Consider the following 56,645-nt stretch of genomic DNA (forward strand, 5'->3'; position numbering starts at 1 on the left):
ATCAAACAATGCCAAGTAAGCCACTGAACTCAAGCGCGACATACCTCAAACTCTGATACAACAACTCGTTGCCGTATCCGCTGCATGGATTCCCGCTTGCGCTGTAATGACGGGCTGAAAATGTACATTGATAGCACTCCCACAGGGAAAAATTCAGGACGAATTTTTAGGTTGTCGGCGCCGGGAGCGCCTACAACCGCCCCGGACCACACCAAAGAACAAAAAGGGCTTTCTGGGCACTCTTTATCCCTATAAAGAGTGTCTGGCGCGCATCGCACAATGCCAAGAAAGACTCCGGACTCAAGCGCGACATACCTCCGCTTCACCAGAAACTTCAGCCACGACGCAAGGCGGGAAAAGTATTCCCGCCTCGTGATTGCGCGTTTATCACAATGCTATCACGATTAGAAACGGCCAGAACTGACAGTTAAGCACCGAAGTCGAAATCAAAGGTCTGGTAAAAAGCATTGCCGGTATTGACAACCAACCAGAGCAAAACGACGACGTGATGGCCCTTTTTATTTTCAGGCAGTGCCACTTGATGATGCGTTTTAGCCGGGAGTTCATGCTCCCAGTGTGGGGCTTCCGGATAGATATCTTCGTAAAATGGCTTGGCTTCAAGCTGAGAGCGGGAAATCGCCTGGTCCGGATTCCAGCCATCTTTGGTGATGAAAGCCACGTATCCACGGGTTTTATGAGCTTCGGTATACACCCACTCGACGTCGACAATCTTATTCGATGGTACTGGAATCTTAGGCCAGGCTGTTTTCCCCTCTGCAATCAGTTCCTTGTCGGTGAGGTTGAGCTTCTCACGTACATCCAGGTGACCACCGCTGCAAATCAAGCCATCTTCGGGCGGCTGTGCGCTGGGGTCATCGGTAGCTTCATAGAAGGCAGGGCCACCGGTTATATCGGGGAAGTTCTTGCCACCTTCCAGTTCGTTGACATACCACTCTTGCAGGCCCCACCAACTTTGTTCCACCGCAACGACACCGCGTGAGGGTGGGTTGATAGCACGGCCGTGCTTCGGAGAAATGTTACCGACATTGGGAGATTTTTGAATCATGACTGATCTAGCCTCTTGTTGTTTGTAAGGTCACTTTCAGTTATAGATTAAGATTAACAATATGCATCATGTTTCATTTGATTTTGTGAAAATGTTGAAGTCACTCGAAAGTATGGCAGTTGGAGGATCCCGCCAGTGGCGGGTAAACAGGCACTGTGCTGACAGGGAGACACTTCTGTCGGTGCGTCACTTTCTTTCCTTGGCTATTGTTGGCAAATCTATAAAATAGCCCCTTCGTTTGTTGGGCGGAATATCACGTTCTGCCCGGTGTCGCCAAATCCGGCGTACTGACGGCTTTGCCGGTCAGGCCGGGCTGATGAAGGAAGATTGCATGATCCAGAAGCTGACAGGCTGTCGTGACATATGTGGTGCCTGGATGCGCTGGCTCGGTGTCGGACTGTCTTTCTTCTGCACCTTCAGTGTGATGGCTGCACCAGACAGTCAGGTCATTATTATCGGCGCGGATCACAACTACCCGCCTTACGAATTCATTAATGAAGACGGTGAGCCGGATGGCTACAACACCGAGCTGACCCTGGCGATTGCCGAACTGATGGGCATTAATATCGAGATCAAAATGGGGGCATGGAATGATATTCGCCGCCAGTTTGATCAGGGCGAGATTGATATCGTGCAGGGTATGATTCAGTCCAGTGCCCGGCAGGCGAGATACAGTTTTTCGCCGCCCCATGCCATAGTGCATCAGTCGGTGTTTGCCCGAAAGGGCACCCCCTTTGTGGCCAGTCTTGATGACCTGGCGGGCAAATCCGTGATTGTTCAGCGCAGCGGGGCGATGCACGATTACCTGAGCAATCAGCAGCCGGGTGCAAACCTGGTGCTGGTGGACTCTCACGCCGATGGACTGCGTTTGCTGGCCTCCGGTCAGCATGACTACGCGCTGGTGGCGAACCTGCCGGGTCTGTATACCGGCAAGGCGTTGGATCTGTCGAATATCATTCCGGTAGGAAAACCTTTTGGTGCCCAGCATTACGGCTATGCAGTGCGAAAAGGCCATGAAGATTTACTGGCCCAGTTCAGCGAAGGGCTGGCGATTTTGAAAAACACCGGCCGTCAGCAAGCTATTTACGACAAATGGCTGGGCCCGCTGGAAGCGCCGGGGATCAGCTGGAAGAAACTGGGCATGGCTGCCGCCACGATTTCCGCCCTTCTGCTGCTGGTGCTGGGGGGGATCATGATTTGGAACCGGGCGCTGAGCCGGGAAGTGGCCCGGCGGACCAAAGCGCAGCAACTCCAGCAGCAACAGCTGATTCAGGCGGATAAAATGACCTCGCTGGGCATTCTGGTGTCTGGCATGGCCCATGAGATCAACAACCCCAGCAGTTTGCTGCTGCTGAATTTACCCATTCTCAAAGACGCGTATCAGGATGCGGAAGACATTCTGGATGCCCATTATCAGCAGTATGGCGATTTCACCTTAGGCGGGCTGGCCTACAGCCGGATGCGGGAGGAAATTCCCTCCATGCTGGATGATATGCAGGCGGGGACCCAGCGGATCCGCCGGATTGTCGATGACCTGAGGGATTTTGCCCGCCAGGAACCCAGTGCGCTCAATGAAGTGGTGGATCTGAATCAGGTCACGGCGGCGGCGATTCGCTTGGTCGACAGCACCTTATCGACATCGACCCATCACTTTTCTGTCGAATACGGCGATCAGCTGCCGTGTTTTGAAGGCAACGGCCAGCGGATCGAGCAAGTGATCATCAACCTGATCATCAATGCCTGTCAGGCGCTGACGTCACAGCAACAAAGCATCAGGGTGACGACAGGTTTCAATCCGGCAGACAATGTGCTGATCCTGGAAGTCTGCGATCAGGGGCTGGGCATCGACCCTGAGCATCTTCCTCATTTGAGTGATCCTTTCTTTACCACCAAGCGTGAGCAGGGCGGGACGGGCTTGGGGCTGTCTATTTCATTCAGCATAGTGAGTGAACATGGCGGCACGTTGAAATATGACTCTAGACTACAACAAGGCACTTGCGTGACGCTTGCGCTGCCAGCCTTGAAAGGGACAACTGTTTAATGAAGACAAATCGCTATCCTGCATTCGGTGTCTTGCTGGTGGATGATGAACCGGCCTTTCTGCGCAGCCTGAGTATCGTGCTGGAGCGGCGGGGCGGCATCAATCATATCGTCCAGTGTCAGGACAGCCGCGATGCCATGGCCATTATTGAACAGGAAAATATCGGCCTGGTGCTGCTGGATCTGACCATGCCGCACCTGTCCGGCGAAGTCTTGCTGCAGCAGATCAAGGCTGAATTTCCTGAAGTCGGCGTCATTATTATCAGCGGGCTGAATCAGGTCGAAACGGCGGTCAACTGTATCCGGCTCGGTGCTTATGATTACTTCGTGAAAACCACAGAGGAAAACCGGCTGATCGAAGGCGTGAAACGGGCCATTTTGCTGCAGGAAATGCGCGAAGAGCACAACGCGCTGCGGCGCCGGTTTCTGACTGACACCCTGGAGCGGCCGGAGGCTTTTGGCGACATTATTACCCGTGATAAAGGCATGCGCTCAGTGTTCCAATATCTCGAATCGGTAGCGCCAAGCAGCCAGCCTGTGATGGTGTGCGGTGAGAGTGGTGTTGGTAAAGAGCTGATCGCCCGGGCGCTGCATACCCTGAGTGAGCGTGCCGGGCCGCTGATCAGCGTGAATGTCGCCGGACTGGACGACAATGTGTTTGCCGACACCTTGTTTGGTCACCACCGCGGCGCGTTTACCGGTGCCGATAAACCCCGCGCTGGTCTGATCGAACAAGCGGCAGGTGGCACCCTTTTTCTCGATGAAATCGGTGACTTGAGCCAGACATCACAGGTCAAGTTGCTGCGCCTGATTCAGGAAGGGGAATACTATCCCCTCGGCAGTGACAGGCCGAAACGTCTCAACGCACGGATTGTGGTGGCCACGCATCAGAATCTGGTGCAGAAGCAACAAAGCGGCGAGTTCCGCAAAGACCTCTATTACCGTTTGAAAACCCATCAGGTGGATATTCCGCCCTTGCGCCAGCGCCGTCAGGATATTCCTTTGCTGCTGGAACACTTTTTACAGGAAGCGGCCGATGAGCTGGGCAAAACCAAGCCGACCATCCCGAAAGAGCTGCCGGTGCTGCTGGCAAACTATGCCTTTCCCGGCAATATCCGTGAGCTGAGGGCGCTGGCGTATGATGCCATGAGTCAGCACCGCTCGCGCATGTTGTCCATGGAGGTGTTTCGCCGGGTGCTGGATCAGGACAATGACGTCAGTGAGATGGCTGCAGGAAACAGCCTGACTATGTTCGATCCGGAGCAGTCTCTGCCGACCCTGCAGGAAATGGGCGATTTACTGATTCAGGAAGCCATGCGCCGGGCGGAGGGCAATCAGTCTCTGGCGGCGAAGTTTCTGGGGATCTCGCAGCCCGCGCTCAGCAAGCGACTGAAAAAATCTCAGCCGGAATAATCACCGCGCATCAGGCTTCACTGGGTCGGGCTGGCTGAACCCCTATAACCAAAGTAAAGGTTATAACTTTGTAAATAGTCAATAAGACCATGTTTTATAAAGGAAAGGTTCGGGTTTGTCACTCGAGCCTATTCCTTTGGTTATACCCCTTCTTAGGTTGGCCTATTTCTCTTTTGTTATCTTTTCTAAATAAAAAACAATGACTTGTATTTGCTTTGATGTTTGGCATCATGCTTGCATTAATCCTGTTCCTGTATGTATGGGCTCAGCCCATCCTGACGTGTAAACAATGACAGCTAAGCAGAAACGGGGACTCACCCGACTTCTGTCAATTGGATAAGGAAATAACATGGAACAAGCTCACGAGGAGCCAACCCCGAAAGGTATGTGGGGCGGACTCGCCTTATGGAAGAAAATTCTGGTCGGTATGATTCTTGGGGTCATCGCGGGCAGCCTGCTCGGCCCGGATGCAGAAATCCTCAAGCCTATCGGCACTCTGTTTATCAATGCCATTAAAATGCTCATCGTGCCTCTGGTGTTCTGCTCTTTGGTGGTCGGCGTGACCTCCATGCAAGATACCCGCAAGATGGGACGAATTGGCGCCAAAGCCATTGTGATTTACCTCTCGACCACAGCAGTGGCCATCAGTATCGGTCTTGGCCTGTCCAGTATCCTGGCACCGGGTGCCGGCTTGGAGATGACGGCAACAGCGGCGGCGGCAGAAGCGAAAGAAGCGCCGACTCTGGTTCAGACACTGCTCAGTTTAATCCCGAACAACCCTATCAGTGCACTGGCAACAGGGAACATTCTGCAAATCATCGTATTCGCTCTGGGCCTGGGTGTGGCGCTGAACTTGTGTGGTGAGAAAGGAAAACCTGCCGTTCAGGTGTTCGAAAGTCTGGCTGAGGCCATGTACAAGCTGACTGAACTGGTCATGAAGCTGGCGCCTTACGGTATCTTCGGTCTGATGGCCTGGGTGGCCGGTAAATACGGTCTGGAAATCCTGTTGCCACTGTTTAAAGTGATTGCGGTGGCTTACATCGGCAGCCTGCTGCATGTACTGCTGTTCTACCCGGCGGTGATCAAAGTCTTCGGTCGTCTTAACCCTATGCCTTATATCAAAGGGATTGCGACCCCGGCTGCAGTGGCCTTTACCACCACCAGCAGTTCAGGCACCTTGCCTGCCAGCATTAAATGCGCCCGTGAAGAGCTGGGTGTGTCTAAAGGTGTGTCCAGTTTTGTTCTGCCGTTAGGCGCGACCATTAACATGGACGGCACGGCGTTGTATCAGGGTGTGGCGGCGCTGTTTGTCGCACAGGCATTTGGTATTAACCTGGAGTTTGCCGACTATGTTGCCATAGTGATGACAGCAACGCTGGCTTCCATTGGTACCGCCGGTGTACCGGGTGCCGGCCTGATCATGCTGTCGCTGGTACTGACCACAGTTGGCCTGCCAATGGAAGGTCTGGCGATTGTCGCCGGTATTGACCGTATTCTGGATATGGCTCGTACCACTGTGAATGTCTGTGGCGATCTGATGGTTGCTGTCCTGGTTGGTCGCAGCGAAGACGAGCTGGATACTGAAGTCTATAACCGCAGTACAGAGAAAACGACCCTGACGGCGAGCGAAGATATCGCTTAATCCTCGTTGAGCTCTATAGAGAGATAGGCCAGCCGCAAAGGCTGGCCTTTTTTATGCGTGCGACTTTTTACACAGGCGGCTTTTTATACAGGTGACTTTTTATACGGGCGAATAGGTTTTGTGGACAGAAACTGAGGAAAATCGTGCAAGAGTTTGTAAATTACACTGGGTAGGCAATGCATTTTCAGTGTGATGGATAAAAGACAATATTCAGACCAGGATCATATTCCTGCCCATTGAGCGATCTCGCCAGAGTGCAGGCTAACAGGCTGCTTATACAGGTGTTTATTGGTTTCATGCACAAGTGATGCATAAAGTGCCGGTTATTAAGCATTCCGGGCTGATAAGAATAAATAGCCTTTTTTTGCAATCTCTTCAGCTATGCATTAATTGCATTGTTGCTTACTTTTATGCATTTCCCTTTAAGGCTCAAAACGACGATTGTATGAAGCACTTAGCCGCCATAAGAAGCTGAAGATGGCTCGTATAAGCGGCGAAGTGGTATCTCTTTCCTACCCATGAGTTTAAGGTGACCGCTATGCTTGATACTGTCCAGCAAGTACGTATTGAAGAAGATCTGTTAGGCCAGCGTGAAATTCCCGCTTCTGCTTATTACGGCATTCATTCTCTTCGCGCTTACGAGAACTTCAATATTTCTTCAATGCGTATTTCCGACGTGCCAGAGTTTGTTCGCGGCATGGTCTTTACCAAGAAAGCGGCAGCACGTGCCAATATGGAGCTGGGCAGTATTCCGTCGGAAGTGGGCCAGTACATCATTCAAGCCTGCGATCTGATTCTGGAAACAGGTAAATGCATGGATCAGTTCATCTCTGACGTGTATCAGGGCGGCGCAGGTACTTCTGTGAACATGAACACCAATGAAGTGATCGCCAATATTGCGCTGGAGCTGAAAGGCCATGCCAAAGGCGAGTATCACATCATTAACCCGAATGATCATGTTAACAAGAGCCAGTCGACCAACTGTGCTTACCCGACAGGCTTCCGTGTGGCTGTGTATAACAGCATTATCAAGCTGGTGGGTTCTATTGAGCATCTGCAGGCGGCGTTTGATGCCAAAAGCGAAGAGTTCAGTGATGTGCTGAAGATGGGCCGTACTCAGTTGCAGGACGCCGTGCCTATGACGGTCGGACAAGAATTCCACGCTTTCAGTATCTTGCTGAAAGAAGAAATCAAAAACCTGAAATATTCCGCGGCTTTGCTGCTGGAAGTGAACCTGGGTGCCACCGCGATTGGTACCGGCCTTAACGCCCCGGCCGGATATCAGGAACTGGCGGTGAAATATCTGGCAGAAGCCACTGGTCTGGACTGTGTACCGGCAGAAGATCTGATTGAAGCGACGTCTGACTGTGGCGCTTACGTGACAGTGCACGGCGCGCTGAAGCGACTGGCGGTTAAGATGTCGAAAGTCTGTAACGATTTGCGTCTGCTGTCATCGGGTCCGCGTGCCGGTCTGAATGAAATTAACCTGCCGGAAATGCAGGCGGGTTCCTCCATCATGCCAGCTAAAGTAAACCCTGTGATTCCGGAAGTGGTGAATCAGGTGTGCTTTAAAGTGATCGGTAACGACACCACAGTGACCTTTGCGGCAGAAGCCGGACAGTTGCAGCTGAACGTGATGGAGCCGGTGATCGGCCAGGCTATTTTCGAGTCGATTGAACTGCTGAGCAATGCCTGTATCAATCTGGCGGACAAATGCATCTCGGGTATCAAAGTGAACCGCCAGATTTGTGAAGATTATGTCTTCAACTCTATCGGTATCGTAACTTACCTGAACCCGTATATCGGCCACCACGAAGGCGATATCGTCGGTAAGATTTGTGCTGAAACCGGTCGTAGCGTGAAAGAAGTTGCGATGGAGCGTGGCCTGCTGAGTGAAGAGGAGCTGAACGATATTTTCTCTGCTCAGAACCTGATGCGCCCGAGCTACAAAGCCAAGCTGTACAGCTGAAAGAATGTAATAACTGAAAGAATATAAAGAACAATAAATAAAAGGTCTTGAAACCCTACATCCTTTACCTCCCTTGTTTTCAAGGGAGGTTTTTTTATTTCTGGGGGACAGTGATTGTCAGTCCCTGCTCATCAGGCCATCAATCGGGCTGATCTTACTCAGCGCACTCCAGATGGCTTCGCAGGTCGGGTGGAGCCGGGAGTGATAACGGTAAATGTACAAATCCAGCGGCACGGGCTCCCGTGCGGTAAGTATCTGTAGCCGTCCGGCGGCCAGCTCATCTTTGATGGCGTAATCCGGTAACCAGCTGATGCCTTTCCCTTGCATCACCAGGGCTTTGATGAAATCTGTCATTGATGAGGTACAGACAGTATTCGGCGTTAATGTCCGGTTGGCGCGTTGCAGCGCCCGGCCCATGTAACTTTCCGGGGTATAGTCCAGCGACGGCACGGCGTCATTGTCTGCGGGATCAAAGAGTGGTTTACCATGTTCATCGACCGCCGACACGCAGTACAGATAAGAGCGCCCCAGATAAACAGAACGGTAAGGCGCCATTTGCAGGCTGTCCTCATAGAATGAAAACAGAAAATCGCATTTACCGTCGATCAGCTGTTTTACCGCGTCATCCACCTCATTGGCTACCACAGAAAGCTGAGTGTTTAAGGTCGGGTTAAACAAACAGGCATGCAGCTTAGGCAGCACACTGATCGCCATGGAATGCGAAGAGCTGATCCGCACGGTATGACGACCCAGAAATGAGCTGCCAGCCAGACGGCTCACTTCGTCATCCAGTTGCTGAAGAATCGACAGCGCAGTCGTTTTAAACTGCTTGCCTTTCAGTGTCAGCTCGATGGGGGTTTTGCTGCGATCGATTAAATTCAGCCCTAGTTCGGCTTCAAGGGATTTTATCCGGCGACTGAAAGCCGGCTGCGTCACATTACGTACAGCGGCTGCATGGGAAAAGTTACGCAGTTCGGCCAGTGTCAGAAAATCCTGTAACCATTTCGTTTCGATATTTTTCATTATATAAGTGGCTGTTTTATCGAATAATCATTTGTATTTACGGCTCAAAATGAACCGTTGCCGGATAAGATTACCAAAACCATGATAATGCCTGCCATCTTTATCTGAAATCATTTGTGTTGCGGCACGAGCTGACCTGATCGATCAATACAGAATATGTGTGATGTTGCATTTTGTTGGGAACAATCTGCCCAAAGTGCTATCAAAGAACAGGATTGGATCACAGGAGGGAAAGGGATGTTCAAACGCTTAGTGTTTATGGTAGCTGCTGTCTTTTCAGTGGCGTCCTTGCCGGCTTTGTCAATGGTGACGGAAGCGGTTAAACGGAGTGATGGTTCGGAGATTACCTATTATCTGACCGGGCGTGGCAGCGACAGTTTGCTGGTGCTGATTCAGGGTTCAGACTGCAACAGTGTTTTTCATAATAAAAATATCAATGATAATTTTAGCCAGGTGATGGCAGGTGCCGACATTCTGACGGTAGAAAAATACGGGATTGATAACGGGTTGAGCTGGAATAGCGATCCGCAGCGGACGGACTGTCCTGACGCCTATCTGAAACAGGATTCTCCGCTGCAACGGGTGGATGATTACCTGACGGTGCTGGATAAACTGGATCAGGATAATCGTTATGCCCAGATTATCTTGCTGGGGGGCAGTGAAGGGGCGTTGGTGGCGAATCTGCTGGCTGCGAAGAGTGATAAAGTGACCGCTGTGGTGGCGTTAAATGGCGGTGGGCGTTTTTTCATCGATGATGTGCTCTACAACATGCAATCTCAGATGCCACCGCAGGCATTCAGTGAAGCAGAACAAGGGTTCAGGCAGTTTGCTGAAGCCGTGCTGCAAAGTAACGAGATGGACACGGCTGTCAGTGGGCACGGTTTCAAATGGTGGAAAGCGATGCTGACGGCTGATCAGCAGCAGATACTGCAAACGATTGATGTTCCTGTTCTTTTGATTCAGTCGGAAGAGGATACCAATGTGGATCCGCACGCTTTCGAATCTATGGTCAGGGCATTAAAGAAAACCGCCCCCCACATTCAGCCACATACCTATGCTGGCCTTGATCATGCTTTCAATGATGCACAGGGCCAGAGCCAGGTTGAACGCGTGCTGGCAGATATCAAAGCCTGGATTGGTGGCAGGGTGCAATCAGTGAACTAAAGCGCACAGCTTCATGTCTAGCGCTGATAAAGCTGCCAATACGATTAACTGGCTATGGATAAAATCATTGTGCAGGTGTGATTGAAAACGCTATAAACAGCAAACCAGATCAATATCGAAACAGGAAGTTGGGTCCCCGATGAAAGTACATTTTTTAGAAGACAGCTGGTCAGACAGTCACGGTGTGGCAGAGCATCAGGACGTTCCCTCAGTGCTGGATGTGTTGCTCCAGTTGCGCCCGCAGTACGACAGCGCCGCTTTACAGGCGCAGATCACCAAGCAGATGGCGCAGGGCTATCAGGTGGTTTACGTCAAGTCGGGCGATCAGGTGATGGGGGTAGCAGGTTTTGTGGTGTCAGAAAAGCTGGCCTGGGGCAAAGCCATTTATGTGGATGATCTGGTGACGGCTGAGCAACACCGCAGCAAGGGGGTCGGCGAATGTTTGATTGACTGGTTTAAAGTGTACGCAAAAGAGCAGGGGTGCCGGCAACTGCATCTGGATTCAGGCGTGCAGCGCTTTGCGGCGCATAAGTTCTATTTACGGGAAGGGTTTCACATTGCCAGCCACCACTTTTCGATGACAGAGATAAAGTAAATCCGAGAACAACGGAAGCTTTCGCTTCCGTTGTGTTTTTCTGAAATTACAGGCTTGCCAGAATGGTTTCTGCCTTGCTGACTTCAAATTCTTTCGGTGCTTCTACGTTCAGCTGTGTGACAACACCGTTGTCGATGATCATCGCATAGCGTTGTGAACGCAGGCCGCCGAACTTCGCGGTGTCCATCTCCAGACCCAGCGCTTTGGTGAAGCTGCCGTCACCGTCTGCCAGCATCATAATTTCTGAAGCATTTTGTGCTTCGCCCCAGGCTTGCATCACAAAGGCATCGTTGACTGACACGCAGGCAATGATATCCACGCCTTTGGCTTTCAGCTGATCTGTCAGCACGACATAACCTGGCAGGTGAGATTCCGAGCAAGTCGGCGTGAAGGCACCGGGAACCGCAAACAACACCACTTTCTTGCCTGCAAACAGATCTGAAACGTCATGGTTGACCATACCGTCTTTGGTCAGTTCACCCAGTGTAGCGGCTGGCAGAGTCTGGCCTTGTTGAATCATGGTATTTTCCTTTCGTTTTTGGAGTTCAACTCAGTCTAGTCTGATTTGATATGAATAAACACAGATAAATCCTACGGGATTCAGGCTACTATTTTCAGCCTGATCAAAAATATAGGCAAAGATGACAGACCAAAGACGACAGACAGAGAAGGCTTATCGACAGAGCAGTTAAATGGCATTGCTTTGAAGGTTCAAAAATATTTTCTTCGCGGGTGGCTAAGGAGATGAATATCGGTATGCGATGCTTAGTTATGAATTTGATTACAGATAGGCAAAGATGAAACAGCCAGAAAAGGGGCTTCTTTTCTGGCTATCGGATAACTGATTTAGTCAGCTTTTTTCACCCGGATTTTGCTCTTGGCAAGCAGTGTCTGGTTCAGGCTGGTTATTGCTGCTTTGGCTTGATCCTGATCCGGCATTTCGACGAAAGCGAAGCCTTTGGAATGGCCGGTTTCCTGATCTAACACCAAAGTGCACTCTGTGACTTTGCCGTGTTCAGAAAACAATTTACGGATGTCTTGTTCAGTGGTTGAACGAGAAAGGTTACGAACTAAAAGTTTCATGATGGGTCGTTTTATTTGAAATGACCGCGGCATTCTCTCAGCTTACCGACCAGAGTGAAAGTAATACTTTGGGGCGGATGCATTGTCTCCATGCCGGATGGCGAAATATTCTGTATACTCTTCCCCGTTACCAACACTGCCACCGAAGAAAAGCTTATGACCCGCGAACAACCGAATAACCCCCTGCACGGCCTTACTCTGGAAAAAATCTTAACCCAATTGGTTGATCATTATGGGTGGATGATTCTGGCGTGCGAAATCGATATTAACTGTTTTAAAAATGACCCTTCCATTAAATCGTCACTGAAGTTTTTACGCAAAACGGACTGGGCGAGAGCAAAAGTGGAAAAGTTATATATTTCAACGTTCAGCTGATTGCAACATCAGGGAGGCATTATGCCTCCCTGATGGTTTCTGTTACCTGCTCGTCACTGCTGCCAGGATTTCAGCAGTTCAGCGTATTTAATGGTCACGCCTTTGGGCTTCTCGTTAGCCAGCCTGGCTTTCGGTGCACCGGGTTGGGCCAGCCAGTAGGCGGCATCTCTTGGCTTATTGAGTTTTGGGCCACATTCCCCCTGCACATTGGCACGTTCCAGACGTTCCAGCACGCGATCCTGTGCGGTTGCCAGCCCGTCCAGTGCCTGCTGCGGGGTTTTCTCGCCGTTCGCGGCTTCGGCTATGTACTGCCACCAGAGCTGAGCCAGCTTCGGATAGTCAGGCACATTGGTGCCGGTTGGCGTCCACTGAACCCGTGCCGGGCTGCGGTAGAATTCAACCAGGCCACCCAGCTTAGGCGCCGCTTCTGTCATGATGTCAGAATTGATGTCTGACTCACGAATCGGGGTCAGGCCGACCAGGGTTTTCTTCAGCGAGACGGTTTTCGCTACGGTGAACTGCGCATATAACCAGGCGGCTTTGCGGCGCTCGGGATCGGTGGCTTTCATCAGCGTCCATGAGCCGGCATCCTGATAGCCCAGTTTCATTCCTTCTTCCCAGTAGGGGCCTTTGGGCGATGGGGCCATACGCCATTTAGGCGTGCCGTCCGGATTCACCACTTCCAGCCCGGGTTTGGTCATATCGGCCGTGAAAGCGGTGTACCAGAAAATTTGCTGAGCGATATTGCCTTGTGCGGGAACGGGACCGGCTTCAGAGAAGGTCATGCCCTGGGCTTCTGCGGGCGCGTACTTGTTCAGCCATTCGACGTACTTGGTGGTGGCATAGACAGCAGCCGGGCCATTGGTAGCACCGCCCCGCTCGACGCCGGAGCCAACCGGACGACAGCCTTCCACCCGAATGCCCCATTCGTCCACGGGTTTACCGTTCGGCAACCCTTTATCCCCTGCGCCCGCCATGGAGAACCAAGCATCGGTGAAGCGCCAGCCAAGCGACGGATCTTTTTTACCGTAATCCATGTGGCCGTAAACGCGTTTGCCGTCGATTTTTTTCACATGCTCGGTAAAGAATTCAGCAATGTCTTCATAGGCAGACCAGTTAACCGGCACACCTAAGTCGTAATCGTAGATCTCTTTAAACTGTTTTTGCAGATCTTCGCGTTCAAACCAGTCGGCCCGGAACCAGTACAGGTTGGCAAATTGCTGATCGGGAAGCTGATAAACCTTGCCGTCCGGCCCTGTGGTAAAGCTCAGGCCGATAAAATCGTCCAGATCCAGCGTGGGTAGTGTAACGTCTTTCCCTTCCCCTGTGATGTAATCGCTGATCGGAATGACCTTACCGTAGCGAAAGTGGGTACCAATCAGATCGGAATCATTGATATAGGCGTCGTAGATACTGCGGTTAGATTGCATTTCGGTCTGCAGTTTTTCCACCACATCCCCTTCCTGAATTAAATCATGGGTCACCTTGATGCCGGTGATTTCCTCAAAGGCTTTTGCCAGCACTTTTGATTCATACTCGTGGGTGGTGATGGTTTCAGAAACCACTTTGATTTCCATGCCGCGGAAGGGTTTGGCGGCTTCAGTAAACCAGGCCAGCTCTTTCATCTGGTCGTCTTTGCTGAGCGACGACTGCGCAAACTCATCGTCAATCCATTTCTTCGCCGCATCGCTGTATTGATCAGCCAGTGCTGCCGGCGAAAGCAACAAGCTGATGATCAGTCCTAATGTAGTCGGTTTAGGTACAAAGCGTGTCCGGTTCATGCGTGAACTCCTTAGTCTTGTATTATCCCCAACGCAGCAAAATGGCCAGCCATAACACAGATAACGTAAACGGTATCCATATCGACAGGTCAGTGATGCCAAGGAAGAGCAGGTGTATATAGGCACTGCTGAGCAGGCCGATAAACAGTCGATCTCCCCGGGTTGTGCTGATGGGCAAAAAGCCTTTGCGTTCAACACAAGGTTTGAGGATCTCGAAGACGGTCATCGTCAGCAAAATGCCGGCGATAGAAATAAAGAACAGTGCGCTGGGCAGGGTCCAGGCCATCCAATTCATTATGATCTCCTTTCCGGTATCATGCTAAACACGGCCAAGGGCAAAGCCTTTGGCAACATGGTTGCGAACAAACCAAATCACCAGCAATCCGGGAATGATGGTGAGTACACCAGCTGCGGCAAGCACGCCCCAGTCAATGCCGGAGGCGCTGACAGTACGGGTCATGGTGGCGACAATCGGCTTGGCATTAACGGATGTCAGGGTGCGGGCCAGCAGCAGTTCGACCCAGCTGAACATGAAACAGAAGAAGGCGGTGACCCCAATGCCTGAGCGGATCATGGGCAGAAAAATACGGACGAAAAAGCGCGGAAAGCTGTAGCCGTCAATGTAAGCCGTTTCGTCAATCTCTTTCGGTACGCCCGACATAAAGCCTTCCAGAATCCACACCGCCAGCGGCACGTTGAACAGGCAGTGCGCCAGTGCAACGGCAATGTGGGTGTCGAACAGCCCGACAGAGGAATAAAGCTGAAAGAAAGGCAACAGGAACACCGCCGGCGGCGACATACGGTTGGTGAGCAGCCAGAAGAACATGTGCTTGTCGCCAATAAACCGGTAGCGCGAAAAGGCATAGGCGGCAGGCAGGGCGACCAGCAAAGAAATCACGGTATTCATCGAGACATAAGTCAGCGAATTGATATAACCGCTGTACCAGGAGGGATCGGTAAAGATCACTTTATAATTGGCCAGTGTAAATTCAGTCGGCCAGAAGGTCAGTCCGCCGAGAATTTCCTCATTGGTTTTGAATGACATCATCAGCAGCCAGTAAATCGGCAGCAGTAAAAACAGGATGTACAGCAGCAAAATGAGCGTTTTACGCTTGTGCATGATTATTTCTCCTTATCCATGGCTGTCATTGAGGTGTAGAACAGCCAGCACACCAGCAGGATGATCAGGAAATAGATGATGGAGAACGCCGCGGCAGGGCCAATATCAAACTGACCTACCGCCATTTTGGTCAGGGTTTGCGACAGGAAAGTGGTGGCGTTGCCGGGGCCGCCGCCGGTCAGTACAAAAGGCTCGGTGTAAATCATGAAGCTGTCCATAAAGCGCAGCAGTACACCTATCAGCAGCACATTTTTCAGCTTGGGCAATTGTATATAGCGGAAAACCGCCCAGTTGGAGGCCCGGTCAATTTTGGCGGCCTGATAATAGACATCGGGAATGGCGCGTAAACCGGAATAGCACAGCAGCGCGACCAGTGAGGTCCAGTGCCAGACGTCCATCACCAGCACTGTGACCCAGGCATCGACAGGGTTGGATGCATAGTTGTAGTCAACCCCGATATTGCTCAGAAACCAGCCGAGCAGACCGATGTCAGCCCGGCCAAATATTTGCCAGATGGTGCCGACCACGTTCCAGGGGATCAGCAGCGGGATTGCGAGCACTATCAGTACCAGTGACGCTTTGACCCCTTTGCTCGGCATAGTGAGCGCGACGAGAATACCGAGCGGAATTTCGATCAGCAGCACGCAGGCTGAATAGATAAACTGACGCAGCAGCGAATCATGCAGGCGCGAGTCATTGAGAATTTCTTTGTACCATTCGCTGCCAACGAAATAGGCGGTGTTTTGATCGAAAATATCCTGTATCGAGTAATTCACCACTGTCATTAAGGGAATGATGGCGGAAAAGGCCACCAGCAGAAAAACGGGTAATACCAGCCACCATGCTTTGTTATTGTCGGTTTTATGCTGCATTGTCACCGCCTCCCAGCTCGTCTTTACCACCGTTTTCACTGTCTTCGCCGACCAGATACTCATCGATATACAGCTTCAGCCATCGGCTGGGAAAATTGATCCAGCCTTGGTGCGCTGGTACTGGCGAGCCTTCGGCAAGCCGGATTTTGACCGGGGTATCTGCCAGCATGACGGTGACGATTTTGTAGGTGCCAAGATCTTCGGTATGAGTGACAGTAGCGGCGAAACCGGCCTCTTTTTGTGTGTCCCGCAATTGAACAAATTCAGGGCGTATCCCGACTTTGATGTTCTCTGACTGGGTCTGAGCCAGGGCGAGTTGCTGGCTGGCGCTCAGGGCAATCGGTAACCCGTTGAAAGCCACTTCTGTGGACTCTTTGCTTCTTGTTACCGGCAGTAAATTCATGCCAGGACTGCCGATAAAGTAGCCGACAAAGGTATGGTTAGGCTGCTCAAACAGTTCGCGTGGCGTGCCAAACTGGACAATGGCGCCGTCGTACATCACGGCAATTTTGTCGGCAAAAGTGGCCGCTTCCAGCTGATCATGGGTGACATAGACCATAGTGATATTGAACTGCTCATGGATTTGCTTGAGTTTTCGCCTCAGCTTCCATTTCAGGTGCGGGTCTATCACGGTCAGCGGCTCGTCAAACAAAATGGCCGAGACATCATCACGAACCAGGCCTCGTCCCATCGACACTTTCTGCTTTTCATCGGCATTGAGGTTACGGGCTTTTTTGTCTAGCACTGGTGTCAGTTCGAGAATATCGGCAATTTCCTGCACTTTACTGCGGATTTTTGCTGCCGGTGTTTTCATGTTGCGCAGCGGGAAGGCCAGGTTGTCAAACACTGTCATGGTGTCGTATATGACAGGGAACTGGAAAACCTGGGCGATATTACGCTCCTGAGGCGCCAGCCCGTTCACCGTCTGACCGTTAAACTTTACCGCCCCTTCCGAGGGCGTCAGCAGGCCGGAAATAATGTTCAGCATGGTGCTTTTTCCGCAGCCGGACGGGCCAAGCAATGCAAAGGCACCGCCGTCTTCCCAGACATGATTCATACGGCGAATGGCGTAATCCGCATCGCTGGCAGGGTGCGCTGAGTAACTGTGCGCCAATGATTCCAGACGAATTTCTGCCATTATTGTTTCTCCCAGCCTGAACGGGCAGCCTGTATCAGCTGCCGTTCTTTTGAAAACACATAAAGCTTATGGGTGGGCACATAAATATTGATACGGCTGTCGACTGCGTACTCATGCACGCCGGGGAGATGCAGCACCATAGCCAGTTCCCGGTTGGACACATGAAGAAAGGTTTCACTGCCGCTGATTTCGGCCAGTTCGACATCCACCGCCAGCTCAAGATCGTCATCGTTGTTCGGCACTAAGGTCAGGTGATTCGGCCGGATGCCGAAGACATAGTGATCGGGCTGCAGATCGCTTAAATCATCGTTCAGGGCAAAGTGGACGTGTTCGGAAAATGACACATTATCCGCGCTGATTTGCCCTTTGATCAGGTTGATCGGTGGTTCGCCAAACAGCTCGGCGCAGGTCACACAGGCCGGGTTGTGGTAGACCTCAGAGGTCTGCCCCGACTGAATGATCTCTCCCTCATGCATGAGCACCACATTGCCGCCCAGAGCGAGGGCTTCGTTGGGTTCGGTGGTGGCATAAACAGCAATAGTATTTCGGGAGGCAAACAGCTCTCTCATTTCCTGTCTTAACTCTTCGCGCAATTTGTAATCGAGATTGACCAGAGGTTCGTCGAACAAAATGATATCGGCATCTTTGACCAGCGCACGGGCCATGGCGGTACGCTGTTGCTGACCGCCTGATAATTCAAGCGGGTAGCGTTTGAGGAAATCTTCAATGTGCAGCATCTTTGCGGTCTGCATAACACGTTCATCAATCTGTGCTTTTGGCAGTTTTTCCAGTTGCAGCGGAGAGGCGATATTTTCGTAAACCGTGAGATTGGGATAGTTAATGAACTGCTGGTACACCATGGAGATATTGCGTTCACGGACCGGAAGTCCCGTCACATCGCGGCCATTGAAAGAAATGCTCCCCGTCGTGGGTTTATCTAAACCTGCAATTAAGCGCATCAGAGAGGTTTTTCCAGCCAGCGTGCGGCCCAGTAATACATTAAAGGAGCCGGGCTCAAGCATCAGGCTGGCAGTTTTTATCCAATCTAGCCCGTCTACCGTGCGGGTGATTTTGTCCAATATGAGCGACATGTCCGTTCTGGCTCCCTGTGTGTGACTCATCAGCACTACGCTAAAAACATGCCACCTTTATTTAACATCCTTGAGCATTGACTATCTTTATGATTCACAGGGTATTTTGTCTTTACTGCCTTGTTTGTTATTCGTTAACAACATGTTGGATATGTTGATTGTTAACATTGTGTGAACAATAGTTAACGTTCAGGAATGTGTGTTTGGACTGGCTGCGGCCAAATAGCAATGAGAGCGGAAGCAAAGGTCGACATGGATAACAGATTGCAAAGCGATGATCGCCTTGTCTGCGAATCCTGGCAGCGTTGCCGGGATTACGGATTGGACAGTCAACAGACTCCTGAATTAACCCTTGCCAACCCCTTGCACTGGCAGCAGAAACGACAGCTGGCAGAGGTGATGGTATCTGTCACCCGCGAGAAAGTGTTACCCGGTTTTCAGAGCATGCTCGCCAACAGCAGCAGTTTAGTCATCCTCACTGATCATGAGGGGTATTTGCTGGAGCGTTGGGGGAATCCGTCTTTCATGCAGCAAATGGCACCGGCATTATTTGAACCCGGAGCCTGCTGGCAGGAGAAAGTGATAGGCACTAATGCGATTGGCACAGCCTTGCACACGCAGCAGATTACCGACATCCGCCGTGATGAGCATTTCCTGCTGCAAAACCGTTTTATGAACGCTTCGGCATCGCCCATTGTTGATCCGCATCGTCAGATTGTGGGAGTACTTAACGTCTCCAGCGATGCTTACCTGCCAACGACCCAGGTACATGGCATGGTGAAAGTCATGTCCCAGGCGATTGAAAATCAGCTGATTCTTGCCGCTTATGGCCAGCACTTCTGGCAATTTGTCTTCAATACCAGTCCTGATAATCTGGGCAGTCAGTGGGCCGGACTGCTGGTGTTTGATTTTCAGGGGCAAATTGTCTCGGCCAACCGCCGGGCTGATTTGTTGTTAGGTAAGCCATTGGCTGGCATCACCATAGACATGGTGGCCGGTATGTCCCTGCAGGCGCTGATGGCAACACAGCAGGACGCCACACTGACATTCAGCGGGCTGACGTCTTTTCCGCTGTTTGCCCGGATAAACGCCCCGGCTGAACCGTCTGTTACTGCGCCCTCTGGCATTGTCTTTCCCCGCCATGCAGCCCGGGAAACACCACAGTGTGAGCCCTCACTGACGGATCTGGATACGGGCGATAAGCAAATGGCAAAAGCCGTTCATCAGGCGATGAGTGTGCTCAACAGTGATATTCCCTTATTGATACACGGCGAGACCGGCGTGGGAAAAGAGCGTTTTGTGCGCGCTTTTCATGCCTCTTCGCATCGGGCAGCGTTTGATATGGTGGCCGTCAACTGTGCCGCCATTCCTTCTGAGCTGGTGGAATCCGAGTTGTTTGGCTATGTCAAAGGGGCTTTTACCGGAGCCAACCCCAAAGGCAGCATGGGACTGATCCGTGGTGCCGATAAAGGCACGCTGTTTCTGGATGAAATTGGTGATATGCCGCTGCCGACTCAGGCCAGGCTGCTGCGTGTGCTGCAAGAAAAACGGGTAATGCCTTTAGGCAGCAGTGAAAGCTATCCGGTGGATTTTCAGCTGGTCTGCGCCACGCATCAGTCACTGCGTGATGAGATAAAAGCCAGACAGTTCCGGGAAGATTTATATTACCGGATCAACGGCCTGACTGTGGCTCTGCCTGCTCTTCGTGACAGACAGGATATGGCGCAGCTTGTACTGTCTGTGCTTGATGAAGTCTGTGACGGTGATCGCCATGTCACTGTCAGTGACGAGGTCATGCAGCTGTTCGATTCGCACAACTGGCCCGGCAATATCCGCCAGTTACACAATGTGCTGCGGGTCGCTACTGTGCTGGCGGCAGGTAAGGTGATTGAGCCCCAGCATTTGCCGGATGATTTCTTCTGGGATCTCAAAGGGATCGCCCGCATCGCCGACGACATTGATGACGAACTGCTGGAAGAAGACTGGCAGACCGCGTTGCCGAAAGTGTACATGGCGCTGGGCCGCAATGTGAGTAAAACCGCGGAAGCAATGAGCGTGAGCCGAAATACTGTCTATAAACGCTTGAAGCAACTGGGCTTGTGGCATGATGGCTGATCAGCATCAGTCCTGTAATTACAGTATGATTGTGGCTGTCAGTTTTTAAGCAGGGTAAATAACATGTACATCGGCGCGGTATCCAAGCGGACAGGATTGTCAGTCAAGGCCATCAGGTTGTATGAAGACATGGGCCTGATTCGCGTTCCGCTTCGTCAGGGTAATTACAGGGTATATACCGAGACGGACGTCGAGGTGCTCCAGCTTATCAAAGAGGCCAAGCAACTTGGCGTGACCCTGAACCGGCTGAAAGGCGTGATACGCTACCGGGATGGTGACGTGGACTGGGATCGTATTCATTGTTTCTTGCTTGATGTCAGGCAGCAACTGATGGCAGAGCAAGCATTGCTTGAACAGAAAATAAAACGCGTGGAGCTATGTCTCCGATCTATGGATGGTTGCCCGCAGACAGCTTGACTCTGCCCTATAGGGGAGGCTTTACACTCATGATTGATTCTGGACAACAAGGAAACATCATGAGCAAAAACATTCTGTTACTGAATGCCAACCCCAAAGCGGAAAGCTTTGCCAAGTGCCTCGCGGATGCGTATGACATTGAAGCGCGGGAGCACAGTAGCGTGCGTCGTCTGAACCTGTCGGAGATGCACTTCAACCCCAGTCTTGACTCGGGTTACGATGCGGTTCAGCCGCTAGAACCCTGCCTTCAGCATTTCCAGGAATTCCTGCGGTGGGCCGAACATATCGTGATTGTGTCACCTGTGTGGTGGGGCGGGCTACCCGCTAAATTTAAAGGCTTAATTGACCGAACCTTCTTGCCGGGATTTGCTTTTCAATTTGAAGGTGATAACCCGGAGCCGGTGCAGTTGCTGACAGGAAAAACAGCCAGGATCATCCTGACCATGGATGCTCCGCAGGACTTTCTGACGGTACAGGCCGCCCCGGTTCTGGCACAGCTGGATCAGTTTACGCTGCAGTTCAGTGGCGTCAGCGCAGCTGACACCAGCTTGTTCGGCTCGGTGATACTGTCATCAGAATCAGAGCGTGCCGAGTGGATTGCGACAGCGAAACGGTTGGGTTCGCAAGGCGTGTAACCGCGGTGTTGAGGTAAAGTGTGCGGGCATTTTCTGCCCGCTATGTTGATGATGTTGCATCCGCTTTCTAAAAAAGAAAGTTGCTGGTACTCAGGGCGTGATTAAAGCTTCATTAGCGAATGCGTGGTGTAATAAAGCGATAAAATCACTGGTATCAGAGAAATGCGTTGTATTGATCTTGGAAATCGCGATACCCGGTGTCCAGGAGTTCATGACAGCGGCAGCCTGAAAACAGAGTAAGTTGGTTTCAGTGATATTTTGCTCTTGTTGCGGTATCTGCATTGCGTCCAGCTGACGCTGCACTATCTGCATTGTGGTGCCACGCAACTTTGCCCCCTTGGGCCAGATCACTGCTTCACCGTCCCAGAAGGCGAGATTCCAGATACTCGCTTCAGTTAGCCGGCCCTGGTTATCCGTGAATATGGCGTCATCGAATCCTTGGTTAACTGCTTGACGCATCAAATGGGTTTTTGCAATTTCCCCGACATGCTTAATGGAAGGCAGTATTCGTTCATGAGCAAAGGTTTTCATGGTTAAAGGGCCGTGGGGACCGTCACTGGCTGCAGACTGGCGAATCAGTATGTTTAACCTTGAACTATCCTCTCGGGGAGTAAACTCTCCGCTGTCAGAATACACATAAACCATCAGAGAGCGATTGTTCTCTCCGGACCGTAAGACGTCGCGAATCTGATGAAGAATGGCCTCGTTACTTAACGATTTTCCGAATAAATGGTGCGAGGCTTGTTGCAGGCGTTCAATGTGCAGGTCGAGTCCCCGAATTTTTCCATTGCGCACTTGCATGGCAGTAAAGTGGGCATGACCAGCAAACGTCAGCGCTGATAATTGAGATCCGGTAGCCAATTGCCCATTGATGACGGCTGTAGCTTGATTTGGCATGAGTTTTCTTGCCTCCATAAGCGTGAGTTTATTGATTGAAAGAAGCTGAACACTGGGAGGAATATTGATTTATTGCGTCGGGAAAGAGAAACAAGTATTACTTGAACCTGCATTTGATAATTTTTGATGATTGATGAACAGTAAATTCATACCGGGAACCAGAGCATTACGGATATTTGTTGCAGCAGGAAAGCATTTACATTTCTCAAAAGCGGCAACAGAAGTCAGCCTTACACCAGCGGCAGTGAGTTATCAGATCAAGGAAATGGAAGAACAACTGGGTTTTTCTTTATTTAAAAGAAACAGCCGCTCCATTCAATTAACCCCAGAGGGGAGTATATTGTTTACCGCTGTTTCTGAATCTCTCGATAATATGGAACAGGCACTCGGCTCTGCCAGAAGGATTAACAAGCATAGTTCGCATCTTACTTTGTCAGTCGGCGCCAGATTTGCCACATACTGGCTATTACCTAAACTCGGAGAATTTAAACAATTGAGGCCAGATTTATCGATAACGTTAGACATCACGGATGACGTCAGAGATTTTGGTCGCGATGGTATTGATATGGCTATCCGGTTCGGTAATGGCCGATATCCTGATTGTGTGGCAAATAAGCTATTTGAAACGTCAGTTGTCGCTGTCTGTAGTGCCGAATTTTTAGCAAATCATCAGGATATAAATAAACCGGAAGATCTTCTCAGACTGCCGCTAAGTTATGTCAACTGCACGGTAAATGGGCAAACTTGGCCTGACTGGAAAAGGTGGATGAGCCAGGCAAATGTCAATGCATTCGATAATAGCCAGAGTATTGCGTTCTCTGATCTCAACCATGTGATCCAAGCGGTTCAGGATAATGTCACTGTGGGCTTGGTTGAACCTAGACTTGTCTCAAACCAGCTATCGCAAGGGTCATTCGTGCAACTGTTTGATCTGACGATGAAACTACCCGATGAGTTTGCGTATTACTTTGTTTATCCGGAAAGCAGTGAGAAAGAAGAAGCAGTGGCTGATTTTTTGAGTTGGTTATTTACTGTCATTGAAAGTCATCAAGGGGAGAATATCGCAGTTGGCGAAGCGAAACATCAGGCCTCTGGAAAGTGAGTCCGTTGTGGTAAAAAAATCCTGTTAAACTCAGTAGATAAACTACCTGAATGCCAAGGAGGCACAATGCAGCAGCGACAAGACAGAATCGGCTTTGCCGTGCTGGGTGTTTGTATATTACTGGGGCTGACTCTGTTGGGCTATTTGCTTGGTCATGCTGCACTGACCTATAAGCAGCTTGACCGCAGTGTGACAGTCAAAGGGTTATCAGAAAGAGAATATCCGGCCGATATCGTGATATGGCCGATACAGTACAATGTCGCGAGTAATGATTTAACCGAGCTGTACCAGATGCTGGATGGCCAGACATCGCAGATCCGATCTTACCTGCGGGGCAATGGCATAGACGTTGATGAGATTTCTGTCTCCACTCCTGCGATCACGGATAAATCTGCCCAGCAATATGGCAGTGATGTGCAGGCGCAGTACCGTTATACCGCGATGCAGACCGTCACTGTGTACTCTACCCATATTGATACGGTACGTAATGTCATGGGATCGCTTTCTGAGCTGGGTAAACAAGGCATAGTTTTTACCGGCGATGCGTATCAAACCCAGACCGAATACCTGTTTACCCGCCTGAACGCCATTAAACCTGAGATGATCGAAGAAGCCACCCGCAATGCCCGTGAAGTGGCGCAGAAATTTGCCTCGGATTCTGACAGCACACTGGGAAAAATCCGAAAAGCGACTCAAGGCCAGTTTTCAATCAGTGCGCGGGATAAAAATAATCCGCACATTAAAAAAATCAGAGTGGTCTCGACGGTCGAATATTATCTTTCTGATTAAAGAGGCCACGCGCAATACAATACGACGCAGCCGTGTGCTTCTGCTCAGCCTGATTTGCGGATCTGCGTCATTAATACCGGCACACATTTTTCTGCAGCAGCCAGATCTTTACCGACAAATGCCGACACAATCGCGCCCTCTTTCATCAGGCAAATGCTATCCAGCAAGACTTCGTCCGGCGCGTGAAGGTGCTGCTGAATCAGCGCCCGGACTTTGCGTTTGTGCTCGCAACAATAGTCGGTAATTGCGGTATTTTCTTCGCTGAATTCTGCCGATGCATTGATAAAAAAACAGCCGCGAAAAGGGCTTAATGCCGGCACCCTGTCATGGAACCAGTCGCTCAGGCTCCCGAACAGGCAGGTGATCACCTCTTCATCGCTGTTTGCCGGCGCTAATTGCTGTTCCAGCCATGTCATAAAAATCTCGTCGCGCGCAGCCAGTGCCGCAAGTATGAGCTCGTCTTTACTGCTGAAGTAGCTGTAGAGCGTTTTCTTTGCCACCCCAGAGACTTTCAGCACTTCGTTGATACCCACAGCATGAATACCCTGGCGGTAAAACAGGGTGAGCGCGGTATCTGTCAGCAGTTGTTTTTTGTCTGTTTTCAATGACCTTGTCGTACTCATGCATCCTCCTCATCTGAAAAGCATCTTGACATCGGTAGACTGACTTGTCTACTCTGATTTCCCCTAAGTAGACAGGTCGGTCTACTAATTATTAAGAAGGAGTACAAAATGAATCAATACGGTATTGCACTGTTATCCGGACTGGGTGCGGCGGTGGCCATCGGATTATTGTCGCTGGCAGAGAACCTGACCTCGGCCGGACTGTGGCTGATGGCCCCATTCGGCGCGACGGCAGTATTGGTCTTCGGTGTACCGGACAGCCCGTTAGCGCAGCCCAGAAATGTGATAGCCGGTCACTTGTTAACGGCATTCATTGGAGTGTTTTTTGTCAGCTTTGTTGGCGTTACATCCCTGACATTAGCGGTGGCTTCAGGCCTTGCTGTCTCAGCCATGTTGCTGACGAAAACGACACATCCGCCAGCGGGTGCTAATCCACTGTTAATTATGCTGACCGGGCAAACCTGGTCGTTTTTGATAACGCCGGTATTGATTGGTGCCGTTGTCATGGTGCTTGTCGGTCAGATGGTCAATAAAGGTATCTGGCGGTGGAGGCGACAAGCCTGAACGTACCGGAATGTCACTTTTATGGTGAAAAAATGTCTCTTTTTGCGCTATGAAACTGATTCAATGGTTAATAGGATTGAGCCAACTCATTAATCATTCGATTGATAACAATACCTACAGGAATTTGTTGTGTCTGATTCTCTTTCTTACGTGCTGATCAATAGCGTTGAACTGTTCTCGGACTATCAGCAACCGCTGATAGAACTGTTGAAACTCAGTCAGGCTGATGACGCTATTTTAGGTTTCGACACCGGCTTTGATGAACAGAAAGCGAGCCGGTATTTATCTTCACTGGAAAGAGATATCGCCAGTCAGGTGTTGCAAATTCTGATTGGGGTGAAAAACGGCACAGTAGTGGTTTGCTGTTTCTTTAAGAAAAGCCATCAGCAAACCACCAGGCATATTTGTGATCTACAAAAGGGGATGATTCATCCCCATTACCGTAGCCAGGGATTATTGGAACAGACACTGGCTGCGATAGCACAATCGTGCATGTCGCAAGGTGTTGAACTGCTCACACTGGATGTGCGGGGTGGTTCGAAGGCTCATCGAATCTGGAACAAGTGTGGGTTTGAAACGTATGGAATCCTGAATGATTACAGCCGTTATCAGGGGCAGTCATTCGACGGGCATTACATGAAACAACGCACGGTTGATCTCTGGAACCGTTTTAAAACATTCTACAAACAAGGAAGTCAAACTATGTCAGTTGGCGCTGAACTTATTCATAAAAAAGATTTTCGCGAATTAATGCGTGAGACATTAGAAAATCACCTGACCTTAGGTCACCCACTTTTTAAATATCTGCTGGATGAAAATAACCCTAATCCAGATTTATTAAAGTTCACCACTTTGCAGGGCTATCAGCTTACTAAGCACTTTCTGACTTATATTGAGCATCTGTTTTTTCACTGTCCTTTGCCAAAACACAAGCGGGCGCTGTTGCACAACATGTATGAAGAAGAAACCGGCCGGTTATCCAATACTAAAAATCATGTTGAGCTGATGCAGGACTTTATCAAGGCATTAGGCATTTCTGACACTGAACGTGACGCAGCTATTGCACTGCCACAGACTCAGGCACTGATTGATTATCGCTTGATCGCCTGTAAAAACCCGGATTTGTACCACATAGGTGCAGCGGCCGTGATGGTCGCCAGTGAAGGGCAGAACCTGGAAAGTGTGGGAGACGAAGCTCGGCACAATATTCTGGGTAAAGTGTACGACCTGAAAGAAGCTGATTTGCTGTTCTTCTCTGTGCATCAGGAAGAAGATGTCGGCCATGTTCAGCAAGGCCTGGCGCTGCTGGCTGATCTCTGTGATACACCGAAAAAGCAACAGGAAGCCCTTGAGGCGATTAATATCACCTGCGAGCTGTTCTATGGGATGTATCAAGGGGTGTATGAACACTTTGGTTATGACAAAAAAGATCAACAGGTGCAAGCGGAGTCGCTTCAGGAGGCCTGATGGATATATCCCGTAATAAGCAGATAATCGCCATTTCCGTTGGCGTGCTGGTGACCTTTTGGGCGTCCTCGATTAAGGGAAGCTATCAGGTTTACTTCCTGGATTTAGCCAGCATGTGTGGTTTGGGACGGGGTATTTTCTCGTTAACCAGCGCCTTGTTTGGGTTGTCGATTGGCATATTGTCTCCTGTTGTTGGTTGGATATGTGACCGTATCGGCCCGGCGCTGACCATTTTGTCTGGCGCTGTAGTTGCGGTGTTTGTCTATCTGCTGATGGCAGTGTCATTCAACTTCTGGCTGTTCCTGGTGTTGTTCGGCGTGCTGGCGGCTTATGCATTAACGGCGATGACCTTTGTGCCGCTGGCGCTTTTGGTCGACCGTATCTTTGACAGTCAGAACAAAGGCATGGCGTACGCCGCCATTACCAACGGTACAGCAATTGGCTTTATGGTGCTGTCGCCATTCTGGGTGTGGCTGAATACCTTTGTAATCTGGCAAGACATCAGCCTGATCATCTTCGGTGTGTTTGCTGTGGTGATCTTGCCTGCCTGTATCTGGTTATGCCGTGTTTTCCCACGCCGGGAGTTCGTCTCTGAAACAGCTGCCGAGAGCGACGGGGATGATTTGAAATGGCATCAACACCTGAGAAAACCACTGTTTCTGTTACTGGCGCTGTCATTCGGTGGTTGCGGTGCCTCAATGGCTTATGTCGATGTGCATTTGGTTCCTATGTTACAGGAACGTTTTAGCGGGGGAGAAGGGGAGGCCACCATAGTCGCTTCATCGCTGAGCGTGCTGGGTGCAGCAGAACTCATCGGCGCGTTTTTAGTGGGCTATTTACTGCGTTATTCAGCGCCGGCTTTGATGCTGTCTCTGCTTTACGCTGTCCGTGGTGCTTCTATGCTGATTGTGCTCTCAGCAGACAGCTTTCTATTGTGCATGATTTTTGCCGTGCTATTTGGCCTAACCTATATGGGAACAGTAATAGTCACGTCACTCATGTGTCTTAAAGCCTATGGCGAGAAAGTGAAAGGCAAGATTTTTGGCTGCCTGTTTACCGTTCACCAGGTCTTCGTCTTTGGCACGGTATGGCTGGGTGGCCTGTCTTATGATGCGACGCAAAGTTACTCCTTCATCACACTTGCAGTGACTGGGTTGTGTTTTGTCTCTGTCGCAATGGGAATGGTTTTTTACTTCTCTGATGCCTTTAAAGATAAACCGCAATCGCAGGTTGTTACACCATCTTAATCGCCGACTCAATGATGAAAGGAATAAAAAGCATGGAGCAATCAACCCGAGCAATACACATGGAGTTTCCTTCATTGGATGACTCTCATGCCGCGGCCATTGCCATGACATCGGCCTATGATTTTACGTCGGCGCAGGAAGCCAGTGACAGGTTCAACGGGGTGACAGAAGGGAATATTTACAGCCGTTTTACCAATCCATCGGTCGAACATTTTGAACGAAAGCTGGCCTCGCTGGAAAACGCGGAATCCGCCGTGGCCTTTGCTTCTGGTATGGCCGCTTATCTGGCGCTGGCAATGACGTTTCTAAAACAGGGCGACCATGTTGTGCTGGCCAGCGGTATTTTCGGAACCACTACCCACCTATTTCGTCAGTATTTCGGCCAGTTTGGTATCACGGCGACTTGTGTGGATCTTGATGATCAGCATGCATGGCAAGCCGCTATGTGTGATCGTACCCGCATGATTTTGGTTGAGTCTCCCACCAACCCACTGCTGAAAGTGGCGGATTTAACCTGGTTATCCGGGCTGGCAAAACGTAATAATGCCCTGTTGGTGGTGGATAACACTTTGCTGTCTCCGGTCAACCAGCGACCGTTAAACCATGGTGCCGATCTGGTGTTGCATTCAACCGGTAAATTCATGGACGGGCAGGGCAGAACGGTTGGTGGTGTCATCGCCGGACGTAAAGACGTGATCCAGCCATTGAAAAACTATTTGCGCAGTTCCGGAACTTGCATGAATGCCTTTACGGCTTGGGTGCTGAGTCACGGTCTGGACACGCTGACGGCCAGAATGACCATGCATGAACAGAACGCCAGAACGGTCGAAGCCTGGCTGCGTCAGCAGTCTTGTGTGAAGCAGGTCTTTTCCACCTTCAGTCATTCGCATCCGCAGGCCGAGGTGATTGCCAAACAGCAAACCGGCCACAGCCCGGTGATCAGTTTTGTTGTTGAAGGCGGTCAGAAAGCGGCCTGGCGGTGTATTGATGCGCTCAATCTGGTGGCCCGCTGTACCAATATTGGTGATACCAAATCTATGGTGACCCACCCGGCCTCGACGACCCACTGTCGGTATTCTCAGGAAGAGAAGCAGCAGTACGGTATTTCAGACGGCCTGGTCAGGTTGTGTGTCGGGCTGGAAGCCAGTCAGGATATCATTCAGGATCTCGGGCAGGCACTGGCTGCCTCTCAGGTAACACATTCACTCAGGGAAGTTGTATAGCTGTCATGATGAACACATTTCGTAATGCTGCGCTTTTGTTTGCCTCTGTGCTGGTATCCAGCACAGCCAATGCGGCGCAGAACCACACGCCAAACACTTTGTATAAACACAATTATGTGGCTTTTCAGTCCGGCCAATCAGCTGATAATCCGGTGACTGTGGCTGCACGTTTCACCAAACCTGACGGTATTGAGGCACCCCTGCCTGCGGTTATCATAGTGCACGGTTCTGGTGGTGTGGACGAACGCGGCGCACTCTACAGTCAGGTATTGAACAGGCAGGGTTTTGCTACATTAGAAATCGACATGTGGGCTGCCCGAGGGTTGGAAGGCGGGTTGTCTCGTCCGAAACATGTTAAAGAGACGCTACCGGATGTGTATGCGGCAATTGATTATCTGAAATCCCGCCAGGATATTAATGCCGGCGAACTGGGCCTTATTGGCTTTTCCTGGGGCGGTGTGGTTGCCATGCTGATGGCGGGCGAGCAGGAATCAGGCTCACTGAAAGCCTTGGTTGCCAACTATCCGGTGTGCTGGGCCTATAACAAGGTGTCAGGGTATCCCTTTACCGGCATTGCTGCAGACCGCCATTTGATGATCTTGTCAGGCGAAGAGGACAAATATGATGGTCCGGATGATTGCAAGACGCTGGTCAGCCAGTTGCCACAGTCTAACCAGTCCTTGGTGAAACTGGTGACATTGCCCGGTGCCACCCATGCCTTTGAGCTGCCCAGAGCAGAAAGTACCTTTTTTGATCCTTATGCTTTCCGGGGCAAGGGAGGGAATGTCCCTATCCGTTATAACCCGGAGGCCACCAAACATGCTCTCAAACTGGCGTCACAGTTTTTTGTTACCCAGTTGAGCGATTGAGCAGGTATCTCCCTGTACTTTCGGCCGCCGCGTCCACTTTAGCGGCGGATTCTTTTGGCAGGGTTTTATACTTTTTCTTCCAGGCGGCCCGCAATGAACTAGCCTGGGGGAAACCGGACTTAAACGCTGCCACTTCAATGGTGTCACCATTTTCAATGTAGCACTTGGCTTCTTCCAGCCTCAGTTCGACCAGATATTCCCTAATGGTCAGGCCGGTAGCGTTTTTAAATTCTCGCTGCATATGGCGGGAAGAGACCCGAAAGGCGTCGGCTATATCGGCCAGTGCCAGTTTTTCATGCAGTTTTGTCTGCAGGTAATCCTGAATGGAGTGTACCAGCGGTGAAATGTGGCTGCGAAAGCTGAGCTGTTTGGATATCTGTGGATCGTTTGCCATACGGCGACGATAGACCACCAGATCCCGTGCCACTTCCATAGCAAACCGGCTGCCGCTGATATCTTCGATGAGCTGAAGGGCCAGGTCAATACCGGCTGTTACACCTGCTGTGGTGTAGACCTGACCATCCTGTACAAAAATCCGTTCTGGCAACACGTCTGCAGCAGGGAATTGTTGCGACAGCGCCTCTGTGAGCTTGTGGTGCGTTGTCGACTGACGATTATCCAGCCAGCCAGCTAACCCCAGTAAAAAAGCCCCGGTGCAAATACCGAGAATCCGGGTATCGGCTTTCGGGGTATGCCTGAGCCATTCAATGCACCGCTCACTGGCCTGATTCCGGTATATCCCTTCATGGTATTTCGATGCACACACAACCACTATGGCATTATCAGGCAGAGAAGATGGCAAAGGTTGCATGCCACCGAGAGTGAGTCCCTGATGACTGCTCTGGGAATTTTGATCACTGATGAAATGCAGATTCAGATCCATGCCATAGCTGATGGCTTCATGAAAAGCCTGACAGGGGCCAGCCAGATCAAGTAAATGTACGTCAGGAGTCAGCAGGAAGTAGACATCAATCGGGATATTCTTTGGGTTGGCATGCTTCATTGCAATTCAGTCCATTGAAGGTGTATTCAGAAAACAATGTACCACCCAGCCAGACATAGTGACTAGTGCAATTAAAGGAATATGGTAGTCTTGGCCAATAATCCTATGATTTTATTCAATTTAAGGTCGAGATATGGAAATGGAGAAGGCCGCTGAACGGCATCTGGTGAAATATATTTCTTATGTTAACGAGTGTGCCGCCAATGGTATTAAACAATATCAGGCAGCAGTCAGTCATCCTGAAACGTACCTGAAAAGCAGGATAGCGCATGCCGAGGGTTTGGGTTTGCCAGAGGGCTGGCTACCTTCGACTACGTTTTTTTGCATCAGTCACGGTGAGATTGCTGGTGCGATTCGGGTCCGAACTGGCAGCAACGCTTATGTCGAAAATGTTATCGGACATGTCGGCTACGAGACACGCCCGACTGCCAGACGGCAAGGTGTCGCCAGTTTCATGCTGAACTGGGTATGCCGGCATTGTTGCTCTCAGCCTCTCATTATTACTTGCAGCGCTCAAAATACCGCCTCGCGAGGTGTCATAGAGCGCAATGGCGGCCGGTATTTAGGCTCCTATACCGATGTAGGGGGTAGCGAAACCATATTACGATATCAGTTAATGCCGATAATTACTGATATGTCTGAATGTAAGGGTAGAGTGTCCGATTAGAGATATGTATTTCTAAGCTGACCTGAGACAATGAATACATACGTACAGCGTATTTTTCTACCATCTCAGCGAAGGCAGCGCATGATCTACTTATTTCCCTTATTGACGGTTTCAATTTGGGCAGGGAATGCCATTGTTAACAAACTTTCCTACAGCGTAATCGATCCGGGAGCGATCGCCTTTTACCGCTGGTTTTTTGCCATGCTGGCACTGACACCTTTTGTTATTACCTCTGTTATTCGTCAGTGGTCAAACATCAAGCCGCATTTGTCGAAGCTGGCATTGCTGGCGTTTCTGGGCATGGTACTGAACCAGTCGCTGGGGTATTTTGCCGCACCGACCACCACAGCCACCAATATGGCGCTGATTATGTCACTGGTTCCTCTGATGAGTATGTTTCTGAGTGTACCTATTCTGAAACAAAAGCTATCGCCACTGGCAATGGTGGGTGCTGTACTGTCGCTTGGCGGGCTGGTATTGATGCTGAGCCACGGCGATCCGTCTCAGTTGCTCGCACAGGGCATTAATCAGGGTGATGGCTTACTCCTGCTGGCTGCGTTCGTGTATGCGCTTTACTGTGTATTACTCAAACGCTGGGATATGCCCCTGAGTAACTGGCAGTCTGTGTATGTTCAGGGCATGTTTGCCGTCCTGTTCCTCCTGCCTATGCTGTTTACCAGTCAGCGGGTAGCGATTACCGGCGATGCATTACCTCTGGTGTTGTTTGCCGCGATTCCTGCTTCTGTGATTGCGCCCTGGTGCTGGATGAAAGGGATCAAAATGCTGGGCGCAGACAAAACAGCCATGTTCATGAACCTGATGCCAGTGATCACCGCTATCATTGCCAGTGTTGTACTGAATGAACAGCTGGAAGCGGTGCATTTGATCGGCGGCGGTATGGTGCTTTGCGGAGTGGCCGTCGCCCAACTGAGGCTGAAAGCCCGCCGGAGCAAACTGGTGACGGCATAACAGCGAATCAGCCAAAGATAGCATTCAGAAAGGCAGCGGAAACGCTGCTTTTTTATGACCGCCATTTGGGGAAATATGCATGTCGCGCTTCAGATTTGGCGTAGTCCTCGGCATTTTCTTATGCGCGCCAGGTACTCTTTGGGCGAGCAAAGAGTGTCTGTCGCAGCAAAGCGTGATTGCGAATATGTGTCGTTATGCGGTGAAAAAGAGAAAGGCAGTGGGGATGATGTATCCCGCACTGCCTTCTATATTAGCTGACGTGTTTCTTGATCACTTCCACAGTCAGGACACCGATGGCGCCAGAGTTCATGGAGCCGCCTGTCACAGACACAACATAATTGCGGTTCTGGCCAGTTTGAGACCAGCTGTTTGACTTACTGCCCCAGGGACAATCCCAAACCAGAGTCACGACTTTTGTTGAACCGTCGTACAGATCAAACGAACCTTGGGTACCGGAAGCTGAATCAGAGCGACCACAGGAGCTTACGATGTTAAAACCTTCCTGCCCAATTTCGACGACTTGCCCATTCACTTCTTCAGGCGACAGTTCATGATCTTTATTGTCGTACTGATAAAATTTACCCCAGCTGTGTTGCGCATTTTTCACTTGCAGGTTGCAGTTATCTGCGATGACGGTATAGCTGACCCATTGTGCGTAAGCCATGTAAGCTCCTTAAAATACAATTAAGTTTAAGAAACCTAGAATTATCGCTGACGACTCATTACCACTTACTAGCGATTGTTCTAAGCAGTCAGCATGAAGTTAGTTAATGAATATCCGAAAAACAACAGCATGTTTATGATGTGTGATTTTGGGATAAGAATTCTGTAAATCATCATCATATGATTTACAGATTGGTTTAGAATTTGGTTTCTGCACGAATATTCCCTCCCTTGAATAAGGAGATGAACTGTCCGAATTTGATGAAACGCGTCGATTTCCACCAAGGTTCTCCGGCTCATCAGTCACGAATTTTTTTTCATCTTGTAGATTCTTTTATCAACATCTACTATTCAATCGCTATCAGGACGAGAGTATCAATGCGGCAAGGAAAACCACTACACAGAATGATGATTGTTGCCAGCTTTTTGAGCTGGCTATTGCTCATTGCTATGCCTGTGGTCAATGCCCATCACCAGCCTGCGGGAACCTGGGCCAGCTTGTGCACACTGGGCGGTTTTAAACTCGTTAAACTGGCTGATGGTAAAGATCAGCTCAAGCATGATACTCAGGGGCACTGTCCCATCGGTGTTTTCAGCCTGGCTCATATTGATGAAAGATGGCTGGGGCTGGGTGAGCCAGGCCTCGCACAACCAGCCAACACCTATCAGTTCACGCCTCGCCAGTGGCACTATTTTCTTTCGCCTTCCAGAGCACCGCCAGCGGTTTAACCGGGATAGATCCGTCTTCTCCCCGGCTTACATATTTCCCAAACATTTCTCTATGCTGGTTGTTTCTGCCTGACAGACAGAAACAGTGTAACTGTGCGTATTTTTCGCACTGGAAGGTAACTCAATGACAAATAATAACGAGACTCTGGCGCAGCAGGAAAAGCTGCCATCACCACAACGTAACGGCTACCTGACGGCCTGGCGCTGGCATTTTTATGCCGGTTTGTATGTGGTGCCTTTTTTGCTGATGCTGGCGGTGACTGGCCTGATGATGCTCTACGCGGGGACGATTGATAGTATCCGTTTTAAAGACCTCCTTTTTGTCGAGCCGGCCGCTCAAAGTCTGCCTGTCAGTCAGCAGCTCAATGCTGTTCAGCAAGCCTATCCCCAAGCCACAATTAATCAATATTTAACCCCTAAGCAGCCTGAAGATGTGGCGCGTTTTGCGGTAGTGACAGCAGACGGGCACGGCTTGTTCGTGACAGTGAACCCTTACACTGCTGCAGTGCTGGGCTCGCTTGATCGTGATAACAACCTGTACACGCTGGCCAATGAAATACACGGCACGCTGCTTATCGGCGATATTGGCGATCGCCTGATTGAGCTGGCGGCGAGTTTTGCTGTGATCCTGATTGTGAGCGGCGCTTACATGTGGTGGCCGCGTGACAACGCCAGCAGAGCAGGTGCGCTGCGCGTGCGTATGACCAGCGGCAAGCGTACGTTTTGGCGCGATCTTCACGCGAATACTGGGGTATTAACGTCTGTGTTTCTGCTCCTTTTTCTGCTGTCAGGTCTGTCCTGGTCGGGGGTTTGGGGCAGCAAGATGGTGCAGGCATGGAACAGTTTTCCCGCGGGGGTATTTGGTGATGTGCCGCTCTCGGATGCTAAGCATGCCGACATGAACCACGGCGAACTGGAAGAAGTGCCGTGGAACCTGGAGCAAACGCCCATGCCTGTGTCCGGCTCACATGCTGGTCATCAGGGTATGGTGGGCAAGGTGGATCTGGAGTCGGTTGTTTTGTTTGCCAGACAGCTGGGTTTTACGTCGTTTCGTGTCAATCTGCCTAAAGGTGAGCAGGGCGCATACAGCGTGCTGCAAAGTACCATGAGTAACGATATTAACGATGCGACGCAGGATCGCACCCTGCACATCGACCAGTACACAGGCAAGGTACTGGCAGATATCAGGTACGAACAATATTCCCCGATGGCGAAAGTGATGGCGTGGGGCATTGCGCTGCACGAGGGCGACTTTGGCGGGTGGAACAAAGCAGCAAACACTGTGCTCTGCCTGGCCTTCATTGTGATCAGCCTGAGCGGTATCGCGATGTGGTGGCTGCGCCGACCGAAAGGCAAGCGTATGCTTTCTGCCCCGCCAGCACCGAAGAACATGACGCTGTGGAAAGGAGCAACGGTTGTGATTGCAGTGTTAGGCGTCTGCTTCCCGCTGGCCGGGATCACGATTTTAATTGTGCTGCTGGCCGACCGTCTGATCTTCAGCCGGGTCCCGACACTCGCGCGATTCTTTGGGTAATTTTCATTTCCCTCCCCTTGGCAAGGGGAGGGTGGGGTTTGAACAGCGCGCACGGATTTGGCATTTGTGCTCTGTAACCCCCTCCTAACCTCCCCCTTGAAAAGAGGGAGTAACTGTCCGAGTAGTGTAGTCCATAACAGGCATGATTTTCGGATCATGCAGCTAAATTGAGCCAGTCGGGGATAACCTGCCGAAACCAGCTCAGATATTGTTCCGCAGACGCTTTTTTTCGGTCTTTCAGCAGATTTACCACCTCCACCACAATCCAGGCTTTGGCGAGGATAATCTGTCGGACAAGTTGGTCTTCCGGCATTAACGTCGAATACGCCAGATACCGACGGGCAATGGCTTGATAGTCTTCCACAGTCCCCATGCCCTTCACCAAGGGGGCTAAATCGATGGCCGGGCTGCCCCGGCCAAATCGTTCCCAGTCGAACAAAACCAGCTCTCCCTGATCGCGCCGTCCCCAGTTTCCTGCATTACTGTCGCCGGATAAACAGGCGATCGGTAGAAAAAGATCGGAAGATTTTGTTTGAAGCTGACACAACTGCTGTTCGGCAGCGGAGGGTAATTGCAGGTGTTTCAAAGCGTGTTCTGTCTGCTGGATTGTCCATTGGTGGAGGCGAACCGGCTGTTGTGCGGGGATGGAGTAATGATGAATGGCCGCCAGCTGGCGAAACGTTTCCCTGTCGGCATTTAAGGCCTCCAAAGACATTGAATGGGGAATATATTCAAGGTGTAACTGGCGAGTGTGTGCATCACAGTGGTACACCTTGGGGGTCTGAATGCCCAAAAGCTGCATTTGCGGGGCAATGTCCTGATAAAAGCACATCTCGACATGGCTGACATTGTGTTTTTCAATACACGGGCTGCCGTTGCGCGTTCTCAGAATAACCTGAGCACGGCCCATTTGTGTTAATTCCTGATCTGTCATGTGATTACGCCCAGTGATTCCAAATTTCTCTCACGACAGGCAGCACAGAGACAACCAGCAATGCGGACATGGTGTAGTTAAACAGGCGGCGATACTTGTCCTGAGTCAGTGTTTTTTTCAGCAGGGATCCAAACATCAGCCAGACTCCAACGCACGGAAAGGAAACCAGCAAAAAGATGAGCGCCAGCATCATATTCTGGCCATAAAAATCCGCTCCCACTGTGGTGAAAGCAGCGATGGCACCTGTCGCGACAACCCAGGCTTTGGCGTTAATCCACTGAAACAGAGCCCCTTTCATGAAACTAAAGGGTTGTACCTGTGAGCCGGACGATCCGACATTGCCGGAGCGGGCAATCAACCAGGACAGGTATAGTAAGTAAAGAACGCCCAGGCATTTAATGATGAAATGCAGGCTGGGAAACAGCTCAAATAATTGACCAAATCCAATGCCCACCAAAAGCAGCATGATCGCAAAACCCATACAGATCCCACTCAGCAGCGGCAGGCTTTTTTTCACCCCGAAATTCAGCCCTGAAGTCATCACCATAATATTGTTCGGCCCCGGTGTGACGGAAGATGACACGGCAAAAAGAACCATAGCGTACAGATAATCCATAATTGATGCGCTCCTGTTGGGCTGAATCGGATATTTGTGGTTTCGGGTGATGCTCAGAAAATGAGCACCCTTCTGATATGAAGATGAGTGCAATTCAGATCAAGCGCTGAATGCAAAAATAATCAGACAATGATCAGGAAATGTCATCTCGGGTCTTGGCACCGCGGTTCATGGCACGCAGAATCTGCTGTGCGCAGGCCAGAGGGGAATGCGTGTCTGTGTTGATCTCAATATCGTACCGGATCCCCTCATGGACCCGGCTTGCCTGCTCGATGGCAGAGCCTTCCAGACGATCACCCCGTTGTTTTTCCCGTTGGACCAGAAGTGCATCGACACAGAATACCCCCACGAACAGGCATTGTTTGCCGGCAAGGACGGATTGCCAGACAGCCATTTCTTCTGCGCCATTGATGGCATCGTCGACAATCACTTTCAGGCCGGAATCAATCATATGCCTGACCGTTGTTCGGTAAATGGTGTTTACTTTTTTACCGAAACTGCCCGAGGAAATACGCTTTACCGGCTGGTTGTGCAGTAACTGGGTTTGCCAGTAAAACCCATCTGCCGTTTGGTCGGACTCTCCCAGTACATTGGCCTTTTCAGGCATCATCGCGATGAAGGTGTCGATACCAAGATGCAGATAATAATCGTCCAGACAGTGTTGCAGCTCGCGGGCAATTGAGCTTTTACCAGCGCTGCTGGGTCCGTTGAGAAAGATGAGATCCATTTTTTCTTACGTTTAAAAGTGAGCAGCAAGAGTTATTCCGGAAACCCCGGCAGGTGTTGAGTTAGCATACCGGCTTTGTGCCAGGATGCCTGCTCATCGCAGAAAATCTGGTAGTCAGGTGATTTAGAAGACTGCTCGTTCAGTGAACCTGCCGGCACAATCAGGGCTTTCCCGCTCTGTGACAAATAGGGCAGGTTCGCGCCGCATTGGCCGCAAAAGGCATTGGAGAAGGTGCGTGTCGGGTGGTTGTACCTCACTATGGCTTGTTCACCCTGCTCCCACCGGATATTGTTCGGCTGGGTAAAAAGGTTGGAAGCATGGGCTGAACCCGTCAGTTTTTTGCACTGATCGCAGTGGCACAAATAAAAATGAGAAAAATCGTCATCCAGTGAAAAGGTGACTGTTCCGCACAGACAGCCGCCATGTAATTTACGCATTAAACATTCCTTGTTATTCGCAACCTGCTAAACGTTGGATTTAACACTATTGCATATTGTTCAAACTGTAAATGCAAAAATAATCAACGCAATAAAGCTGGCAGCCAGTTGATGGCGTTTTTGTTTGATGGCGTTTTTGTTTAATATTCATATTGATGCGTAACATCATTGATAGTAGCCTGATACCAGCATGCAACATTGACGTCAGTTGGCTCAATGGCGAATTGGCATTCTCTCTTCCCTACACACAGAGAAACTTCATGGATAGAAAACATACCTTTGGTGTCATTCTGGCACTGCTTGCCGCTTTTTTTAACGGCATGGTTGGCATACTGAGTGTTAACCTGTTTCAGTCGGGCCTCTCACCGGAAGCCGTGGCATTTTATAAATGCGTCGTTGCTTTGTTGATCATTGTGGTGTTACTGGCTGCCACCGGACAAATCGCTACCTTGCTTACTTATGTAAAAACCAAATGGAAAGCCTTGTCGGTGTGCAGTTTCTTTGGCTTTTTCATGCTGTATTTTTTTGAAACGGCGTCCTACGAAACACTGAACGTTGCTGTGGTGGTCTTCCTGCTGTTTGGTGTCTCTACGCTGGTAACCTTTTTTGCCAATGCGCTGTTTGAAAGGCGAAACCTGGTGGCGCAGGAATGGATGTCGGTACTGTTCGCGGTACTGGGTTTGTACCTGATCTTCATGGAAAATGAGAACATCGCCAGTTCGGATAATACCGGTTTTGTGTTTGCGGTACTGGCGGGTGTGGGTTACGGGCTGTTTTTGGTGCTGAATAAGAAACTGAACATTGGCGGCGGGTTAGTTCCGGTTGGCGGCCTGCTGCTGTTTGGTGTGGTGTATCTGTTTGTTCCCTTTTCCATGTCGGGCTTTGTTGGTGTTGAAAGCGATGTCTGGTTAACCCTCTTATTGCTGGCGCTGCTGCCCACCATAGGCGGCTTCTGGTGCACGACTAAGTCCCTGACGATATTAAAAAGCCAGACGGTTCAGCTGGTTGAGCTTTCGGAGCCTATTTTTGCTTTGATGCTGGGTTTTATTTTCTTAGGTCAGTTAGTCTCGCCGATGCAGATGCTGGGCGGAGGCTGCATTTTGGGTGCGATTCTGATCCATGAAGTGAAGCTGTCCACCTTGAAATCACTGAGTAAGCGAAAAGTGGCGACGGACTCGACCCGGTAAACTTTCCTCTTCTTATCTGCATACACTACAGATCAAACAGCCAGCCTCAGACTGGCTGTTTTTTGTTGCCTCAAAGCGCAGTGTACACACGCGCTTTGTTAGTATTTCCTTGTTCGTCCTGGCCGAGGTGCTTTTTCTGCCGGAGTGGTTTTTATCGCTGGAAAAGCATATTGAACAGCGTGCCAGACCTATCAACCTCTGACTTTTCAAGCCTTAGAATGTGATTAAGAGCGGAGGTGCTCCGTCTGTTTAACTGCCCGGATTGGAGATGATTTTTTATCGGTCGCGCTTTTCCCGGTTATTTTGCGGCCTGTTTGCGAAAATGCACTATTGTTAACACAGCTGGGTTAGCCGTTCAGGGTTTACCATGCCCATTTTTCCTTTCTCTATTTTCTCTCGTCGATCTCCCTCACATTGTCGACAATTCTATTCATCCAGATTTACTTTGTGTTAACAATTGGCTTGTTTTTTATCTTTTATAGGTCTATTTTTTCCTTGTTGATTAAGTATTGTTGACAATGTTGGTTGATTGGGAGGTTGGAGAGAACTGTGAGTATTGATATTGTAGACAATGTGCAAGATCCCACGCTGACTGTGAGCGGTAAAGCTGACGCTGTAAAAGAGCCGACCAAATCCAACAGTTTGCTGGAAGTGCTGGTAGAGCGCATCGTCACCGGGGTTTTTCCTGCCGGCAGCAAGATATCTGAACCTGAACTGGCCCGCCAGTTTGCCGTTAGCCGCGGCCCGCTGCGTGAAGCCATGATGCGGGTTGAAGCCTTGGGTTTGGTCGAGCGCATTCCCCATGTCGGCGCCCGGGTCGTTGCACTCAGCCCGCAGAAACTGGCTGAAATCTATGCGGTGCGGGAAGCGTTGGAAGGTATGGCGGCGCGTCAGGCCTGTGAAAAAATCACTGATGAAGAAATTGCCGGGCTGGAAGTCTTATTGCAAACCCATCAGACCCATATTGAGCAGGTCGAGGGTGCCTCCTATTTTCATCAGCACGGTGATTTCGATTTCCACTACCGGATCATCAAAGCCAGTCGAAACAGCAAGTTAATCAGCTTGTTGTGCGATGAGCTTTATCACTTGCTGCGTATGTACCGCTATCAATCACCGCGTTCGCATTCACGTCCGGAGCGGGCACTGAACGAGCACACACAGATTCTGGCAGCGATAAAGGAGCGCGACGGCGAACTGGCTGAAATGCTGATGCGTCGCCACATAATGCGCAGCAGAACACTGATCGAAAGTCAGTTAAAAAAGGACTGATACTCAGCAGAATGCGTTCTGCCGGATAATTCTTACAACAACAAGGAGCAAGTTATGAAGCCAGGACAGCGTTTCCGTCAGGCTGTTGCAGATAACCACCCGCTGCAGGTGGTGGGTACGATCAATCCATACTGCGCCATGATGGCAAAGCAGGTGGGTCACCAGGCTATTTACCTGTCTGGTGGCGGGATCGCCAACGCCTCTTATGGCCTGCCGGATCTGGGGATCACTACTCTGAATGATGTGACGGAAGACGTGCGCCGGATCACCGCCGCCTGTGACCTGCCGATGCTGGTGGATATTGATACCGGTTTTGGCGGCGCATTCAATATTGCCCGCACCATTCGCGAAATGGAGCGTGCCGGTGCCGCCGCGGTACATATGGAAGATCAGGTGGCGCAGAAACGCTGCGGACACCGTCCGAATAAAGCCATTGTCAGTCAGGCTGAAATGGTGGATCGCATTAAAGCGGCAGTCGATGCCCGTCAGGATGACAGCTTTGTCATCATGGCCCGTACCGATGCGCTGGCCGTTGAAGGGATGGATGCTGCGATCGAGCGGGCCATTGCCTGTGTTGAAGCCGGTGCCGACATGATTTTCCCGGAAGCCATGATTTCGCTCGAGCAGTATCGCCAGTTTGTTGATGCGGTAAAAGTGCCCGTGCTGGCAAATATCACAGAGTTTGGTGCAACGCCGTTGTTTTCCTGCGAAGAGCTGGCCGCGCAGGGTGTCGACATGGTGCTTTATCCACTGTCAGCATTTCGTGCCATGAACAAAGCGGCTCTGAATGTCTATCAGCATCTGATGACAGACGGCCACCAGCGCAACGTGGTTGAGCAGATGCAAACCCGTGAAGAGCTTTATGATTATCTTGGCTACCATGAATATGAGCAAAAGCTGGACAAACTGTTCAGCGGACAGTGACATCATGCGCGGATATTCCCTCCCCCTTGAAAAGGGGGAGGGACAGTAAGAATTCATGCAACAGAAGAAGAGAAGGCGTACGAAGTCAGCGTCTCAATCCAATAACGTGACGACCAGTAACAAAAGGAGCCTGTAATGACTGCGACACAATCAGTGACAGCGGACAAAGAAAACACGGCAAACAAGGACAGTTCACTCAACAAGCCACTGGGCGGGGCAGGTCTGCGCGGTCAGAGTGCCGGCAGCACCGCACTGTGTACCGTGGGCAAAACCGGTACCGGCCTGACATACCGTGGCTATGACATCACGGATCTGGCGCACAATGCCCAGTTCGAAGAAGTGGCTTATCTGCTGCTGAAAGGCAAACTGCCGACCCAGGCTGAGCTGGATCAGTACAAAGCGACACTGAAAGCTAAACGCGGCTTGCCCGATGCATTGAAAACCGTACTGGAAGCGATTCCGGCACAGGCGCACCCGATGGACGTTATGCGTACCGGCTGCTCCATGCTGGGTAACCTGGATCAGGAAACGGATTTCAGCCAGCAGGCAGACAAAACCGACACTTTACTGGCTATGCTGCCTGCCATCATTTGCTACTGGTACCGCTACAGCCACGACGGGGTGCGCATCGATACCGCCAGTTCTGAACAGGATTGTACCGGCGGATATTTTCTGGAAATGCTGACCGGTAAGACGCCGTCGGAACTGCATAAGCAGGTTATGCATTGCTCGCTGATCCTTTATGCCGAGCATGAGTTCAATGCCTCGACCTTCACCGCTCGTGTCTGCGCTTCCACGCTGTCTGATCTGCATTCATGCATTACGGCGGCGATCGGCAGCCTGCGCGGCCCGCTGCACGGCGGAGCGAATGAAGCGGCGATGGCGATGATCGAACACTGGAAAACCCCGGACGAAGCGGAAAGCAATATCCTCACTATGCTGGCGAACAAAGACAAAATCATGGGCTTTGGTCATGCAATTTATCGCGACTCAGATCCACGTAACGCGCTCATCAAAGAGTGGGCACGTAAGTTGTCGGCCGATGCCGGTGACGCCCATTTATACGCGGTATCTGAGCGGGTGGAATCGGTGATGAAACGCGAAAAAGGCCTGTTTGCCAACGCGGACTTTTTCCATGCCTCGGCGTACCATTTTATGGGCATTCCCACCAAGTTGTTTACACCAATCTTTGTCATGAGCCGCGTCACCGGCTGGGCCGCGCATGTGTATGAGCAGCGTGAGAATAACCGCATCATTCGGCCGAGTGCAGATTATATCGGCCCGGATCATCAGGACTGGCTGCCGATAGACCAACGCCGCTGATATTCCCTCCCCTTAGTCAAGGGGAGGGTTAGGGTGGGGTTGGTGAGATGTGCACGGGTTTGAGCCTTATGCCGAAGAACCCCCTCCCAGCCTCCCCCTTGAAAAGGGGGAGGGATCAACGAAGCTTGCTGTCACGACTGATACTCCCTCCCTTTGAAAGGGAATCGAAACAATAACGACTCAGAAGTAAAAGGAAAGATGAATGAGCCTCAACGTTGAACTGAATGAACGCCCGCAGCCGGATGAACTGCTGGTAAAAATTGCCGATTATGTGGCCAATAGCGAAGTGACCTCAGCCGAGGCCTATAACACCGCCCGTAACTGCCTGATGGATACCCTGGGCTGTGGCCTGCTGGCACTGCGCTTCCCTGAATGCACCAAGCACCTGGGCCCGACAGTGCCGGGTACGACGGTACTGAACGGCGCGCGTGTACCGGGAACCTCCCATGAGCTGGACCCGATCACCGCTGCGTTTAACATCGGCTGCATCATTCGCTGGCTGGATTTCAATGACACCTGGCTGGCCGCAGAATGGGGCCATCCGTCCGACAACCTGGGCGGTATTCTGGCCACGGCTGACTACCTGAGCCGTGTTGCTGTTTCGGAAGGAAAAGCGCCGCTAACCATGCGCGACGTGCTGACCGCCATGATCAAAGCCCATGAAATTCAGGGCGTACTGGCGCTGGAAAACAGCTATAACCGCGTAGGTCTGGATCATGTGTTGCTGGTGCGTGTGGCATCAACGGCTGTGGTGACTAAGATGCTGGGCGGAAACCGCGATCAGATTATAGATGCCGTGTCTCAGGCCTGGGTCGATGGCTGTGCGCTGCGCACCTATCGTCATGCGCCGAATGCCGGTTCCCGTAAATCCTGGGCCGCGGGTGATGCCACCTCCCGTGCCGTTCGTCTGGCGATGATCACCATGAAAGGCGAAATGGGTCTGCCGTCTGTGCTGACTGCACCTAAATGGGGTTATTACGATGTGCTGTTCAACGGCCAGCCGTTCAGGCTGAATCAGGATTTTGGCAGCTATGTGATGGAAAATGTGCTGTTTAAGATCTCTTTCCCGGCAGAGTTCCACGCCCAGACAGCGGTAGAATGTGCGGTAACACTGCATGATCAGGTAAAGAACCGTCTGGATGACATCGAACGTATCGAAGTGACCACGCACGAATCTGCCATTCGCATTATTTCCAAATCCGGCGATCTGGCCAACCCTGCCGACCGCGATCACTGCCTGCAGTACATGATTGCTGTACCTCTGATTCACGGCGATCTGATTGCAGAGCACTATGAAGATGACTTCCACCGTGGCGACAGCCGCATTGATGTGCTGCGCAGCAAAATGGAAATCATTGAAGATAAGCGTTACAGCGCCGAATATCTGGAATCAGACAAACGCTCGATTGCCAATGCTATTCAGATTTTCTTCAACGATGGCACCAGCACCGAGAAGGTCTCGGTCGAGTACCCGATTGGTCACCGTCGTCGCCGTGAAGAAGGCATTCCTGTGCTGGAGCGTAAGTTCAGACGCAACCTGCTGACCCGCTTCCCGCAGGGCATGAGCGATAAGATTGTTGAGCTCTGTAGTGATCAGGCCAAGCTGGAAGCCACCCCGGTGAATGAGTTTATGGCGATGTTTGCCATTAACTGATCACAATGTGGAATTGCCCATCTGTAACAGAGACCGGCGTATTGAGCGCCGGTTTTTTTGTCTGCTCTTAATCGTATGATCACACAAGACAAGGCTGCGCATCAGTGAAGAACGGGCTGGGAAATGGCTTTTCTCAATTGTTCAAGTACATACTCAGCAGATACCAGGATCACAAACTTCACTGTGGGTAACCGAAACGTGCTGTCTGTCACCGGCATTGCCGGAAAGGCCTGACTCATCGGCCAGTGTGGCGGCGCCAATGTCTGATGGTTGGTATTATTGGATCTTGGGCTGCACTCTGTTAATTCCAGATGCAGTCTGGGTAGTTGCGTCAGCATGCTCACCTCAATTTACAGGCAGGAGTTTTCCTGTCATCCCTCAAAAAAATAAACGCACTGAAAGTAAGGCTAATGGCTCTCTGGCTATTGATATAAGGGCGAAAAAGCGAACTTCAAGTCTCTGTACTCAGGTTCTTTATGGTTCACGATAAAAAATGAGAACAATATTGATCTGGTGCATCTCAGGGCAGCTGACTGAGCAGTAGAATGCGGGCTGAGTTCGGCTGATGTCCTATTTTGCTCTGCGAGGTCAAGGTGTTGCATTTTTGTCAGACGGCCAGTGTGCTTATTGAACGTGTTCACACGGCACCGGAAGGTATTGCCCGGCTGAGACAGCCACTGGCGGCTCTGTCTGACGTGTCGGGCTTGCTGGCATTAATCGAAGATTTCTCCGCCGTCACGCAAGTGTCTGAGGTGGCCTGATGATTGGAGAACAGGCTCACTTGAACCGGATCTGGGCGCGAACCCTGCTCGAAGAATTGTCCCGCCTGGGGGTGACTGAGATCTGTCTCGCCCCCGGTTCACGCTCGACACCACTGGCGCTGGAAGCCGCCGCGCATCCGGTACTGAATCTGCATACCCATTTTGATGAGCGCGGCCTGGGCTTTCTTGCGCTCGGTATGGCCAAAGCCAGCGACCAGCCTGTGGCGGTTATCGTAACCTCCGGCACCGCCGTGGCCAATCTGTTACCGGCTGTGGTTGAAGCGGGGCTGACCGGTGAAAAGCTGGTGCTGCTGACCGCCGACCGGCCTGCCGAATTGATCGGCTGCGGCGCCAATCAGGCGATCTGCCAGCCGGGAATCTTCTCTTCTCATGTGACCGCCAGCCTGGATTTGCCCAGCCCTTCTGTGTCTGTCCCGTTAAGCTGGCTGCTGACATCGGTAGATGAGCTGTTATTTCGCCAGCACCAGCAGGGTGGCGCGGTGCACATAAACTGCCCGTTTCCGGAGCCTTTGTATTCGCCTGACCCGGCGGATGAATCGTGCTATTACACAGGATTGCTCGCTCACTGGCGAGGCACGGAACAGCCTTATACCTGTGTGTCTGTTCAGCCTGCACGGGTCACTGTGCCTGATGATATTCAGGCGCTCCGCAGCAAAAAGACGGTCATTATCGCCGGTGGCATGTCTGTTTCAGACGCGCAGGCGGTGGCCGCACTGGCGGCAGCGCTGGAATGTCCGCTGCTGTGTGATCCGCAGTCGGGGATCGGCAGTGACTGGGCGCATTACGATCTCTGGCTGCAGGTTGACGAGCTGGCCGCGCCGCTGAATGAGTGCAATCTGATCCTCCAGTTTGGCTCGCGCCTGATTTCTAAGCGCCTGACTCAGTGGATTGCCCGGCAGGCCAGTGAAAGGCAGGGCGATTACTGGTATGTATCGGCCGACAGGGCGCGCCACAATCCGGACCACCTGCCGCAACGCCATTTTGTCGCGAGTATTGCTGACTGGGCAAACATGGCCCTGGCAGCGTTAGCAAATACCGCCGCTGATGATCCGCTGCCCGGACAGATGCATCAGCAGTCACAACAGCTTCAGCAGCACAAGGGACATGATCCGCAGTGGCGACAGGCACTGCGGCAGACGGCGCTGCAGGTTCATGCCAGAGTCGGCAGCTATTTAGCGGCCTGTGGTGCAATGTCGGAGCTGGCACTGGCGATGGATCTGAGCCTCAGAGGTCAGCAGGCGAGCCTCTTTCTGGGTAACAGCCTGATTGCCCGGCTGGTCGACATGTTTACCGTAGTTAACGGGCGTACTGTTTACACTAACCGGGGTGCTTCGGGTATTGACGGGCTGGTTGCCGCTGCGGCAGGGGTGCAGCGTGCCAGTGGCAGTCCTTTGATCTTGCTGCTGGGGGATACCTCGCTGCTGCATGATCTGAATTCACTGGCGTTATTGACTCACAGCAAAACACCTGCGGTTATCGTCGTCACGAACAACGACGGCGGTGCCATTTTTGATCTGCTGCCTGTCCCGCCGGACAGTAAACAGCATCTGTACCAGATGCCGCATGGCTATCAGTTCGAACATGCTGCCCGTCAGTTTGGGCTGGCGTATTGTAAAACCGCGACACTGTCTGCTTATCAAACGGTTGTGAATGAGCATTTGCTTGCCGGGACAGGCGCGCTACTGGTGGAGATTCAGACGCCGCCGGGAGAAGCCTGCGAGCAGCTCAGTCAGTTCATCAGAGATTTGCATGCTCTGTAGCCGGTTTCTAACCCGGAGCGATCAGCCGGATCGTCCGGTACTGGTGTTTCTCCATGGCCTGCTGGGCAGCGGTGCAGACTGGCTTGACTGCGCTCAGTGGCTGCAAGCCTATCCCTGTATCGGGCTGGATTTGCCCGGTCATGGCGGCAGCCGCGCTGTTGTCTGTCACTCTCTGGATGAGGCCGCAGGACAGGTTCGCGATACTCTGATCCAGCATCAGCTGGCGGCCCGTCCCCTGGTGCTGGCGGGCTACTCACTGGGCGCCCGTATCGCCATGCACGGAGTGGCCAACGGCCTGTTTGCACCGCTGAATATCCGGCTGCTGGCGGTGGAAGGCGGTCACTTTGGTCTGACTTCCAAACAGGAACAAATGGTGCGGTGGCGACAGGACTGTCGCTGGGCCCGCCGGTTCCGCCGTGAGCCTGTCGGTACGGTGTTGGCCGACTGGTATCAGCAACCTGTTTTTGCTTCGCTTAATCATGTGCAAAAACAAAGTATGCTTAATTGCCGCAGTGATAACCTCGGGGCCGGTGTTGCCGCCATGCTGCTCGCGACGTCATTGGCCCGGCAAGCTTATCTGGCGGATGCGCTCAAGTCGCAGCACGTGCCACTGCATTACTTTTACGGCGGACACGACAGCAAATTTTCACGAATGGCGAATGACAGCCGGGTGCCGGCAAGCTGTATCGCCGATGCCGGACACAACGCCCATAAAGAACAACCGCAGGCTTTTGCGATGGCGCTCAGGCGTCAGCTGAATCAGTCCCTTGAAATGACATTGTGATCTGAGAGTGAGGATGACGATATTCAGTACCGCACAGCTTGCTTTTCCTTTCCATTGTGAAATGGACAGAGTGTTCTTATTCTGGATTTAATTATCTATGATTTAAGTCTCTGTCTTTGATTATTTTAATTGTTGTTTACTGATTTTTGCCCAGAATAGACAAGCGTTCCTCACGTCGTTCTATCCTTAATATTGAAATATTAACGGATGAATTATGTGAGCATTATAAGAATTTCAGAACAAGTCTGACTGGAAACAGAATGAGAATCAAACCGCTTCCCCCACTAAACAGCTTAGTTGCCTTCGAAGCTTCGGCCCGGCACCTGAGTTTTACCCTGGCAGCTGACGAACTGAATGTGACTCAAGGTGCAATTAGCCGACAAATTCGCCAGCTGGAGGAATACCTTGGCACAGCGATGTTTACACGCGCAAGCAGGAGTATTTACCTGACACCGACAGGACTTCAGTATTATCAGTCGATCAGCCATTCGTTGCTGGATATTGCCCAAGTCACTGGCGAAGTGAAGAAGTGGCAGGGCGACCATAAAATCACGGTGGCGACAACCAATGCGATGGCGGCACTGTGGCTGCTTCCTAAAGTCGCTGAATTTCAGAATGCGCATGATGACATAGATTTGCGGATTTTAGCATCTGATAACATTCAGGACTTACGGCGGCTCGATTGTGATATAGCGCTTTTCTATTGCCGCACACCACCAGCCGACATGCACGTCACCACCTTGTTTGCTGAAGAGGTTTTTCCGGTCTGCAGCCCGGCATACCTTGAGAAAATCGGTCATCCGACCGAGCCTGAAGATGTGTTCAGCAAAACCTTGCTCTTGCTGGAGGAGTCACAAAGAGACTGGGTGAATTGGGAGGAGTGGTTTCATGCCGTGGGGCTGCCGAATATCACACCTAAAAACCGGATGAATATTAACAATTATCCAATGTTGTTGCAGGCGGCTATTAATGGGCAGGGTATCGCACTGGCATGGGGTTCACTGGTGGATGATTACTTACAAAGTGGTGCCTTAGTCAGGCCAGTGGAGCAAGTGTTGTCGACTGAATCAAATTTCTCGATGCTGGAGCCCATTGGCAGGGGGGTGATGCCAGCGAGCGTGAAGCGCTTTCGCGAGTGGTTATTGCATCAACTCCCGGATGAAGTCGGTGAGAAGGGTTTGATCTAAAAGGATTTTATCCACGCTCAGTTGAACAAAAAAAGCTGGAACTCAGGTTCCAGCTTTTGAATGGATTAGCTTCGCTGGTGCTTTAAGATAATAAGGGTTTTTGGTGGGTTGTCCCTTCTGATTGCGCCGCTGGTGTTGTGTCTGTTTTCAGGGGGGATTTTGGTTCAACGAGTGGTTCGACCGGGCCGTCCAGCTTTTCCTGTTCAGGGTGAACATGCTCCGGAAGCATTGCCCAGGGTTTGGGTTCACGACGCAGACAGTGAAACAGAGTCATACTCATGACGGCGATGAAAATGGCAATCGGGAAGCCAGCGATGATTGATGCCGTTTGCATGGCCTTCAGTCCACCAGCATAGAGCAAGACAGCGGCGATGACTGCAATCATTATTCCCCAGAGTATTCTGATCAAAGTCGGTGGCTCACTGTCACCGGCTGCATCAAGGGTACACAACACCAGCGTGCCTGAATCCGCTGAGGTGATAAAATAGGTGCCAAGCAGTACACAGGCTAGAACGCTCAACAGCTTGCCAAATAAACCCGTATCCAGGTTATCGAACAGGGTAAATAAGGCTCGAGTGGTGTCTGCTTTGGTTGCATCCAGAATCGGTCCGCCTGTGAAAGCGGTGGATGGTGTTTGATTGGTCTGCTGCGCGGCTGCAACGACAGTTTGCTCCTGATGGGCAATGCGAGCGTCCTGCTCGACTTTTAGTGCTGCGCCGCCGAAAACCGAGATCCACAGGAAGGTGATCAGGGTAGGTACGATTAATGCCCCGCCTATCAGCTCGCGGATAGTGCGTCCTTTTGAAATCCGAGCGACAAACATGCCAACAAACGGTGCCCAGGTCATCCACCACGGCCAGTAATAGGCTGTCCACCAGTTTTGCCAGCCAGAGTCATTTTGCGCATCGCTCCACAGGCTCATGCCGATAATATTCTGCGCATAAGCGCCAGTACTTTCCAGCAAGGTGTTCAGAATGTAACGCGTTGGGCCAATATAGAGAACGATCACTACCAGTAGCAGCGAAAGCAACATATTCCATTCTGAAAGACGCCGGATGCCTTTGCCAATGCCGGACAGAACGGATGCCACCGCGCAGGTACACAGAGTGACAATAATCACCAGCTGGGTCCCCAGACTGATGTCGATGCCAAATGCCTGATTCAACCCAGAGTTAATCTGGATCACTCCCATACCCAGTGTTTGGGAAATACCAAATGCCGTAACCGCAACCGTTAAAATGTCGACAGTGTGGCCGATGGGGCCGTAAATTCGATTGCCGATTAAAGGGTACAGAATAGAACGGAGTGTGAAGGGGAGATCTTTACGGTATGAAAAATAGGCCAGTGCTAAAGCCACAATGATAAACACTGACCATGGGTGTAAACCCCAGTGAAAGAAGGTCAGTTGCATTGAGGTGGCGGCAGATTGATTGGTCAGTCCTTCAGTAAAAGGATTGTCAGCATAGTGCCACATTGGTTCGGCGACTGACCAGAAAATCAGTCCGATTCCCATGCCGCCAGAAAACAGCATGGACACCCAGGACAAATAGCTAAACTCCGGCTTTTCATTGTCTTTTCCGAGCCGGATATGGCCGTATCGGCTGATCATTAAATAAATAAGAAACCCGACAACCAAGGACACCAGACCAATATAAAACCACTTCATATTCTGCAATAAAATGCTGGAAATGGTTTCGAAATATTGCCCTGCCTGGTTGGCGAGGATAGCGCAGAAAAGCACAAACCCTATCACGACAACTTTTGACGCGATCGTAACAGTAGGGTTTAGCCCTTTCAGTATCCCTGATGTTGCTCTCATAAACATCCCTCTCAGTGCGTGCTGCTCAGTGTTGTTACGTTCTTGTTAATTTTTTGAAGAGTAGAGAGTGCGGAAAGACGTTTCAACTGATTATTTGTCATCCATGAATGAGCTCAGATCATGGAACATTAATTTTATCAATAACAGGGTCTGGCATTATCAGTCCGGCGGATAGAAGTATGACAATTTCTCATTAACACCCTCCAAAAAAGTCGTTTGTTTGTTGCGATGTTGTTAACCAGAATCAGCATCATTAACACATCACCATGTTGTGATCACGGAATGCAATTTCACTTGCGGAGAAAAGAACATGAGCAATGTCAATCAAACCATCATCCCGATTGAGCTGGTCGATCGCGTATTGAATCCGATCAGCGAGGCAACAGGTATGCCGAACGAGGCCTATACCCACGCCGAGTATTTCACCTTTGAGCGTGACCACGTCTTCGGACAGACCTGGGTCTGCATCGGCTTTGCTTCAGATCTGGTGAAGAATGGCTATGTGAAGCCGATTACGTTTATGAATTTGCCCCTATTGCTGATGAAGAACCGTCAGGGGGAAGTGCAGGTTTTTCACAACGTCTGCAGTCACCGCGGTATGAAACTGGTGCATGAAGCGGGTGAAGTTCAGGGAATGATTCGCTGTCCTTATCATTCCTGGACTTATGATCTTGATGGCAACCTGAAAGGCACACCACATATCGGTGGGATCGCCAAGCATAAAGACGACAGATTCAAATGCGAAAAACACGGCCTGAAACCGCTGCGCTCTGCTATTTGGATGGACATGGTTTTTGTCAATTTGTCTGGTGATGCGCCGAGCTTTGAAGAGCATATTGCGCCTCTGGAGCAGCGCTGGCATGGCTTTGTCGGGGACGATGGGCTGGGTTTGCTGCGCCGCGTGAACATGGGCGGCAATCTGGAAATCGAAGTGAACTGTAACTGGAAGCTGGCCGTCGAAAACTACTGCGAGGCTTACCACCTGCCTTGGGTACACCCGAGCCTGAACAGCTACTCCCGTCTCGAAGATCATTACAACATTATGTTTGCTGAGCGTTTTGCGGGCCAAGGCAGTCTGGCCTACAACCTGTCTGATACCGCTGGGACGCATCTGCCGAAGTTTCCGGGCTGGCCTGCGGACAAGCTTCGTCATGCTGAATACGTGTCGCTGTTTCCGAATGTGCTGCTGGGCATTCAGGCTGATCATGCCTTCGCCATGATGATTGAGCCTATCAGTGCAGATAAAAGCATTGAGCATTTACGTATTTTTTATGTCGGGGATGAAGCAACCCAGGATGAATTCGCAGCATGCCGCACCGCAACGGTTGAATCATGGCGTGTGGTGTTTGGTGAAGACATTGGCGCGGTAGAAGGCATGCAGCAAGGCCGTTATTCACCGGGCTTTGGCGGTGGGGTGTTCTCGCCGGAGATGGATATACCGACGCATTTCTTCCAGACATGGCTGGCGAAGCAAGTAAAGTCGGCGATGGAGGGCTGATCATGACGCATTTTCTGAATTATATCGATGGTCAGTGGTGTGATGCAGACCGTTCGCTGACAGTCATGAATCCGGGTACAGCGGAAGTGTATGCGACGATAGCGCAGGCCAGTATTGCTGATGCAGACCGCGCGATGGCTGCCGCACGCCGTTGCGTAAATGAAGGGCTGTTGTCGGATGTGCGCCCCGCGATCCGATCACAATGGATGCTGAAAGCCGCCGCAGCGATTCGCGAGCTGGTTGATGAAGGCGGACTGATTGCTTGCCGTGAAAACGGCAAATCGCTGCAAGATGCAAAAGATGAATTTTTAGAGTCAGCACGCTACTTCGAATATTACGCGGGTATGGCCGATAAGCTGGAAGGAACCTCCATTCCACTAGGAAAAAATTATATCGATTTTACGCAATATGTGCCGTTTGGTGTTTCTGTGCAGATTGTTCCGTGGAATTTCCCCGTTTCAATTTGTGCTCGCTCGCTGGCCCCCGCGTTGGCTGCAGGCAATGCTGTGGTGATTAAGTCCCCGGAAATATCGCCATTGGCCATGACGCTGCTGATAAAAGCAATTGAAAAAGCAGGCTTCCCGCAAGGTGCCATTCACTTACTTTGTGGAAAGGGGACGGAAATTGGCAGCCATTTAGTGCAGCATCCGGAAGTGGATCAGATCGTCTTTACCGGCTCGGTGCCCACCGGCCAGCGTATCTTGCAAGATGCTGCGCTCAGAGCAACTCCGTCTGTGATGGAACTGGGCGGAAAATCGGCGGCGATTGTCCTCAGAGATGCTGATCTGCAAACCCTGCTGAAAAGCGTTCAGGCCGGGATCTTTTTCAACGCAGGTCAGGTGTGCTCTGCGATGTCGAGACTGCTGGTGCACAAAACCCGCTATGAGGAAGTGAAGGCGGCGGTTGTGGCTATGGCGGAAGGGCTGGTCATCGGTCAGGGTGAAAGTCAGCCTGATATGACACCGCTGATCTCCAAAGAGCAGCAAACGCGGGTGCTGGCGATGATTGATCAAGCCAGACAGGAAGGAGCCAAGATCCTGACCGGGGGTTATGCACCTGAGTTATCTGGTTACTTTGTTGCACCAACTGTGATTGAAGCAACCCCTGACATGCAGATAGCACAGGAAGAAGTCTTTGGTCCTGTTCTGGTCATCACGCCTTTTGAGACAGAGCAGCAAGCGATAGATATTGCTAACGGAACCGTGTTTGGTTTGGTGGCAGGGGTGTTTGGCGAGAGCCTGAATCAGACATTACGGGTGGCTCAGCAACTGCGTGGCGGCCAGGTTTTCATTAACGAATGGTTTGCTGGCGGTATTGAAACCCCGTTTGGTGGCGTTGGGCTGTCTGGCTTTGGCCGGGAAAAAGGACAGGAAGCGATCTATAGCTATGTCCATACACGTAATATCGCGATTCGGTTACAGCACGACTGAAATGACGTAACAGAATCCGTCCCCTTTCTCCCTATCAGCGTGATCTGGTTGGCGGAGTGAGTCCGGCGCCCCGGTCCGGGTGAAAGGGGATGAACCGGATACTGCTGGCAGGCATAGGGTAACAGCAATACCTGACTGGCTTCATGGCAGGGCAATGCAGAACAAGGTAGTTGGAGTAAAAGTGATGAAAAAGTGGCTCTGTATCATTTGCGGCTTAATTTACGATGAAGCAGAGGGCTGGCCCGCGGATGGCATTGCTCCTGGGACAGCCTGGGAAGACGTGCCTGATGATTGGCTTTGTCCTGATTGTCTGGTCAGTAAAGCTGATTTCGAGATGATTGAAATCAGCTCGGATGACACGGCAGGCGCACTGCAGGATAAGGTTGCTGCAGTCGCAGTTCCTGATGATTCAACGGGGGATCCCGCAGCGGATCAATCACCTTCACCTGAGGTGGCTTCCCCTGTTTGTGCCGATGAGCCTATCGTCATTATCGGGAGTGGTCACAGCGGTTATCAGTTGGCAGCAGCACTTCGGGCTCAGTCTGCCCACGTTCCTATCACCGTTTTTACGGCGGATGATGGTGCGTTGTACAGTAAGCCGGCCTTGTCGAATGCATTGTCGCTGGGTAAAGACGGTGACAGTCTGCAGACTGAAAGTGCGCTGGACTGGGAACGTCGCCTGAACATTCGAATTTACCCCAATACACGGGTTGAGCAGATTGATCGCGAGAAGCGTATTCTGCACACCGGCATTGGCTCTTACGCCTACAGTCGCCTTGTACTGGCTACAGGCGCATCACCGATTGAGATTCCCATTGCCGGAGATTGCTCTGCCGTGCTGAGTGTCAATGATCTGATGGACTACAGAGACTTCAGACAGCGGCTTGAAGGGAAAAAACGGATTGCTATTTTGGGTGACGGCTTAATCGGTTGCGAATTTGCAAACGATCTGATCGAAAGTGGCGCAGAGGTAACTGTGATTGGTCTGGGGCAATGGCCAATGGCGCGACTGATCCCTCAGCAGCTTGGGGAAAGATTACAGGCTGTGTTCAGTGAACGTGGGGTCAAGTGGTCGCTACAAGACAGCATCCGCGCAATAGAACCAATCGATTGTGATACGCAATCGCCGGGCGGTGCATCAGCCGGAACGGGTTACACCATACACCTTCACAGCGGTAATCAGATTGAGGCTGATCTGGTTCTCAGTGCCGTGGGGCTGACTCCCAATGTCAAGCTGGCCCAGGCTGCGGGTTTAGAGGTAGGACGCGGAATCAAAGTGAACTCCTACGGCCAAACCAGTGATAGCCATATTTTCTCGCTGGGCGATTGCGCAGAAACCGCTCAAGGCTGGCAGCCTTATATCGCACCCATTACTCAAGCTATTCCATCTTTGGTGAAAAGCCTGCTGGGTGAACCAACACCCGTGACACTCAAGGAAAGCCCAGTGATTGTGAAAACGCCCCTCATGCCACTGACGGTCTTCCCTGTGTCTGCCAGCGCACCGGGTGAGTGGCATATCGAATCGGTAGCCGAAGAACTGATGGCGTTTTTCTATTCACCTCAAGGCGAGATGATCGGGTTTGCTTTGCTGGGAAAACAGGTTCAGTCAACGCGTATGCAATGGTTAGGGCAATTGTCACTCAAGCAGTCTGCTGCGTGACGGGAGAGCAAGTATGATTCACTTACCGAATGACGATACAAGCTGCGGCTGGTATGACGCACTGCCCGATACGGCGGTAAACCCATCGTTAGCAGGAGAAGAGAGCGCTGATTATGTTGTGCTGGGTGCGGGATTTGCCGGACTCGCCATGGCAAGGCGATTGGCTGAGCTTTCACCTTATTCCCGTATTCTGCTCATTGACGCGCAGCGAATTGGCCAGGGAGCGTCTGGCCGTAACTCGGGCTTCGTGATTGATTTACCGCACAAGTTTGCCCTGGAGCATCCGGATCCGGCACATAAACAAAAGCTGCTGTCTTTAAATCGCTTGGCAATTAAACAGCTATCGAAACTGGTGAGCAAGTACAACATTCATTGCCAGTGGTCTGCTGTGGGTAAGTTTCAGGGGGCCGTCGGGCCACGAGGTGAAGCTTATCTCGACCACTTTGAACACCTGATGAAAGATTTGGGTGAACCTTACTTACATGTTGGAGCTGAAAAGCTGTCGAAAGTGTTAGGAACTCGCTATTACAGCCGGGCAATTTTCACACCGGGCGGCTATCTGATGCAGCCCGCGGCACTGGTGCGCGGACTGGCTCAAAGTTTGCCGGATAACGTGGAAATTCTTGAAAACTCTCCGATACGGGGCATCAGTAAAGAGAACGGTTATTGGCGGTTACAAGGTGACAATGGTGTGGTCAAAACCCCGGATTTATTACTGGGTACAAGTATTTTCACCCGCGAGTTCGGTTACCTGAAAAACCGCTTGCTA

The 56,645-nt window shown here is 51.1% G+C and carries 54 protein-coding genes (1 of these 54 running past the window's edge); 34 read left to right on the plus strand and 20 right to left on the minus strand.

Annotated elements, in window-relative coordinates; all coding sequences use genetic code 11:
- Positions 1-427 precede the first annotated feature (427 nt).
- Positions 428-1,066, minus strand: coding sequence for a lytic polysaccharide monooxygenase auxiliary activity family 9 protein (locus L6J37_RS17800; RefSeq protein WP_237796095.1), 639 nt, complete (start codon positions 1,064-1,066; stop codon positions 428-430).
- Positions 1,067-1,397: 331 nt separating this feature from the next.
- Between L6J37_RS17800 and L6J37_RS17805 the strand changes: the two genes are divergently transcribed.
- The 4 genes from L6J37_RS17805 (at position 1,398) to aspA (ending at position 8,130) form a co-directional block, all read left to right on the plus strand.
- Positions 1,398-3,107: a transporter substrate-binding domain-containing protein gene (locus L6J37_RS17805; RefSeq protein ID WP_237796096.1), complete on the plus strand. Its 1,710-nt coding sequence runs from the start codon at positions 1,398-1,400 to the stop codon at positions 3,105-3,107.
- Positions 3,107-4,519, plus strand: coding sequence for a sigma-54-dependent transcriptional regulator (locus L6J37_RS17810; protein WP_218386208.1), 1,413 nt, complete (start codon positions 3,107-3,109; stop codon positions 4,517-4,519). Before L6J37_RS17805 ends, L6J37_RS17810 begins: the two co-directional genes overlap by 1 nt.
- Positions 4,520-4,868: 349 nt before the next feature.
- The gene (locus tag L6J37_RS17815) at positions 4,869-6,161 is read left to right on the plus strand and encodes a dicarboxylate/amino acid:cation symporter (protein ID WP_237796097.1); all 1,293 of its coding nucleotides are present in this window, start codon (positions 4,869-4,871) and stop codon (positions 6,159-6,161) included.
- Positions 6,162-6,699: 538 nt separating this feature from the next.
- Positions 6,700-8,130, plus strand: a complete 1,431-nt coding sequence (aspA, locus tag L6J37_RS17820; RefSeq protein ID WP_192016204.1) for an aspartate ammonia-lyase — start codon at positions 6,700-6,702, stop codon at positions 8,128-8,130.
- A gap of 117 nt (positions 8,131-8,247) precedes the next feature.
- Here aspA and L6J37_RS17825 read toward each other — a convergent pair whose 3' ends face one another.
- Positions 8,248-9,153 (minus strand): LysR substrate-binding domain-containing protein, encoded by a 906-nt coding sequence (locus L6J37_RS17825; RefSeq protein ID WP_192016205.1) that lies wholly within the window; start codon positions 9,151-9,153, stop codon positions 8,248-8,250.
- A gap of 237 nt (positions 9,154-9,390) precedes the next feature.
- On the opposite strand from L6J37_RS17825, the gene L6J37_RS17830 reads away from it, so the two are divergent.
- Together L6J37_RS17830 and L6J37_RS17835 are read left to right on the plus strand one after the other, a co-directional pair.
- A complete protein-coding gene (locus L6J37_RS17830) occupies positions 9,391-10,317 on the plus strand; it encodes an alpha/beta hydrolase (RefSeq protein ID WP_237796099.1) in 927 nt (308 codons plus the stop codon).
- Positions 10,318-10,456: 139 nt separating this feature from the next.
- On the plus strand, positions 10,457-10,912 hold the full coding sequence (locus L6J37_RS17835; protein WP_237796101.1) for a GNAT family N-acetyltransferase: 456 nt from the start codon (positions 10,457-10,459) through the stop codon (positions 10,910-10,912).
- A gap of 46 nt (positions 10,913-10,958) precedes the next feature.
- Here L6J37_RS17835 and L6J37_RS17840 read toward each other — a convergent pair whose 3' ends face one another.
- Positions 10,959-11,432, minus strand: coding sequence for a peroxiredoxin (locus L6J37_RS17840; RefSeq protein ID WP_237796102.1), 474 nt, complete (start codon positions 11,430-11,432; stop codon positions 10,959-10,961).
- A gap of 326 nt (positions 11,433-11,758) precedes the next feature.
- Entirely contained in the window at positions 11,759-11,995 is a 237-nt protein-coding gene (locus L6J37_RS17845) for an RNA recognition motif domain-containing protein (protein ID WP_237796103.1), read from the minus strand.
- 156 nt (positions 11,996-12,151) lie between these two features.
- Here L6J37_RS17845 and L6J37_RS17850 point away from each other — a divergent pair, with 156 nt between their 5' ends.
- Positions 12,152-12,370 carry a VF530 family DNA-binding protein gene (locus L6J37_RS17850; RefSeq protein WP_192016301.1) on the plus strand — a complete coding sequence of 73 codons (219 nt, stop codon included), beginning with the start codon at positions 12,152-12,154 and terminating at the stop codon, positions 12,368-12,370.
- Positions 12,371-12,423: 53 nt separating this feature from the next.
- Here the strand turns inward: L6J37_RS17850 and L6J37_RS17855 are convergent, their stop codons facing one another.
- Genes L6J37_RS17855 through L6J37_RS17880 form a run of 6 tightly spaced genes read right to left on the minus strand, consistent with a single transcriptional unit; the run spans position 12,424 to position 18,372 of the window.
- The gene (locus tag L6J37_RS17855; protein WP_237796104.1) at positions 12,424-14,151 is read right to left on the minus strand and encodes an ABC transporter substrate-binding protein; all 1,728 of its coding nucleotides are present in this window, start codon (positions 14,149-14,151) and stop codon (positions 12,424-12,426) included.
- 22 nt (positions 14,152-14,173) lie between these two features.
- On the minus strand, positions 14,174-14,446 hold the full coding sequence (locus tag L6J37_RS17860; protein ID WP_192016210.1) for a DUF2160 domain-containing protein: 273 nt from the start codon (positions 14,444-14,446) through the stop codon (positions 14,174-14,176).
- A gap of 24 nt (positions 14,447-14,470) precedes the next feature.
- Positions 14,471-15,271 carry a carbohydrate ABC transporter permease gene (locus L6J37_RS17865; protein ID WP_237796105.1) on the minus strand — a complete coding sequence of 267 codons (801 nt, stop codon included), beginning with the start codon at positions 15,269-15,271 and terminating at the stop codon, positions 14,471-14,473.
- A gap of 2 nt (positions 15,272-15,273) precedes the next feature.
- On the minus strand, positions 15,274-16,143 hold the full coding sequence (locus L6J37_RS17870; protein ID WP_192016212.1) for a carbohydrate ABC transporter permease: 870 nt from the start codon (positions 16,141-16,143) through the stop codon (positions 15,274-15,276).
- Positions 16,133-17,281, minus strand: coding sequence for an ABC transporter ATP-binding protein (locus L6J37_RS17875; protein ID WP_237796107.1), 1,149 nt, complete (start codon positions 17,279-17,281; stop codon positions 16,133-16,135). Before L6J37_RS17875 ends, L6J37_RS17870 begins: the two co-directional genes overlap by 11 nt.
- Complete coding sequence (locus tag L6J37_RS17880; protein WP_237796108.1) at positions 17,281-18,372, minus strand: ABC transporter ATP-binding protein; 1,092 nt, start codon at positions 18,370-18,372, stop codon at positions 17,281-17,283. Before L6J37_RS17880 ends, L6J37_RS17875 begins: the two co-directional genes overlap by 1 nt.
- Positions 18,373-18,624: 252 nt before the next feature.
- Between L6J37_RS17880 and L6J37_RS17885 the strand changes: the two genes are divergently transcribed.
- From L6J37_RS17885 to L6J37_RS17895, 3 genes are all read left to right on the plus strand, one after another.
- Positions 18,625-20,487, plus strand: a complete 1,863-nt coding sequence (locus L6J37_RS17885; RefSeq protein WP_237796109.1) for a sigma-54-dependent Fis family transcriptional regulator — start codon at positions 18,625-18,627, stop codon at positions 20,485-20,487.
- Between the two features lie 63 nt (positions 20,488-20,550).
- On the plus strand, positions 20,551-20,904 hold the full coding sequence (locus tag L6J37_RS17890) for a MerR family transcriptional regulator (protein ID WP_237796110.1): 354 nt from the start codon (positions 20,551-20,553) through the stop codon (positions 20,902-20,904).
- 59 nt (positions 20,905-20,963) lie between these two features.
- Positions 20,964-21,539 carry an NAD(P)H-dependent oxidoreductase gene (locus L6J37_RS17895; protein WP_237796111.1) on the plus strand — a complete coding sequence of 192 codons (576 nt, stop codon included), beginning with the start codon at positions 20,964-20,966 and terminating at the stop codon, positions 21,537-21,539.
- Between the two features lie 90 nt (positions 21,540-21,629).
- Here L6J37_RS17895 and L6J37_RS17900 read toward each other — a convergent pair whose 3' ends face one another.
- Positions 21,630-22,436 (minus strand): aminotransferase class IV family protein, encoded by an 807-nt coding sequence (locus L6J37_RS17900; protein ID WP_237796113.1) that lies wholly within the window; start codon positions 22,434-22,436, stop codon positions 21,630-21,632.
- Between the two features lie 133 nt (positions 22,437-22,569).
- Here L6J37_RS17900 and L6J37_RS17905 point away from each other — a divergent pair, with 133 nt between their 5' ends.
- Positions 22,570-23,538 carry a LysR substrate-binding domain-containing protein gene (locus L6J37_RS17905; RefSeq protein WP_237796114.1) on the plus strand — a complete coding sequence of 323 codons (969 nt, stop codon included), beginning with the start codon at positions 22,570-22,572 and terminating at the stop codon, positions 23,536-23,538.
- Positions 23,539-23,604: 66 nt separating this feature from the next.
- Complete coding sequence (locus tag L6J37_RS17910; RefSeq protein WP_192016221.1) at positions 23,605-24,327, plus strand: SIMPL domain-containing protein; 723 nt, start codon at positions 23,605-23,607, stop codon at positions 24,325-24,327.
- Between the two features lie 44 nt (positions 24,328-24,371).
- On the opposite strand, the gene L6J37_RS17915 is transcribed toward L6J37_RS17910, so the two are convergent.
- Positions 24,372-24,950, minus strand: a complete 579-nt coding sequence (locus L6J37_RS17915) for a TetR/AcrR family transcriptional regulator (RefSeq protein WP_237796115.1) — start codon at positions 24,948-24,950, stop codon at positions 24,372-24,374.
- A 108-nt stretch (positions 24,951-25,058) separates the two neighbouring features.
- Here L6J37_RS17915 and L6J37_RS17920 point away from each other — a divergent pair, with 108 nt between their 5' ends.
- The 5 genes from L6J37_RS17920 (at position 25,059) to L6J37_RS17940 (ending at position 30,320) form a co-directional block, all read left to right on the plus strand.
- Positions 25,059-25,514, plus strand: coding sequence for an HPP family protein (locus L6J37_RS17920; RefSeq protein WP_192016223.1), 456 nt, complete (start codon positions 25,059-25,061; stop codon positions 25,512-25,514).
- A gap of 129 nt (positions 25,515-25,643) precedes the next feature.
- On the plus strand, positions 25,644-26,981 hold the full coding sequence (locus tag L6J37_RS21445) for an iron-containing redox enzyme family protein (RefSeq protein ID WP_237796116.1): 1,338 nt from the start codon (positions 25,644-25,646) through the stop codon (positions 26,979-26,981).
- Positions 26,981-28,228, plus strand: a complete 1,248-nt coding sequence (locus L6J37_RS17930) for an MFS transporter (RefSeq protein WP_192016224.1) — start codon at positions 26,981-26,983, stop codon at positions 28,226-28,228. Before L6J37_RS21445 ends, L6J37_RS17930 begins: the two co-directional genes overlap by 1 nt.
- Before the next feature lie 32 nt (positions 28,229-28,260).
- Positions 28,261-29,451: a trans-sulfuration enzyme family protein gene (locus tag L6J37_RS17935; protein ID WP_192016225.1), complete on the plus strand. Its 1,191-nt coding sequence runs from the start codon at positions 28,261-28,263 to the stop codon at positions 29,449-29,451.
- A 5-nt stretch (positions 29,452-29,456) separates the two neighbouring features.
- On the plus strand, positions 29,457-30,320 hold the full coding sequence (locus L6J37_RS17940) for a dienelactone hydrolase family protein (protein ID WP_192016226.1): 864 nt from the start codon (positions 29,457-29,459) through the stop codon (positions 30,318-30,320).
- On the opposite strand, the gene L6J37_RS17945 is transcribed toward L6J37_RS17940, so the two are convergent.
- Positions 30,301-31,323: a GlxA family transcriptional regulator gene (locus L6J37_RS17945; RefSeq protein ID WP_192016227.1), complete on the minus strand. Its 1,023-nt coding sequence runs from the start codon at positions 31,321-31,323 to the stop codon at positions 30,301-30,303. The genes L6J37_RS17940 and L6J37_RS17945 overlap by 20 nt on opposite strands.
- 133 nt (positions 31,324-31,456) lie before the next feature.
- Here L6J37_RS17945 and L6J37_RS17950 point away from each other — a divergent pair, with 133 nt between their 5' ends.
- Together L6J37_RS17950 and L6J37_RS17955 are read left to right on the plus strand one after the other, a co-directional pair.
- Positions 31,457-31,990 carry a GNAT family N-acetyltransferase gene (locus L6J37_RS17950; protein WP_237796117.1) on the plus strand — a complete coding sequence of 178 codons (534 nt, stop codon included), beginning with the start codon at positions 31,457-31,459 and terminating at the stop codon, positions 31,988-31,990.
- A gap of 81 nt (positions 31,991-32,071) precedes the next feature.
- Positions 32,072-32,959, plus strand: a complete 888-nt coding sequence (locus tag L6J37_RS17955; RefSeq protein WP_218386181.1) for a DMT family transporter — start codon at positions 32,072-32,074, stop codon at positions 32,957-32,959.
- A gap of 250 nt (positions 32,960-33,209) precedes the next feature.
- Here L6J37_RS17955 and L6J37_RS17960 read toward each other — a convergent pair whose 3' ends face one another.
- Positions 33,210-33,623 (minus strand): aegerolysin family protein, encoded by a 414-nt coding sequence (locus L6J37_RS17960; protein ID WP_218386178.1) that lies wholly within the window; start codon positions 33,621-33,623, stop codon positions 33,210-33,212.
- Positions 33,624-34,027: 404 nt separating this feature from the next.
- Here L6J37_RS17960 and L6J37_RS17965 point away from each other — a divergent pair, with 404 nt between their 5' ends.
- The gene (locus L6J37_RS17965; protein WP_192016244.1) at positions 34,028-34,351 is read left to right on the plus strand and encodes a hypothetical protein; all 324 of its coding nucleotides are present in this window, start codon (positions 34,028-34,030) and stop codon (positions 34,349-34,351) included.
- 124 nt (positions 34,352-34,475) lie between these two features.
- Positions 34,476-35,885 carry a PepSY-associated TM helix domain-containing protein gene (locus L6J37_RS17970; RefSeq protein ID WP_237796118.1) on the plus strand — a complete coding sequence of 470 codons (1,410 nt, stop codon included), beginning with the start codon at positions 34,476-34,478 and terminating at the stop codon, positions 35,883-35,885.
- 154 nt (positions 35,886-36,039) lie between these two features.
- Here L6J37_RS17970 and L6J37_RS17975 read toward each other — a convergent pair whose 3' ends face one another.
- The 4 genes from L6J37_RS17975 to L6J37_RS17990 form a co-directional block, all read right to left on the minus strand.
- On the minus strand, positions 36,040-36,819 hold the full coding sequence (locus L6J37_RS17975) for a phosphotransferase family protein (RefSeq protein ID WP_237796119.1): 780 nt from the start codon (positions 36,817-36,819) through the stop codon (positions 36,040-36,042).
- A 4-nt stretch (positions 36,820-36,823) separates the two neighbouring features.
- A complete protein-coding gene (locus L6J37_RS17980; protein ID WP_192016246.1) occupies positions 36,824-37,435 on the minus strand; it encodes a LysE family translocator in 612 nt (203 codons plus the stop codon).
- A 133-nt stretch (positions 37,436-37,568) separates the two neighbouring features.
- Complete coding sequence (locus tag L6J37_RS17985) at positions 37,569-38,162, minus strand: chloramphenicol phosphotransferase CPT family protein (protein ID WP_237796121.1); 594 nt, start codon at positions 38,160-38,162, stop codon at positions 37,569-37,571.
- Positions 38,163-38,194: 32 nt separating this feature from the next.
- Complete coding sequence (locus L6J37_RS17990) at positions 38,195-38,599, minus strand: GFA family protein (protein ID WP_237796123.1); 405 nt, start codon at positions 38,597-38,599, stop codon at positions 38,195-38,197.
- Positions 38,600-38,859: 260 nt separating this feature from the next.
- On the opposite strand from L6J37_RS17990, the gene L6J37_RS17995 reads away from it, so the two are divergent.
- From L6J37_RS17995 to L6J37_RS18015, 5 genes are all read left to right on the plus strand, one after another.
- A complete protein-coding gene (locus L6J37_RS17995; protein WP_192016249.1) occupies positions 38,860-39,786 on the plus strand; it encodes a DMT family transporter in 927 nt (308 codons plus the stop codon).
- A 588-nt stretch (positions 39,787-40,374) separates the two neighbouring features.
- Complete coding sequence (locus L6J37_RS18000) at positions 40,375-41,055, plus strand: GntR family transcriptional regulator (RefSeq protein ID WP_225445219.1); 681 nt, start codon at positions 40,375-40,377, stop codon at positions 41,053-41,055.
- 54 nt (positions 41,056-41,109) lie between these two features.
- Positions 41,110-41,979: a methylisocitrate lyase gene (prpB, locus tag L6J37_RS18005; RefSeq protein ID WP_192016250.1), complete on the plus strand. Its 870-nt coding sequence runs from the start codon at positions 41,110-41,112 to the stop codon at positions 41,977-41,979.
- A 135-nt stretch (positions 41,980-42,114) separates the two neighbouring features.
- The gene (gene prpC, locus L6J37_RS18010; RefSeq protein ID WP_237796124.1) at positions 42,115-43,302 is read left to right on the plus strand and encodes a bifunctional 2-methylcitrate synthase/citrate synthase; all 1,188 of its coding nucleotides are present in this window, start codon (positions 42,115-42,117) and stop codon (positions 43,300-43,302) included.
- 202 nt (positions 43,303-43,504) lie between these two features.
- Positions 43,505-44,956, plus strand: coding sequence for a bifunctional 2-methylcitrate dehydratase/aconitate hydratase (locus tag L6J37_RS18015; RefSeq protein WP_192016252.1), 1,452 nt, complete (start codon positions 43,505-43,507; stop codon positions 44,954-44,956).
- A 101-nt stretch (positions 44,957-45,057) separates the two neighbouring features.
- Here the strand turns inward: L6J37_RS18015 and L6J37_RS18020 are convergent, their stop codons facing one another.
- Positions 45,058-45,294 (minus strand): hypothetical protein, encoded by a 237-nt coding sequence (locus tag L6J37_RS18020; RefSeq protein WP_192016253.1) that lies wholly within the window; start codon positions 45,292-45,294, stop codon positions 45,058-45,060.
- A 255-nt stretch (positions 45,295-45,549) separates the two neighbouring features.
- On the opposite strand from L6J37_RS18020, the gene L6J37_RS18025 reads away from it, so the two are divergent.
- The 4 genes from L6J37_RS18025 (at position 45,550) to gcvA (ending at position 49,469) form a co-directional block, all read left to right on the plus strand.
- A complete protein-coding gene (locus L6J37_RS18025; protein ID WP_192016254.1) occupies positions 45,550-45,717 on the plus strand; it encodes a hypothetical protein in 168 nt (55 codons plus the stop codon).
- On the plus strand, positions 45,717-47,498 hold the full coding sequence (menD, locus tag L6J37_RS18030) for a 2-succinyl-5-enolpyruvyl-6-hydroxy-3-cyclohexene-1-carboxylic-acid synthase (protein ID WP_237796125.1): 1,782 nt from the start codon (positions 45,717-45,719) through the stop codon (positions 47,496-47,498). The genes L6J37_RS18025 and menD overlap by 1 nt, the downstream gene beginning before the upstream one ends.
- Entirely contained in the window at positions 47,488-48,282 is a 795-nt protein-coding gene (gene menH, locus L6J37_RS18035; RefSeq protein WP_237796126.1) for a 2-succinyl-6-hydroxy-2,4-cyclohexadiene-1-carboxylate synthase, read from the plus strand. The genes menD and menH overlap by 11 nt, the downstream gene beginning before the upstream one ends.
- Positions 48,283-48,542: 260 nt before the next feature.
- Positions 48,543-49,469 (plus strand): transcriptional regulator GcvA, encoded by a 927-nt coding sequence (gene gcvA / locus L6J37_RS18040; RefSeq protein ID WP_192016257.1) that lies wholly within the window; start codon positions 48,543-48,545, stop codon positions 49,467-49,469.
- 82 nt (positions 49,470-49,551) lie between these two features.
- Here gcvA and L6J37_RS18045 read toward each other — a convergent pair whose 3' ends face one another.
- The gene (locus tag L6J37_RS18045; protein WP_237796127.1) at positions 49,552-51,288 is read right to left on the minus strand and encodes a BCCT family transporter; all 1,737 of its coding nucleotides are present in this window, start codon (positions 51,286-51,288) and stop codon (positions 49,552-49,554) included.
- Positions 51,289-51,598: 310 nt separating this feature from the next.
- Between L6J37_RS18045 and L6J37_RS18050 the strand changes: the two genes are divergently transcribed.
- The 4 genes from L6J37_RS18050 to L6J37_RS18070 all read left to right on the plus strand — a co-directional run.
- Positions 51,599-52,786 (plus strand): aromatic ring-hydroxylating oxygenase subunit alpha, encoded by a 1,188-nt coding sequence (locus L6J37_RS18050; RefSeq protein WP_192016259.1) that lies wholly within the window; start codon positions 51,599-51,601, stop codon positions 52,784-52,786.
- Between the two features lie 2 nt (positions 52,787-52,788).
- Positions 52,789-54,216, plus strand: coding sequence for an aldehyde dehydrogenase family protein (locus tag L6J37_RS18055; protein WP_237796128.1), 1,428 nt, complete (start codon positions 52,789-52,791; stop codon positions 54,214-54,216).
- 184 nt (positions 54,217-54,400) lie between these two features.
- Positions 54,401-55,876 carry an FAD-dependent oxidoreductase gene (locus L6J37_RS18065; RefSeq protein WP_442957019.1) on the plus strand — a complete coding sequence of 492 codons (1,476 nt, stop codon included), beginning with the start codon at positions 54,401-54,403 and terminating at the stop codon, positions 55,874-55,876.
- 13 nt (positions 55,877-55,889) lie between these two features.
- Positions 55,890-56,645 carry the 5' portion of an NAD(P)/FAD-dependent oxidoreductase gene (locus L6J37_RS18070; protein WP_237796130.1) on the plus strand. The gene runs 561 nt beyond the window's last position, so the window shows 756 of its 1,317 coding nt (coding positions 1-756); it begins with the start codon at positions 55,890-55,892; its stop codon lies beyond the right edge, outside the window.

Source organism: Photobacterium sp. WH77, assembly GCF_022014395.1.
GTDB classification, from domain to species: domain Bacteria; phylum Pseudomonadota; class Gammaproteobacteria; order Enterobacterales; family Vibrionaceae; genus Photobacterium; species Photobacterium arenosum.

Excerpts from the sequence above, each read along its gene's own strand:
- L6J37_RS17935 (WP_192016225.1), top strand. The coding sequence starts at position 28,261 with ATGGAGCAATCAACCCGAGCAATACACATGGAGTTTCCTTCATTGGAT.
- L6J37_RS17930 (WP_192016224.1), top strand. The coding sequence starts at position 26,981 with ATGGATATATCCCGTAATAAGCAGATAATCGCCATTTCCGTTGGCGTG.
- L6J37_RS17945 (WP_192016227.1), bottom strand. The coding sequence starts at position 31,323 with ATGAAGCATGCCAACCCAAAGAATATCCCGATTGATGTCTACTTCCTG.
- L6J37_RS17975 (WP_237796119.1), bottom strand. The coding sequence starts at position 36,819 with ATGACAGATCAGGAATTAACACAAATGGGCCGTGCTCAGGTTATTCTG.
- L6J37_RS17950 (WP_237796117.1), top strand. The coding sequence starts at position 31,457 with ATGGAAATGGAGAAGGCCGCTGAACGGCATCTGGTGAAATATATTTCT.
- L6J37_RS17890 (WP_237796110.1), top strand. The coding sequence starts at position 20,551 with ATGTACATCGGCGCGGTATCCAAGCGGACAGGATTGTCAGTCAAGGCC.
- L6J37_RS17940 (WP_192016226.1), top strand. The coding sequence starts at position 29,457 with ATGATGAACACATTTCGTAATGCTGCGCTTTTGTTTGCCTCTGTGCTG.
- prpB (WP_192016250.1), top strand. The coding sequence starts at position 41,110 with ATGAAGCCAGGACAGCGTTTCCGTCAGGCTGTTGCAGATAACCACCCG.
- L6J37_RS17900 (WP_237796113.1), bottom strand. The coding sequence starts at position 22,436 with ATGCCAAATCAAGCTACAGCCGTCATCAATGGGCAATTGGCTACCGGA.
- L6J37_RS17840 (WP_237796102.1), bottom strand. The coding sequence starts at position 11,432 with ATGATTCAACAAGGCCAGACTCTGCCAGCCGCTACACTGGGTGAACTG.
- L6J37_RS17875 (WP_237796107.1), bottom strand. The coding sequence starts at position 17,281 with ATGGCAGAAATTCGTCTGGAATCATTGGCGCACAGTTACTCAGCGCAC.
- prpC (WP_237796124.1), top strand. The coding sequence starts at position 42,115 with ATGACTGCGACACAATCAGTGACAGCGGACAAAGAAAACACGGCAAAC.
- L6J37_RS17860 (WP_192016210.1), bottom strand. The coding sequence starts at position 14,446 with ATGAATTGGATGGCCTGGACCCTGCCCAGCGCACTGTTCTTTATTTCT.
- L6J37_RS17990 (WP_237796123.1), bottom strand. The coding sequence starts at position 38,599 with ATGCGTAAATTACATGGCGGCTGTCTGTGCGGAACAGTCACCTTTTCA.
- L6J37_RS17905 (WP_237796114.1), top strand. The coding sequence starts at position 22,570 with ATGAACAGTAAATTCATACCGGGAACCAGAGCATTACGGATATTTGTT.
- L6J37_RS17910 (WP_192016221.1), top strand. The coding sequence starts at position 23,605 with ATGCAGCAGCGACAAGACAGAATCGGCTTTGCCGTGCTGGGTGTTTGT.
- L6J37_RS17865 (WP_237796105.1), bottom strand. The coding sequence starts at position 15,271 with ATGCACAAGCGTAAAACGCTCATTTTGCTGCTGTACATCCTGTTTTTA.
- L6J37_RS18045 (WP_237796127.1), bottom strand. The coding sequence starts at position 51,288 with ATGAGAGCAACATCAGGGATACTGAAAGGGCTAAACCCTACTGTTACG.
- L6J37_RS17960 (WP_218386178.1), bottom strand. The coding sequence starts at position 33,623 with ATGGCTTACGCACAATGGGTCAGCTATACCGTCATCGCAGATAACTGC.
- L6J37_RS17955 (WP_218386181.1), top strand. The coding sequence starts at position 32,072 with ATGATCTACTTATTTCCCTTATTGACGGTTTCAATTTGGGCAGGGAAT.
- L6J37_RS17985 (WP_237796121.1), bottom strand. The coding sequence starts at position 38,162 with ATGGATCTCATCTTTCTCAACGGACCCAGCAGCGCTGGTAAAAGCTCA.
- L6J37_RS17965 (WP_192016244.1), top strand. The coding sequence starts at position 34,028 with ATGATGATTGTTGCCAGCTTTTTGAGCTGGCTATTGCTCATTGCTATG.
- L6J37_RS17880 (WP_237796108.1), bottom strand. The coding sequence starts at position 18,372 with ATGTCGCTCATATTGGACAAAATCACCCGCACGGTAGACGGGCTAGAT.
- L6J37_RS17800 (WP_237796095.1), bottom strand. The coding sequence starts at position 1,066 with ATGATTCAAAAATCTCCCAATGTCGGTAACATTTCTCCGAAGCACGGC.
- gcvA (WP_192016257.1), top strand. The coding sequence starts at position 48,543 with ATGAGAATCAAACCGCTTCCCCCACTAAACAGCTTAGTTGCCTTCGAA.
- aspA (WP_192016204.1), top strand. The coding sequence starts at position 6,700 with ATGCTTGATACTGTCCAGCAAGTACGTATTGAAGAAGATCTGTTAGGC.
- L6J37_RS17970 (WP_237796118.1), top strand. The coding sequence starts at position 34,476 with ATGACAAATAATAACGAGACTCTGGCGCAGCAGGAAAAGCTGCCATCA.
- L6J37_RS17845 (WP_237796103.1), bottom strand. The coding sequence starts at position 11,995 with ATGAAACTTTTAGTTCGTAACCTTTCTCGTTCAACCACTGAACAAGAC.
- L6J37_RS17915 (WP_237796115.1), bottom strand. The coding sequence starts at position 24,950 with ATGAGTACGACAAGGTCATTGAAAACAGACAAAAAACAACTGCTGACA.
- L6J37_RS17805 (WP_237796096.1), top strand. The coding sequence starts at position 1,398 with ATGATCCAGAAGCTGACAGGCTGTCGTGACATATGTGGTGCCTGGATG.
- L6J37_RS17850 (WP_192016301.1), top strand. The coding sequence starts at position 12,152 with ATGACCCGCGAACAACCGAATAACCCCCTGCACGGCCTTACTCTGGAA.
- L6J37_RS18020 (WP_192016253.1), bottom strand. The coding sequence starts at position 45,294 with ATGCTGACGCAACTACCCAGACTGCATCTGGAATTAACAGAGTGCAGC.
- L6J37_RS17825 (WP_192016205.1), bottom strand. The coding sequence starts at position 9,153 with ATGAAAAATATCGAAACGAAATGGTTACAGGATTTTCTGACACTGGCC.
- L6J37_RS17995 (WP_192016249.1), top strand. The coding sequence starts at position 38,860 with ATGGATAGAAAACATACCTTTGGTGTCATTCTGGCACTGCTTGCCGCT.
- L6J37_RS17810 (WP_218386208.1), top strand. The coding sequence starts at position 3,107 with ATGAAGACAAATCGCTATCCTGCATTCGGTGTCTTGCTGGTGGATGAT.
- L6J37_RS17895 (WP_237796111.1), top strand. The coding sequence starts at position 20,964 with ATGAGCAAAAACATTCTGTTACTGAATGCCAACCCCAAAGCGGAAAGC.
- L6J37_RS17835 (WP_237796101.1), top strand. The coding sequence starts at position 10,457 with ATGAAAGTACATTTTTTAGAAGACAGCTGGTCAGACAGTCACGGTGTG.
- L6J37_RS18050 (WP_192016259.1), top strand. The coding sequence starts at position 51,599 with ATGAGCAATGTCAATCAAACCATCATCCCGATTGAGCTGGTCGATCGC.
- L6J37_RS18065 (WP_442957019.1), top strand. The coding sequence starts at position 54,401 with ATGAAAAAGTGGCTCTGTATCATTTGCGGCTTAATTTACGATGAAGCA.
- L6J37_RS18015 (WP_192016252.1), top strand. The coding sequence starts at position 43,505 with ATGAGCCTCAACGTTGAACTGAATGAACGCCCGCAGCCGGATGAACTG.
- L6J37_RS17870 (WP_192016212.1), bottom strand. The coding sequence starts at position 16,143 with ATGCAGCATAAAACCGACAATAACAAAGCATGGTGGCTGGTATTACCC.
- menD (WP_237796125.1), top strand. The coding sequence starts at position 45,717 with ATGATTGGAGAACAGGCTCACTTGAACCGGATCTGGGCGCGAACCCTG.
- L6J37_RS18055 (WP_237796128.1), top strand. The coding sequence starts at position 52,789 with ATGACGCATTTTCTGAATTATATCGATGGTCAGTGGTGTGATGCAGAC.
- L6J37_RS17830 (WP_237796099.1), top strand. The coding sequence starts at position 9,391 with ATGTTCAAACGCTTAGTGTTTATGGTAGCTGCTGTCTTTTCAGTGGCG.
- L6J37_RS17885 (WP_237796109.1), top strand. The coding sequence starts at position 18,625 with ATGGATAACAGATTGCAAAGCGATGATCGCCTTGTCTGCGAATCCTGG.
- L6J37_RS17855 (WP_237796104.1), bottom strand. The coding sequence starts at position 14,151 with ATGAACCGGACACGCTTTGTACCTAAACCGACTACATTAGGACTGATC.
- L6J37_RS17920 (WP_192016223.1), top strand. The coding sequence starts at position 25,059 with ATGAATCAATACGGTATTGCACTGTTATCCGGACTGGGTGCGGCGGTG.
- menH (WP_237796126.1), top strand. The coding sequence starts at position 47,488 with ATGCTCTGTAGCCGGTTTCTAACCCGGAGCGATCAGCCGGATCGTCCG.
- L6J37_RS17980 (WP_192016246.1), bottom strand. The coding sequence starts at position 37,435 with ATGGATTATCTGTACGCTATGGTTCTTTTTGCCGTGTCATCTTCCGTC.
- L6J37_RS17815 (WP_237796097.1), top strand. The coding sequence starts at position 4,869 with ATGGAACAAGCTCACGAGGAGCCAACCCCGAAAGGTATGTGGGGCGGA.